This is a genomic window from Mycoplasmopsis pulmonis, from assembly GCF_900660575.1.
Taxonomy (GTDB): Bacteria; Bacillota_I; Bacilli_A; order Mycoplasmatales; family Metamycoplasmataceae; genus Mycoplasmopsis_B; species Mycoplasmopsis_B pulmonis.
On sequence record NZ_LR215008.1, the window covers coordinates 865071 to 922741 of the forward strand.

At 26.7% G+C, this 57671-nt stretch carries 43 protein-coding genes (2 of these 43 cut by a window edge); 21 read left to right on the top strand and 22 right to left on the bottom strand.

Annotation, left to right across the window (positions count from 1 at the left end; genetic code table 4):
* The 5 genes from EXC36_RS03620 to EXC36_RS03640 form a co-directional block, all read left to right on the top strand.
* Positions 1-2429: the 3' portion of a DNA polymerase III subunit alpha gene (locus EXC36_RS03620; RefSeq protein ID WP_010925520.1), read on the top strand. 517 nt of this gene lie to the left of the window's left edge; 2429 of the gene's 2946 nt are visible here — the last part of the coding sequence; its start codon lies off the left edge, out of view; its stop codon occupies positions 2427-2429.
* Positions 2422-3315 (top strand): 5'-3' exonuclease, encoded by an 894-nt coding sequence (locus EXC36_RS03625; RefSeq protein ID WP_010925521.1) that lies wholly within the window; start codon positions 2422-2424, stop codon positions 3313-3315. Before EXC36_RS03620 ends, EXC36_RS03625 begins: the two co-directional genes overlap by 8 nt.
* Positions 3309-3827: a dephospho-CoA kinase gene (gene coaE, locus EXC36_RS03630; protein WP_129690461.1), complete on the top strand. Its 519-nt coding sequence runs from the start codon at positions 3309-3311 to the stop codon at positions 3825-3827. The genes EXC36_RS03625 and coaE overlap by 7 nt, the downstream gene beginning before the upstream one ends.
* Before the next feature lie 80 nt (positions 3828-3907).
* Positions 3908-4852, top strand: coding sequence for a replication initiation and membrane attachment family protein (locus tag EXC36_RS03635; RefSeq protein WP_129690463.1), 945 nt, complete (start codon positions 3908-3910; stop codon positions 4850-4852).
* Between the two features lie 9 nt (positions 4853-4861).
* A complete protein-coding gene (locus tag EXC36_RS03640; RefSeq protein ID WP_010925524.1) occupies positions 4862-5716 on the top strand; it encodes an SRPBCC family protein in 855 nt (284 codons plus the stop codon).
* Between the two features lie 5 nt (positions 5717-5721).
* On the opposite strand, the gene EXC36_RS03645 is transcribed toward EXC36_RS03640, so the two are convergent.
* Positions 5722-7047, bottom strand: a complete 1326-nt coding sequence (locus EXC36_RS03645; protein WP_010925525.1) for a hypothetical protein — start codon at positions 7045-7047, stop codon at positions 5722-5724.
* A 6-nt stretch (positions 7048-7053) separates the two neighbouring features.
* A complete protein-coding gene (locus EXC36_RS03650; protein WP_129690465.1) occupies positions 7054-7965 on the bottom strand; it encodes a type I phosphomannose isomerase catalytic subunit in 912 nt (303 codons plus the stop codon).
* 551 nt (positions 7966-8516) lie between these two features.
* Between EXC36_RS03650 and EXC36_RS03655 the strand changes: the two genes are divergently transcribed.
* Positions 8517-9719 (top strand): IS3-like element IS1138B family transposase, encoded by a 1203-nt coding sequence (locus tag EXC36_RS03655; protein WP_041363864.1) that lies wholly within the window; start codon positions 8517-8519, stop codon positions 9717-9719.
* Positions 9720-9790: 71 nt separating this feature from the next.
* Here the strand turns inward: EXC36_RS03655 and EXC36_RS03660 are convergent, their stop codons facing one another.
* The 3 genes from EXC36_RS03660 to EXC36_RS03670 form a co-directional block, all read right to left on the bottom strand.
* Positions 9791-11155, bottom strand: coding sequence for a M17 family metallopeptidase (locus tag EXC36_RS03660; RefSeq protein WP_129690467.1), 1365 nt, complete (start codon positions 11153-11155; stop codon positions 9791-9793).
* A 239-nt stretch (positions 11156-11394) separates the two neighbouring features.
* Positions 11395-12054, bottom strand: a complete 660-nt coding sequence (locus EXC36_RS03665) for a chromate transporter (protein WP_010925528.1) — start codon at positions 12052-12054, stop codon at positions 11395-11397.
* On the bottom strand, positions 12054-12659 hold the full coding sequence (locus tag EXC36_RS03670) for a chromate transporter (protein WP_129690469.1): 606 nt from the start codon (positions 12657-12659) through the stop codon (positions 12054-12056). The genes EXC36_RS03665 and EXC36_RS03670 overlap by 1 nt, the downstream gene beginning before the upstream one ends.
* 36 nt (positions 12660-12695) lie before the next feature.
* On the opposite strand from EXC36_RS03670, the gene EXC36_RS03675 reads away from it, so the two are divergent.
* The 5 genes from EXC36_RS03675 (at position 12696) to dnaJ (ending at position 17937) form a co-directional block, all read left to right on the top strand.
* A complete protein-coding gene (locus tag EXC36_RS03675) occupies positions 12696-13403 on the top strand; it encodes a hypothetical protein (protein ID WP_129690471.1) in 708 nt (235 codons plus the stop codon).
* Positions 13404-13410: 7 nt separating this feature from the next.
* The gene (locus EXC36_RS03680) at positions 13411-14493 is read left to right on the top strand and encodes a zinc-binding metallopeptidase family protein (RefSeq protein WP_041364497.1); all 1083 of its coding nucleotides are present in this window, start codon (positions 13411-13413) and stop codon (positions 14491-14493) included.
* Between the two features lie 132 nt (positions 14494-14625).
* On the top strand, positions 14626-15711 hold the full coding sequence (locus EXC36_RS03685) for a hypothetical protein (protein ID WP_010925532.1): 1086 nt from the start codon (positions 14626-14628) through the stop codon (positions 15709-15711).
* Between the two features lie 367 nt (positions 15712-16078).
* Positions 16079-16744: an MMOB4860 family gliding motility internal complex protein gene (locus EXC36_RS03690; protein ID WP_129690474.1), complete on the top strand. Its 666-nt coding sequence runs from the start codon at positions 16079-16081 to the stop codon at positions 16742-16744.
* 59 nt (positions 16745-16803) lie between these two features.
* On the top strand, positions 16804-17937 hold the full coding sequence (gene dnaJ / locus EXC36_RS03695) for a molecular chaperone DnaJ (RefSeq protein WP_129690476.1): 1134 nt from the start codon (positions 16804-16806) through the stop codon (positions 17935-17937).
* Positions 17938-18050: 113 nt separating this feature from the next.
* Here dnaJ and EXC36_RS03700 read toward each other — a convergent pair whose 3' ends face one another.
* Both EXC36_RS03700 and EXC36_RS03705 read right to left on the bottom strand, forming a co-directional pair.
* Positions 18051-20084, bottom strand: a complete 2034-nt coding sequence (locus EXC36_RS03700) for a hypothetical protein (RefSeq protein ID WP_223212148.1) — start codon at positions 20082-20084, stop codon at positions 18051-18053.
* A 258-nt stretch (positions 20085-20342) separates the two neighbouring features.
* Positions 20343-24947, bottom strand: a complete 4605-nt coding sequence (locus EXC36_RS03705; RefSeq protein WP_129690480.1) for a hypothetical protein — start codon at positions 24945-24947, stop codon at positions 20343-20345.
* Between the two features lie 368 nt (positions 24948-25315).
* Here EXC36_RS03705 and EXC36_RS03710 point away from each other — a divergent pair, with 368 nt between their 5' ends.
* Positions 25316-25507 (top strand): hypothetical protein, encoded by a 192-nt coding sequence (locus EXC36_RS03710; protein ID WP_129690482.1) that lies wholly within the window; start codon positions 25316-25318, stop codon positions 25505-25507.
* On the opposite strand, the gene EXC36_RS03715 is transcribed toward EXC36_RS03710, so the two are convergent.
* The 3 genes from EXC36_RS03715 to gyrB all read right to left on the bottom strand — a co-directional run bounded on the left by EXC36_RS03715 (position 25470) and on the right by gyrB (position 31995).
* The gene (locus EXC36_RS03715; protein ID WP_129690484.1) at positions 25470-28445 is read right to left on the bottom strand and encodes a hypothetical protein; all 2976 of its coding nucleotides are present in this window, start codon (positions 28443-28445) and stop codon (positions 25470-25472) included. The two genes, EXC36_RS03710 and EXC36_RS03715, sit on opposite strands and share 38 nt — an antisense overlap.
* Before the next feature lie 63 nt (positions 28446-28508).
* Positions 28509-30005 (bottom strand): MATE family efflux transporter, encoded by a 1497-nt coding sequence (locus EXC36_RS03720; protein ID WP_129690486.1) that lies wholly within the window; start codon positions 30003-30005, stop codon positions 28509-28511.
* Between the two features lie 61 nt (positions 30006-30066).
* The gene (gene gyrB, locus EXC36_RS03725) at positions 30067-31995 is read right to left on the bottom strand and encodes a DNA topoisomerase (ATP-hydrolyzing) subunit B (RefSeq protein WP_129690488.1); all 1929 of its coding nucleotides are present in this window, start codon (positions 31993-31995) and stop codon (positions 30067-30069) included.
* A 126-nt stretch (positions 31996-32121) separates the two neighbouring features.
* Here gyrB and EXC36_RS03730 point away from each other — a divergent pair, with 126 nt between their 5' ends.
* Complete coding sequence (locus tag EXC36_RS03730; protein ID WP_041364246.1) at positions 32122-32859, top strand: phosphotransferase family protein; 738 nt, start codon at positions 32122-32124, stop codon at positions 32857-32859.
* 242 nt (positions 32860-33101) lie between these two features.
* A complete protein-coding gene (locus tag EXC36_RS03735; protein WP_129690490.1) occupies positions 33102-33563 on the top strand; it encodes a hypothetical protein in 462 nt (153 codons plus the stop codon).
* A gap of 23 nt (positions 33564-33586) precedes the next feature.
* Here EXC36_RS03735 and EXC36_RS03740 read toward each other — a convergent pair whose 3' ends face one another.
* Positions 33587-34789 carry an IS3-like element IS1138B family transposase gene (locus EXC36_RS03740; protein ID WP_041363864.1) on the bottom strand — a complete coding sequence of 401 codons (1203 nt, stop codon included), beginning with the start codon at positions 34787-34789 and terminating at the stop codon, positions 33587-33589.
* A gap of 80 nt (positions 34790-34869) precedes the next feature.
* Here EXC36_RS03740 and EXC36_RS03745 point away from each other — a divergent pair, with 80 nt between their 5' ends.
* Both EXC36_RS03745 and EXC36_RS03750 read left to right on the top strand, forming a co-directional pair.
* Positions 34870-36015, top strand: coding sequence for an ATP-binding cassette domain-containing protein (locus tag EXC36_RS03745; RefSeq protein WP_129690492.1), 1146 nt, complete (start codon positions 34870-34872; stop codon positions 36013-36015).
* Positions 35993-37609, top strand: coding sequence for an ATP-binding cassette domain-containing protein (locus tag EXC36_RS03750; protein ID WP_129690494.1), 1617 nt, complete (start codon positions 35993-35995; stop codon positions 37607-37609). Before EXC36_RS03745 ends, EXC36_RS03750 begins: the two co-directional genes overlap by 23 nt.
* 46 nt (positions 37610-37655) lie before the next feature.
* Here the strand turns inward: EXC36_RS03750 and EXC36_RS03755 are convergent, their stop codons facing one another.
* Positions 37656-39023 (bottom strand): MIP family Ig-specific serine endopeptidase, encoded by a 1368-nt coding sequence (locus tag EXC36_RS03755; protein WP_041364251.1) that lies wholly within the window; start codon positions 39021-39023, stop codon positions 37656-37658.
* Positions 39024-39212: 189 nt separating this feature from the next.
* On the opposite strand from EXC36_RS03755, the gene trpS reads away from it, so the two are divergent.
* From trpS to EXC36_RS03775, 4 genes are all read left to right on the top strand, one after another.
* On the top strand, positions 39213-40211 hold the full coding sequence (trpS, locus tag EXC36_RS03760) for a tryptophan--tRNA ligase (protein WP_010925546.1): 999 nt from the start codon (positions 39213-39215) through the stop codon (positions 40209-40211).
* A complete protein-coding gene (thrS, locus tag EXC36_RS03765) occupies positions 40211-41980 on the top strand; it encodes a threonine--tRNA ligase (protein ID WP_129690496.1) in 1770 nt (589 codons plus the stop codon). The genes trpS and thrS overlap by 1 nt, the downstream gene beginning before the upstream one ends.
* 3 nt (positions 41981-41983) lie before the next feature.
* Positions 41984-42388 (top strand): hypothetical protein, encoded by a 405-nt coding sequence (locus tag EXC36_RS03770; RefSeq protein ID WP_010925548.1) that lies wholly within the window; start codon positions 41984-41986, stop codon positions 42386-42388.
* A gap of 338 nt (positions 42389-42726) precedes the next feature.
* The gene (locus tag EXC36_RS03775; protein WP_083801837.1) at positions 42727-44115 is read left to right on the top strand and encodes a hexose phosphate transporter; all 1389 of its coding nucleotides are present in this window, start codon (positions 42727-42729) and stop codon (positions 44113-44115) included.
* An 859-nt stretch (positions 44116-44974) separates the two neighbouring features.
* Here EXC36_RS03775 and EXC36_RS03780 read toward each other — a convergent pair.
* Together EXC36_RS03780 and EXC36_RS03785 are read right to left on the bottom strand one after the other, a co-directional pair.
* Complete coding sequence (locus EXC36_RS03780) at positions 44975-46057, bottom strand: mannitol-1-phosphate 5-dehydrogenase (protein WP_010925551.1); 1083 nt, start codon at positions 46055-46057, stop codon at positions 44975-44977.
* Positions 46044-47495, bottom strand: a complete 1452-nt coding sequence (locus EXC36_RS03785) for a PTS mannitol transporter subunit IICB (RefSeq protein ID WP_129690500.1) — start codon at positions 47493-47495, stop codon at positions 46044-46046. Before EXC36_RS03785 ends, EXC36_RS03780 begins: the two co-directional genes overlap by 14 nt.
* Before the next feature lie 109 nt (positions 47496-47604).
* Between EXC36_RS03785 and EXC36_RS03790 the strand changes: the two genes are divergently transcribed.
* The gene (locus tag EXC36_RS03790; RefSeq protein WP_220096531.1) at positions 47605-48294 is read left to right on the top strand and encodes a MurR/RpiR family transcriptional regulator; all 690 of its coding nucleotides are present in this window, start codon (positions 47605-47607) and stop codon (positions 48292-48294) included.
* 416 nt (positions 48295-48710) lie between these two features.
* Here the strand turns inward: EXC36_RS03790 and EXC36_RS03795 are convergent, their stop codons facing one another.
* The 8 genes from EXC36_RS03795 to pdhA all read right to left on the bottom strand — a co-directional run.
* Positions 48711-49442 carry a hypothetical protein gene (locus tag EXC36_RS03795; protein WP_010925555.1) on the bottom strand — a complete coding sequence of 244 codons (732 nt, stop codon included), beginning with the start codon at positions 49440-49442 and terminating at the stop codon, positions 48711-48713.
* A 26-nt stretch (positions 49443-49468) separates the two neighbouring features.
* Positions 49469-50440, bottom strand: a complete 972-nt coding sequence (locus EXC36_RS03800) for a hypothetical protein (RefSeq protein WP_129690503.1) — start codon at positions 50438-50440, stop codon at positions 49469-49471.
* A gap of 169 nt (positions 50441-50609) precedes the next feature.
* Positions 50610-51284: a LemA family protein gene (locus EXC36_RS03805; RefSeq protein WP_010925558.1), complete on the bottom strand. Its 675-nt coding sequence runs from the start codon at positions 51282-51284 to the stop codon at positions 50610-50612.
* A gap of 194 nt (positions 51285-51478) precedes the next feature.
* Complete coding sequence (locus EXC36_RS03810; protein WP_129690505.1) at positions 51479-52426, bottom strand: L-lactate dehydrogenase; 948 nt, start codon at positions 52424-52426, stop codon at positions 51479-51481.
* 191 nt (positions 52427-52617) lie between these two features.
* Positions 52618-54501 (bottom strand): dihydrolipoyl dehydrogenase, encoded by a 1884-nt coding sequence (gene lpdA / locus EXC36_RS03815; RefSeq protein ID WP_129690507.1) that lies wholly within the window; start codon positions 54499-54501, stop codon positions 52618-52620.
* Between the two features lie 2 nt (positions 54502-54503).
* Positions 54504-55451 (bottom strand): 2-oxo acid dehydrogenase subunit E2, encoded by a 948-nt coding sequence (locus tag EXC36_RS03820; protein ID WP_010925562.1) that lies wholly within the window; start codon positions 55449-55451, stop codon positions 54504-54506.
* A gap of 184 nt (positions 55452-55635) precedes the next feature.
* Positions 55636-56634, bottom strand: a complete 999-nt coding sequence (locus tag EXC36_RS03825; RefSeq protein WP_010925563.1) for an alpha-ketoacid dehydrogenase subunit beta — start codon at positions 56632-56634, stop codon at positions 55636-55638.
* Positions 56634-57671 carry the 3' portion of a pyruvate dehydrogenase (acetyl-transferring) E1 component subunit alpha gene (pdhA, locus tag EXC36_RS03830; protein ID WP_010925564.1) on the bottom strand. Its footprint extends 69 nt past the window's final position, so only the last 1038 of its 1107 coding nucleotides appear in the window; its start codon lies beyond the right edge, outside the window — the gene reads right to left on this strand; it ends in the stop codon at positions 56634-56636. The genes EXC36_RS03825 and pdhA overlap by 1 nt, the downstream gene beginning before the upstream one ends.

The following is a 57671-nucleotide window of genomic DNA, read 5'->3' on the forward strand; positions in this document are numbered from 1 at the left end:
ACCAAAAAAATAAAGGTATTGAATTTAAAGGTTTTTCTCATTATGCTCCTATTTCTGAACTGATGCAAAAGAGGATAAATGACATTGTAGATCAGTGTAATTTTGAATATAAAAAACCCGAAATTACGCTTCCAAAATTTATGAATAATCTTGGTATTTCTTCAAAAGATTTTTTAGTAAAAATACTTAAAGAAAGTTGACATGAAAAAAGTCATAAATTACAAAAATATGACAATGCAAAACAAAGAATAAAATATGAATTAAGTGTTATTTCAAAGCTTGGTTTTGAAGATTATTTTTTGATAATTTGAGACATAATAAATTGAGCTAAAAAAAATAAAATTGCAATAGGTCCTGGAAGAGGCTCGGCTTCAGGATCACTTGTTTCTTATCTTTTAAATATCACTGAAGTTAATCCTCTAGAATTTAATTTGTTTTTCGAAAGATTTTTAAATGAAGATCGTATAAGCATGCCAGATATTGACATTGATGTTCAAGATAATAGAAGAGATGAACTTTTAAACTACATCTTTGAAAAATATGGAGAACAAAATGTTTCAACTATTTCAACTTTTCAATTTTTAGGGGCTAAAAGTTCTATAAGAGATGTGGGCAGATTTTTAGGAATTAACATTGCAAAAATTAATGAAATTTCAAAACACATTGATGCTCAACAAAGTTTAGCTGAGCAATATGAAAATAATCAATCTTTAAGATCATATCTTCAAAATCAAGAAGATCCTATTTTCAAAAAATTAATTGATTTTGCCATGAAAATTGAAGGTCTTCCAAGACAAACAGGAACCCATGCAGCTGGAATAATTATTTCAAACGAAAAGATAAATAACTACATACCAACTTTTATAGTTAATAATAAAAATCAAAGTCAATATTCAATGGAAAACATTGAAAAAATGGGTTTTTTAAAAATTGATTTTCTTGGTCTTAAAACACTTTCAACAATAACTCATATTGAAGAAAGAATTGCTCAATTTGAACAAATAGATTTTGACAAAATTAATAGTTACATCATTGATGAAAAAATAAAAAAAGTTTTAGAAAACAAAAGTACTTTAGGGATTTTTCAAATTGAATCTCCAGGTATGACAAATACTATAAATAAAATTAATGTTGATGATTTTAAAGACATCTATGCAGCTATTTCTCTATATAGACCAGGCCCTCTTAAATTTATTAGTGTCTATGCTAAAAACAAAAAAAATCCTAAAAATATTAAAAAAATAATTGAGCCATATGACAACATTGTTAAAGATACTTATGGAATAATTGTTTATCAAGAACAGATCATGGAAATAGCTCAAAAAGTTTCAGGTTTTAAATTTACTGAAGCTGATGTTTTGAGAAAAGCTATTTCAAAAAAAGATATAACTTTATTAGATGAAATGAAAGCAAAATTTATTCAAGGAGGAATTAAAAACGGCCATCCAAAAAATGTAGTTGAAAACATTTATTTAACAATTGAAGATTTTGCTCAATATGGTTTTAACAAAAGCCATGCTGTTGCTTATGCAGTTTTAGTTTACAAAATGCTTTATTACAAAGCTCACTATCCCTTATTTTTTTATTCATCATTAATTAAAACAAATCATACAAATCAAGATAATTTAAAAACATATTTTTTAGAAGCTAAGAAAAATAATATAGCTTTTTATTCTCCTTCAATTAACAATGTAAGTGAGCAAAACATACTCTCAAAAAATGAGATGTTTTTACCTTTAATTATGATCAAAGGTTTTGGTCCTGCAGCTTACAATAAAGTATATAAAGATTTTCAAGAAAATGGTCTTTATAAATCCTTTGATGATTTTATCCAAAGAGCATGAAAAATGGAGCTAGGAAAAGCAAACATTGAGACTTTAATTAAAGCAAATGCTTTAAGAGAATTTGGAAATATGAAAGATCTTTTAACACTATTTAAAGAAGTTATTGAAGATAAATTTGAAATAGTTTCTAAACTAGCAAAAGTTCAAGGTGATGACATTGATATTTCAAATTTTTTCCAACTTGAATTTTCAAAAAACTCTTCAAGAGACATTGAATTTGAAAGAAAAAACGAAGAAGAATATTTAGGCTATTTTTACAATAGTCCTAGTCAAAATGAAAATTCAAATCAAAATTTAGAAAATGAAGATTTAACGATTAACTTAAAAAATATGCACCCTGGAACAGAGCATGTTTTAGATATATTAATTACCCAAAAAAAATCAATTATGACAAAAGATGACCACTTAATAAAACGTCTTGAATTTGAAGATGATTCAATGAAGGCTATGTCTTGAATAAATGAGCAAAATGAAGAGAATTTTAAAGATATCAAAGTAGGTAAAAGATATAGAGTGGAAATATTGAAACCAATGAATCAAAAAACTTTTATAATAAAAAAAATTAGAGGTATCTTAAATGACTAAAAGCGGTTCAAAAAGTGAAAAGTTTTTATTAATAGATGGTAATTATTTAGTTCATCGTTCTTATTATGTAAGCTTTAAATTTAAAAATAATTTTAGATCAACTATTTATCTTTTTTTTCAAACAATTATCAAAATAATTAAAAACTTAAATCCTGAAAATATTTTTATTGCCTTTGATGAAGAGGGCGGAACTTGAAGACATGATTTATGTAAAGAATATAAATCTCAAAGATCTAAAATGGAAGATGAGTTTTGAAATATTTTTAAAGCAATTAGAGAAATACTTGATTCAATAAATTTAAATTCAGGCGGCTTTAGAGGACATGAAGCAGATGATGTAATTGCAACTATTACATCAAAATTTAAAGACGAAAACCAAATCTATATTTTTTCAAGAGACAAAGACTTATTACAGTTAATTGATAAAAATGTATACATAACTCATGACAATGAACTAAAAAATCTAATTAGTATAGAAAATTTTTACCAAAACTTTCAATTAGAACCAGACCAAATAGTCGATTTTAAAGCCATAGCTGGTGATTCTAGTGATAATTTAAAAGGAATAGCTGGCATTGGTGAAAAAGGGGCTAAAAACTTACTTAATAACTTCAAAAGCTTGGAGAAAATTTTTGATAGTTTAGAATCAACTAATTTAATTTCTAAAGCTCAAAAACAAAAAATCAGAGACGGAAAAGAGCAAGCCCTTTTTCTAAAAAAAATAGTTACTCTAAACAAAGAAGTACCTATGAAATTAGAAAAAGAGCTTTTTGCAATAAAAATCAACATTAATGAAGAAATACTTGAAAAACTTGACAAATATGACTCTAGATATGTTTTAAAACAATTTGAAAAAGCTCTAGAAAGCGATGATTATCTATGATAGCCATTACCGGAAAAGCAGGTGTAGGAAAGACTACATTTTTAAAAAAAATGGAAAAAAAAGGATACAAAATCTTGTATTCAGACAATTTTTTTAACCAGGATTACGAAAAAGGATACCAATCTTATCAATTAATCAAGGATAATTTAGGCCAAGATTTTGTAAATGATCAGCGAGTTGATAAAAAAAGATTAAAAAATTGAATAAAAGAAGATCTTTCAAATCTTGATAGGCTTGAAAAGTTGATCTACCCTCTTTTAAAAACTCATTTAGAGCAAAATTTTTATGATTTTGTTGAAATTCCTGTATTAGGCTCAAAAAATGTTGATTTTTATCCCCTTTTTTCAAAAATTTACAATATAGAAATTAGTGAAAGTCAAAGGCTTGAACAACTCAAAAAACGTGGTGTGGATAACTCAGATATTTCATTTTTTGAGTCTATAAATAAGGGTGTTATAGGAAAAAAAGTTGTTAATATCTCATTGGAAAACTTAGAAAAAATTGAAAAATTTTAAAAATTTATTTTTATTTTTATTTATCTAACTAAAATATCATAAGCTAAATTGAAAACGAGTTAAAGATAGAGGTAAAAACTATGAATTTTTTTAATTTTAAAGTTATTCAACAAAAGAAAATAACAGAACAAGATTTTAAGAATTTTAGGCTTTTTTATATGCCTTTTTTAGGGGCTGTGCCTACAGTTTTTTATCAATATTTACATGACCTTTCTAATTCAGAGTCTGAAAGTATTATTAATTTTCATAATTTGCCTATTTTTTTATTTGCCAAAGCAGAGGAAATTGAAGAGGCTAAAAAGAAATTAATTGCAGTTGGGCTACTTAGAGTTTTTAAAAATGTTCAAAATAACATTTATAACTTCGAATTAATTAAACCACTTGAGTGCGAATTGTTTTTCAGAAACAAATTTTTAAAAAAACTTCTTGCTGAAAAAATTGGAGAGTTTAATTTGGAATATCTTTATGAAAAAAATAAAGATAAAATTTCAAAATCAAAAAATTCAAATTATGTTGAAATTTCATATAGCTATTTTGAAATTTTTGATAATAACAAAAAAATCAACAATACCACTAGAGAAATAACTGAAAACACCTTAGAATTCAACCTAAATGAAGATATTTCCTTAGATGAGGCTTTAGTTAAGTTGCAACCTTTTCATTTTTATTTTTATTTAACTAGAAAACAAGCTGAGCAAAGCATTATTGAGCTAGTGCATTTTATGAGATCTAAAAGTCTAAAAGATGAAATTATTAATTTAATTTTTAACTATACTTGAAATACTAAATTAGAAATTCAACCAGCTCTATGCAAAAAAATTGCGTCTAATTTAGTTTTAGAAAAACGTCTAGAATACAAAGTAGCAAAAAATCACTTTGATTCAATTATGAGCAATTTTAATAAGCTTAGAAGAAATAATAAAAATGCTTTTTCAACTCAAGATTTATTAACTTCAGTACTTAAAAATAACAACACTGAATTAAAAGAAATTTCAATGAGTGAACTAACCGAAGATTTTAATTAATATTTTATTATGTCAAATGAGAAAAAATGATCTAAAGAAGATAAAGAAATCTTTAATAAAATAAGCCAAAAACAATGATTTCAAAGCTGAAAACAAAAATGACCTAAAAATCTTAGTCAAGCAGACATTATTGAAAAAATAATGGATAATTTGATTTATTTAATAATTGTTGATCGCGAGCAAGAAATCATATCAAATCGTGATTTTGTAAACTCTCCTGAGAGTCTATTAAAGGGATATCAATCAATAATTAAATTTAACTCACAAAACAATCTTGAACTAGGTTGAAAATATGCAAAAAATAAGCAAGGGACAATTTTAAAATTAAAATCAAAAATACTTTCATATTCAAACATTTCATGAGACAAACTAGCTTATGAATATATGCAAAGTTCTTACAGTGTTGAAAAAATTAAATACTTTTATTTGTACACTAACAGAAGTATAAATTTTATTCAATGTGAAAAGTTCACTGATTTAGATGAAAAAATACCTTCATTAATTGTTGAGTGTTTAATTAAAAGAAATCATAAAAAAATTGCTGTAGTTGACTTACAACAATTTTGACAAATTCTCAAAGCTAACTTATTAAATACAACAAATAGCAAATCATTAAATGACTACATTAATGAGTTTTGACAAAGGGATTTGACAATAATCAAAGGTTGAGGTCAAGAGCCATTAAATGCTTGGTTTCAAAATGAATTTTTATTGTACTTTATTACCATGTCTTTTATTAAAAATAAAAGAGTACTTATTATGTCTAATAATTCTCTTGAAGAAATTTTTTCTAGATACAAAAATAGTGCTAAATCTGAATTAACTAATTTACAAATGTTAATTGATATTTTTAAAATGAAATAAATTTTTTATTTATCAATTTCAAATTGAACTAGTTCTTTCAACATAATTGAAACTAAATTAGGATTATAAATATTTACAAATGCAAAAATTACAATTCAATTCATTCAAATTGACTCTGAAAGCATTTTATCATTTAAGTTAATGTTGTGAAATTCTTTAAGAGTATTTGCGTTTTTTACAGTTGTATTTATTACATCTGCTATTTCTTGTTCAAACTTGAATTTTGGAGCTGCAACTGATTCAACTTTAGCTTTGTGAATTTCTTTTTCAACAACTGTTTTAACAAATTCTTCTTTAGTTTTAATTCGAGCAAACTCTTCTACCATTCTTTGTTTAATACTTGGATCTTCTTGCATTCTATCAAAAAGATCTCCATTAACTTTAGTTAATAAATCAATGATTTTTTGGTCAATTTTATAATCATCACTTTTAACTACAAAGTCCATTAATTTATAACCAAAAATAAAATCTGAATAAATTTTTTGTTCATACTTTGTTAGTCTTTCAATAAATGAATTTAAATTTTCTAAACTTTGAAATCTTTTTTGAATTTTTTCATCTTTGATAATTTCTTTAGTAGATGTTTCAATGTATATGTTTCTTAACTTTAAAATTTTAATTTGAATTTTTTTATCACCATGAACATCATCATTTTTACCATTTCAACCATAGTAAGTTTTTCTTAAAGGAACAGTTAAAATATCATTTACTTTTTTACCTTTGAAAATTTTAAATTCATCATCATGAACACTTCCTAAACCAACGATAAATCCTTTAATTTCTTTTTTCTCTGAATCAACTTTTCCATTATTTAAAAATTCAACTTCAATATCAATTATTGATCCTGGAATTTTGATCTTATCAGGAGTTTTATCAAAGTCACGAGCTTTTGAAAATTTTGAAAGTGCAATGGTATTTCTTAGAAATCCTGTTTTTGAAACTTTAATATCATCAAAGTATTCAAATTTATATTTTTCAGGAAAGTTTTGTAGAATTTTTAAAGTTTGATTTTCGATAAAAAAGAAATCACAAAAGAACTTAAATTCTTTTTCATTTAACTCCAAAGTTGATGTATCCATTTTTATTAAAAACTTGTCTTCGAATTCATATTGATCTTTTATATCTTCAACAAGTGGTTTCATTAATAATTTATAAACATTTAGTTTAACTAAATCTGAATTTGGATCTTCAGGTTGACCTAGTCTATCATAGATTTCAAAATACATTTGACGATCAAATGAAAAATGAATTCTTCAATGAACATTATCAATTTTTTCTATATTATAAAATTCACTATTTTTTATCTTGTTGTATTGGTAATTATTTTCCATATTAGCCTAATCAATTCTTGCTCAAAGCAAATTGATTTTTTCTCCTTTTATTTTTAAATTTTTTTGCAAATGCGAAACTAAAACGCTTTGACCATAATCTAATTTTATACCATTTATTTCAATAGGGTTTTTTTCAATAGATGTAATAACAGAAAATCACTTTAAATCAAACAAAAAATCAAGTTCATCTTTGGCAAAAATTCTGTATAAACTAAAGTTATTATTAGTAACTAGTTGTTCTAAATTTTCACTTACTAAATGCTTGGTATTTTTTTGATTTTTTTCAAAATTAGTACTAGCTTCCAAAGCTTCTTCAAGATGTAATTCTCTGGGCTTATTATCAACTAATCTATCATAGTCATAAAACCTATATGTAATGTCACTTGATTGTTGAATTTCATAGACAAAAGAATTTTTTTCAATTCCATGAATTGTTCCAGCTTTAACATCGATGACATCATGTTTTTTTACATCAACATATTGAATTATTTGATCTCATTTTTTTTGATCAACTAGAGATCTTAATTCTTCTTTATTTTTTGCTTTTGTTCCATAAATAACTTGAGCATTTTGATCTAGATCTAAAAAATACCAAGCTTCATTTTTTCCAAATTTTTGTCCATGTTTTTTCAAAGCCATTTCATCACTTGGATGCACTTGCAAAGAAAGCTTATCTCCTGTATTTAAAAATTTAATTAAAATTGGAATTTCATCAAAATCTTTATTATGAAAAAATTTTTTATTATTTTTAAAAAATTCTGAAAGTTTGATATTTTCAATTAAGCATTCCTTATTTTTTATTGATGAAAAAATCCAAACTTCACCAATTCCTTCTTCGTTTGTTATTGAATATTTTTTTAAAAAATTTCCTGCTCAACTTTTCTTTTCTAAATAAGGAGTTATTCTTTTTACATACATAAATTTATTTTAATAAAACTATTAAATAGTAGTTCTAAAATCCTAAGATAAAATCAACATTTTAATGTGAAAAAATTATAATCATAATTTAAATATTTAAATATAAAAAGTTAGATGAATTCTTTAAAATTCATTTTACATTTTTAAACAATCTATTCAAATTAAATATTTAAAATTTTTTGTCAATTACAATTTAAAGAAATAAAAATTTCCAAATAATCTAGTCTAAAATAGACAAAATTTTATCTTGATAAATCATCACAAAAAATTTAAATATATATTTATTTTTTTATTAATTGATATTCAATATGTCTAGCTTCTTGTGTATAAAAAATATACAAATTTGAATACCTTTTTATTCCTTTATAAATAAGCAAAATGCTAGCATTGATTTTTGAAATGTCTCTTAAACTTTTTTTATTTTTTAAGCTTTGTGTAGAGTGTTGATTTAAAAAATCAAGTGCACATTTATTAATAAAAATATTAAATAATTAAACTGGGACAAAAAAATAAAAAACACTTTTTAAAATATACTTTAAATAGGAGTGTTTATGAAACAACTAAAACCAGAACAATGAAAGAAATGATTTTCATTATATGAAGAATTTTATGATGGAAAAATTAATATAAAAAAATATATATTTTTAGTAAACAAAAATATTGGTAAAGATTGAAAAAATACATATGTAAAATCTTGATTTTTCAAAAAATATTCTGCTTTTCAAAAAGATGAACAATCTTTAATTTCACAAACTGGCAAATCTACAGCTAACAAAAAAAATAACGGTAGACCACCAAAAAGAAAAGAAGTTAATGAATATACAAGAGAAGAATTAGAAGAGATTGTTAAAATTTATAGAATAATTTTTGATGACATTAGTGAAAAAGAAATTCGAAAAAAAATTAAAGAACATAAAGATAAAGAAAAAATATTAACTAAAATTTCATGAAAAGAATTTCTCTTTTCAAAATCAACATATTATTCTTGAAAAAAACCTAAACTTGCAGAGCCGAAAAAAGATCAAGAAATTGAAGAAATTATTAGAAAATCATTTCATGAAAACAAAGGTATATTTGGTAGAAAAAGATTAGAAATTTATATTCAAAATAAATATAAAAGGTATATAAACTATCGAAAAATAGGTAGAATTTTGCTTAAATTAAATCTTTTTTGCAAAATTAGAAGAGCAAAAAGAAAAAATGAAATTAAAAATCTTAATACTAAATATCAAAATCTAATTCAAAGAGACTACAATGGCAAATTTAACAACATAGTTGCCACTGATGTAACTTATATTCCAAGCCCCAAAGATGCAATTAACAATCATGTTTATTTATCGATTGCAATTCATCATCAAAGCAAGAAAATAATTAATTGAAATCTAAGTAAAAGAAATGATGTTAAGTTAGTTTTAGATCATATTTCTAAAATCAAATTTGATAAAGAGTGAATAATTCACTCAGATCATGGAAGTCAATATTCATCAAATCAGTATAGTGAAATTATTAAAGAAAACAATGGGATAATTTCAATGAGTAGAATCGCAAATTCACTTGATAATCGAGAAGCAGAATATTTCTTTTCAAATATCAAAAGTGAGTGCTTAAATGATCTAAAAATTTCAAAATTATCATTCAAAGAATTGCAAGAAATTATTCAAAATTATATTGACTGATACAATAATGAAAGATTACAATCAATCTTAGAATGAAAAACACCTCAACAAAGCTGAGATGTTCTAAGTGTTTTTTAAATAGTCACTTTTTTTGTCCTAGTTTAAATTGTTACACTTGATTTTAAAATTTAGAATCTAGAAAATGATATTTATTTTAAATACTCCACTAAAGTTTTAACCATTACACCAGTACATGAATCACCAACATTTGCAGTACCTGCTATGTCGATGTGAATATGATCAACTCCTTCATTGAACTCGTTTAAAAACATCATAGCAGAGTTTGAGCCACCTAGTCCTGAGTAATCAACATTTCTTAGATCAGCAACACTTGATTTTTTAATACCTTTTGCAAATTCTGCATCAATTGGCATTCTTCAAATTTTTTCTCCAGCTACTTTAGAAGCTTTTTCTAATTTTTCTCATTTTGAATCGTTTGTTGATCAAACTCCAGTATATGTATTACCTAAAGCAACAACAATAGCTCCAGTTAAAGTTGCAACATCAATTAGATCAGTTGATTTTAATTCTCTAATTGCATAAGTCATTGCATCTACCATTACTAAACGACCTTCTGCATCAGTGTTATTTATTTCAACTGATTTTCCATTCATTGATTTTCAAACTGAATCAGGTAAATTAGCATCTCCATTTACTCTATTGTCTGTAATGGCAAGCACTGCACTTACATTTCTTTTTACACCTAAAGCACTTAATGCAAAAACTACAGCAGAAACAATAGCAGCTCCTGACATATCATATTTCATACCTACCATACTTTTAGCAGGTTTTAGACTATATCCTCCAGAGTCAAAAGTAATACCTTTACCAATTAGTGAAGTTCTTTCTTTTGATGAGCTATCTCCATTATAAGAAAGAACAACAACTCTAGGCTCAAACATGCTTCCTTTGTTTACTGAAAGAAGTAAATTCATCCCATGTTTTTCAATAGCTTTTTTATCTAAAACTTTAACTTCAACATTTTCAAAAGACTTAGCTTTTTCTTCAACTTTTTTAGCCATTCATTCTGAATTACAAATGTTTGGTGGAGTTGTTTGTAAATCTCTTGCAAAATTAACAAGAGATGAAATTAATTTTGCTTTTTCATAGACTTCAGCAAAACATCTATTAGCATTATTTCAGATAGTTAAACTAACTTTGTTTTCATCGCTTTCTTTTTTTCTATGACTAAAAAGATCAGCTTTAATATAATCATATTTTATGTATAAATCATAAATAATATCTTCTAACTTGTATGAAGGAGTTTCAAAAGATAAAATATCTAGTTGATATGATCTTTTCATAGATGGAATAAAAGAGTCTAAAAAACTATTTCACACTTCTCTTGAAAAATCTTCTTTTTTACCTAAAAAAACATAAGCTTCGTTTTTTTCTACAAACTCTGTAATTACATTTTTAGTTTTTATTAGTCCTTCAATTTTTGCCTCTGAGTCAAAAACTGCTTTTAAAAGCATTTCACTGTTTCTTTCTCTTGTTTGTTTTTCTAATAACATAATAATTAACCTTTCTTTAACTTATAAATATTAATCTAAATTTTCATGCATATAATTGTCTAAATGACAACTTTTATTGCAATTATAACACATACAAAAAAGCATAAAAGAAAATATACTTTTAAATGAAAAAGCTTATTATTTTTAATAATTTTTTAAATAAAAAATAGTCTTTGTTTTTAAAAGTAAAAAATTAAAATTTTTAACAAATATTGTATTTCAATAATTGTTTTTATTTTTTATAGTCAAGGCATAAAAACAATTAAACCTATTGCAATGGCAGCAATCAAAATCACAAAAAGTGGAACTCTTTTTTTTAGAGCTATCACCGACAAAACAATAATTGATGGAACAAAAAAACCAGCTGCAATTAATCTTCAACCTGTAAAAAAAACACTCTTGGCACCTTCTGTGTCAAAGTGAATATATTTATCAATTGAGGAGTTAAATCTTAGTTGAGGATAAACCAAAGAAATAAATAATTGGAAAATTAAAGCAAAGATAATTCCAGCTACTATTGGTTTCATTAAACTAACTATATTTTTCAAGTATTTATTCTTAGAAATTTTTTCAAAAAACTTAGTTGCATAAAGCATTAAGATAATTGAAGGAAGAGCAAAAACTAAGTAGGTAATAAAGACAAAAAAATAAGCTCATATTGAACCTTTAGCAACTATATACCCTGTAAAAAAAGCAAGTTTAGTTGAAACAACTCCAGGAGTGGAATTACTAATTACAAAAACATAGTCAATTAATTCTTGATCAATTTTAAGTGAAAATGTTTTGCCAACAAATTTTCAAATTACCTCATAAAGAGGCATAAAAACTTGACCTCCACCAAAGACAATTAAACCAGTAACTAAAACAAGCAAACTTGAGACAAATAAAACTAATAACATTAGTTATTTATCTCCTCATCTTTTTTTCTTTTATCTTTTATTTTTGATTTTATAAGTTCAAAAATAAAAACAAAAACAATAACAGCTACCATAATTAAAGATGCTATGTTATATGGAGTTGGAACAAAAAAAGAAAAAGCTAAAGTAAAAGAAAAAAGGCCAAATCAAATTGGAAAAGAAAGTTCTTTTTGTGACATTTTTAAATATCTTCATCCAAACAAAATTAACAAAGCTAAAATAACTGAAAGAACAGAAATATGAAAAACATAAACATATTTTTCAGGCAGACTATTAAGAGCAAAAAATAAACCAAAAGCCATTAAGACATGAGGTAATATTCCAAGCAAAGTAACTATCATTCCTTTAGTTTTTCCTATTGTTTTTATTGCAACAAATGAGAGCATCTCTACAACGGAGGGACCTGGAATCATATTGGTTACAATTACGGCATTATCAAAGTCTTCTTGGCTAATTCATTTTCTTTGATCAACTGCTATTTTTTTAATAATAGGCATTAGTGCATTTCCTCCACCAAAACCTATAAAAGTAGCTTTTAAAATAAATAATAAAACTGAAAAAAAACTAGGCTTTTTATCTTTTTGCATAATTTCAATATTATACTAAGATAAGTTATTTTAAATATGGAGGAAATTATCAAAGTCAGAAGAATTTTTTTTATTTCTACATCACTTTTAGGTTTATCCCAAGAACATGAACCAAAAACTTTAGAATATAAAAATCCCAACTCATTTTATAAAGTCTCTTTACATCAAGACTTTAGCATCACTTCTTTAAAAAAGCTTGGTCTTACTAATTTAACAAAGCTTTTTGGTAAGCACAAAAACAAATCATCACTAGCACAAGAGTTTTTAATTGAAAGTGATTTAATTTATGAAAAAGTTAATAAAGCTATTGAACAAATTTTTGATTTTAAAAAAAGTAAAAATTTGACTTTTAATAGATTAGATCAAAATTCACATTCAAGTGAATTAGAGCTTCTTGATGATCTAATAGATTACATTAATGATCAAAATGAAATTTCAATTAATTTAGCTATTTTAAATGAATTTGAAAAAGATTTAGATCATCATAATAAATTAGATCAATATGTAGATTTTCTTTCGAGTTTTGATAACAAATTAGCTAAAATAATTAATTGTTTAGAAGATAGCGATGTTCTATTTTTTCTAGGCTCATATCAATGTAAAAAAACAAAATATAAAAACAAAATGTTTTGACCATTTTTAATTTATCAAAAGTCTATTAAAATTAAAAATGAAACAAAAAAACAAATCAAAGATTTAAATTTTATTAAAGAGCGATTAATAAAATTTAATGATCAATTTTAAGGAAATTATGGAAAAAGAAAAACTGTTTAATCGTTTAAAAGAATACATGGAACTTGAGGCTATGTCAAGATATGAAGAGCCTGTTGTTGAGGCTTTAAGAAAAAATATTTCAAAAGGTTTTGTCTCTTCTAGAGATGGTCTTGGTTCGTTGATTTTAAAACACGAAAAATCAAAAAGCAACTCTCCAAGAATTATGGTTGCAGCTCACATGGATGAAGTTGGTTATACCCTTAGAGAAGTTGAAACAAATGGCCAAGTTAGATTAAGTGCTGTTGGAGGAATTTGACCTACTGTAGTAATAGGAACAAAAGCAAAACTTTATGTAAATGCCACAGGAAAAACCTATGATGGAGTTTTTGGTCATACATCAATTCACATTATGGATCCAGCTAAATTTAAAGAAGCTATTCAAACAAATGATTTATATGCTGATTTTGGTTTTGAATCAAAAGAAAAAGCAGAGCAACTTCAAGTTAGTGCTGGGGATAGAGTTTATTTAAGTGGACAAACCATTAGACTTCATGATCCCAACTTAGTCGGTGGTAAGGCAATGGACAATAGAGCAGGAGTTACTGTTTTAGATTACATAGCTCAACATATTCAAAATGTTGATTTACCAAATGAAACTTTTTTAGTTGGAACAGTTCAAGAAGAAGTTGGTCTAAGAGGAGCTAAAGCTAGTGTTGGAATTGTTGAACCTGATATAGCAATAGCCCTTGATACATGTGCTTCTCATGATACTCTTGGAGCAAAACAAGGAATTCAAAAATTAGGTAATGGAGCTGCTCTAAGAATTCAAGATCAAGGGACAATGATGGATCCTAAATTAGTTGAATTTATTTTTGCCTTAGCCAAAAAACACAACATCCCAGCTTATAAATATGTAGCCCAAGGTGGTGGAACTGATGCTGGTGAGCTTCAGTTTGGAAAAAAAGGTGTAGCTACTATAACCATCTCAATTCCTCAAAGATATCTTCACTCACCAATAGGTGTTGCTTCTCTTGTTGATTTAAAAGCTTGTGGAGATTTAATTGTTGAATTTTTAAAATCTTTTGATAAAGAAGCTTTTGAAAAAATGAAATATAAATAAAAGTTAGCAATAACTTAAACAAGAATATTCATATATAATTTATATGAATATCTTTTTTGTTTATTTTTGATTTTTGAGCTTTATTAAAAATCAAAAAAATAAAATTCAAAAAAGCATTAAAAAGGGGTCAAAATGCATGATAAAAAATTATTAGATAGTGATTTTACACATTTGCATAAATTTTTAAATTTGAAGGTTAGAAAAAATTTTTTATTAGTTCCTTTCTTTTCTAACATCTTATTCTGAATGCTTTTTTCTAGTTTACTTGAAGTCAAATTATTTGATAGAGAGCTAGTTAAAAAAATGAAAAAAAGTTATTTTAGAAGATTGATTTTACCTTTATTAATTTTTGTTGTTTTTATAATTCCATGATGAGTTTGAACAATATTGACACATTCACACACAGGATTTGCAACTTTTGCATATAGTAAATTTTCTTTACTTATTTGAGCACTTTCTCCATTAGTTATTTTCTTTATATTAAATCCTATTTTTATACATACAAGAAATTCATATATTAAAAAAGTTTATGAAAACATGAAAACTAATGGGCAATTAATTGAAGATCCAATTGAAGTTGTTTCAATTAATTCATGAGATGCATATCTTCATTCATACCTTTGAGGAATTAAAAAAAATCGTTGAAGATCAAGAGCAAGTGATAACTTTGAAGTTAAAATAGCAGAGGAAAAAATACCTTATTACAACATTGCTCCTAGCAAAAAGCTAGGTTGAAATTATAAAAAGCAAAAAAATAAAAATATCTCTTCTAGTGCATCTAAATTTTTTTGAGCTACAGGAAATGTTTTATCTTGATTTGCTAGTTTTAATTGACTAAGTTATTTAACAATATTATTAGAAAATAAAAATCCAGAACTTTCTTTAAAAACAACAATATTTCACAAATACTTGTTAAGTTCTTTTATAGCATTTCTTTACTGATTTGGTTTTTTTGTTTGTATATTTTTTTGAACTTCAGATGTTATATATTTAAAAGATACAAAAAGCCTAACTTTAGAAATACTTTTTGTTCCAATTTTACTTTCAATACATTTAATAATTTCATTTATCAAAAACATTCTTTTAAAAATTTGAATTACTTGATCACTTAAAAACTCAACTAATTTAAAAGTTAAAAAAGAAGAAGACCAAACAGAGTCTTTCAATAATTCAATGTCAAATTTAAAGATAAAACCTACTGGCGAAATTGATGGTTAAAAACTTCTTAAAAAACTCTTTATAATAATTTATATTTTCCCTGCTTTTGTATAGAAAATTCAACTAGAAAATTTTTAAAATATTAAAGAGCAAAATAAGATGGAAAAAGTCAATTTTAAAAACAAGCAACACTTTAAAAAACTTGCTTGTTTTTTTATTGAAAATCAAAAAACAGCAAAAATCTCACTAGCTTTTAGAGCCTTTTTTTATAATGAGATAAATCATAAAAATATCTAGTCTAAAAATTGTTAAATTGCTTATTTTTTAATAACATAAATTGTTAAAAGAATATAAACTTATTTATAATTTAAATTAAAATGAAATTTAAGAAAAAATCAAATTTCAAACTTTATTTGAAAGGACCAAAATGAATAATAATTGAAAACCAAATAGAGGATCAAATCCATATATAAACCAAAATCCTCAAACTCCACAAAACCCACAAAATCCACAAGCTTTGCAAAATCCTCAAAATCAACAAAACTTGCAAAATCAAAATCCATATCCAAATGCTCAATATGGATATGCACCTCAACAAGGGCAAATGCCAGTAAATACTCCAATGCCTCAAGTTGGACAAGTTTATAATAATGCTTATGATCCTCAAGTTGGCCCTCAACCAATGAACACTCAACAATTTTCATATGATCCTAACATTCAATATAACACTTCTCAATTTAATAATCCATATGCAAATCAAAGAAATCCTCAGTTTGTTCCAAGTCAAACTCAACAGTTTTCTTATGATCCTAATGCTCAATATAATAGTGCACAATTTAATAACCCATATCAAGGACAATACCAACAGCCAAAAGTTGTAAATGAAGGAGCTAATCCTTTTTATCAACCAGAATTCAAAACACAACAATTTGAATACCAAGCGCCAAGACAAGCAAACTTTAATCCAAATATCTCTACATTAGAGAGAAAAATTAAAGCTCTTGATAAAATGCTCTCTGAAAAACTAATTTCAATTTCAGAATATGTTGAAAGAAAAAACGCACTTTTAAAGACAGAATTAGAAAAAATCTAGTTTTAATTTAGTTTTAAAAAATTAGCACTCTAAGTTTTATTGTGCTAAAATGTTTAACTATGAATAAAAAAGAAGACTACTACAAAATTTTAGGCATTGACAAAAGCGCTAATGAAAAGGAAATTAAAAAAGCATATCGTAAACTAGCAATGGAACATCACCCTGATCGTTCATCTTCAAAAGAATCTGAAGCTAAAATGCGAGAGATCAATGAAGCCTATGAAGTGCTTTCAAATCCAGAAAAAAAAGCCATATATGACAAATATGGTCATGAAGCTGCTAACAATCCTGGATTTAATGGCTTTAATGCAGGAAGCGCAGGATTTGGAAACTTTGGCGGCTTTTCTAATTTTGGAGGCTTTGATTCAATCTTTGAAGAGTTTTTTGGTGGATCAAGATCTCATTCAAAACAAAACTCTAACTATCCTTATCCAGGAGAGTCTTATTCTACACAAGTTAAAATTAGTTTTTTAGATTCAGTTCATGGAAGAGTCATTAGCCAAAAATTAGATAAATATAAAGATTGTGAAAGTTGTAATGGAACTGGAGCTCGTTCAAAAAGTGATATTAAAACTTGTTCAACATGTAATGGTAGAGGTAGTGTTGAAAAGCTTGTCAATTCCTTATTTGGTAAAATTAAAAAATCTGTTACATGTTCTACATGTAATGGTTTAGGTCAAGAAATTACTCATAAATGTCCAAGCTGTAAAGGTGCTAAAAAAATTAAAGAATCTATTAGTCAAAAAATTTCAATTCCAGCTGGAGTTATTAGCGGTCAAGAGGTTCTTTTAAGAGGTTTTGGAGGACCTGGATTTAACGGCGGACCCAACGGTGATTTATACATTAGAGTTTATGTAACTGAACACCCTTATTATCAAAGAATTAACGATGACATTTACGTTGATTTTCCAATTTCAATAGTTAACTTAATTTTAGAAAAACCAGTTGTAGTTCCCACTCCATATGGAGATGAAAAAATAAAAATTAAATCAACCTTTAAAAATGATCAAATCATCACTTTTAAAGGTAAAGGCTTCAAAAGAAAAAACCGAGTTGGTGATTTAAAGATAAGACTAAAATTTGAAATCCCAAATTTTTCTTCAAAAGTCAAAAAAAACCTTGAATCACTTTTATCAGAGACTAACGATTCAATAAACGAAGATTTTGTTAAAAAGGTTAATAGCATAAAATAAAATTATTAGCTTGTTAAAATTAAAAAATAAGTGTAGCATTGGTTGGCGCTTATTTTTTTAATATAAAAAAAGTCTTACTTCTTTTTAGCAAGACTTTTTATATTTTAAATTAGTTATTTTTTTGTAACTTTGGTAATTGGCATCAAACTAAAAATAGAAGGTCATACCGGTTTTAATCCATCAACAAAAACAATTCTTACAGCATTAATATTTGCTTTTTTAATTTCAATTAAATCACGACGATAGTTGGAATCTTTTTTAAATACCTCTTGAGCTTTCTTTGGATAAATATTTAGATTTTTTCAAGGTCCATTTGCAGTTTCTCTATACTGAATTTTGTAAGCATCTTTTTTATAGTATCTGTCATCACCTTTTCAAAATAGAAGTTCCAATCCATAAATGGTGTCTCTTTTACCATTTTTTCAACCAAACTCTAATCAAGGATTTCTATCTCCTTTTTTTGCAGATCAGTAATGTTTTTTTCATGCATAAGTGGTAAAAGCTAGTGCAGCTGGATAACCAGGTCAATTAGAACTAGCTCTTATATCGAAATCTTGTAATCTCTTATTTCCGCCATAATTTTCTTCATGGAAGGCAACTTTTGCAAAGTCATTAATAGTTATTTCTACTTGTTTTTTACTTCCATATCTATCAACTTCAAAAATTAAAGTAGCACTTCCTTGATAATCATTTACTCCTTTAGATCCTTTAAGAGTTGCAACAACTCCATCTTTAAGATTAATTTTATTATCTGCTATTTTAACTTGTTTTCCATCTACATTTGTTGTTAAATCTTTTAACATGAAAGGATGGATATTTGCTTTATCTTTAAAATAATGATTTAAAAGATAATTTTCCAATTCTATGTAACGTTCTTTACCTTTGGCAAAATCTTCCATAATCTTTTCAACAGTTTTATATTTTCATTCAATATTTTTTTCAATAGTTTCAAATAAAAGAGATTGATTTAAAAATTCAATTTTAAATTTTCCATTTCTTTTTTCGCCAACGGCATCATCTTTTATTGGACTAAAAGTGATTTGCATATCAATATCACTAATTTCCTTACTTTCTAATGTTTCTTTAGGAAAGCCAAAAACATCATTTCCTTCTTTGGCTAGAAGTCCTAAGTTAAAATCACTAGATTTCATTTCAGAAAAAGAAAGTATATGTTTTTTTTCCTCTTTGACAGAAAAATTAAGTGATGTTAAAATTTCTTTTATTCTATTGTATTCTTCAAAAGACGATTTGTAATCAAAGCTGCCATCTAAGGTTGGAGTATATGAAGAAGCATTAAATTTGATTTGCGAAATTTTTCACTTACCTGTTTGTAAATCTTTTAAACTAATTTTTTGTATTCTTGATTTTTCTGTTTCAAAATTAATTTGTTTTTCCTCATTGTTGCCCTCTTTTTTAAGAGTCAATGTTGAACTTATTTTTTCTGAAAACGCATCTTTAAAGTTTAATCATAGATTTTCTCCATCAGAGATTATATTTAAAAGCTCTACTGGAGCATTTTCAGATTTTTCTCATCACTTTGGCTTTGACTCTTTTTCTTTGTCAGAATTGCTATCCATATTTTCTTCAGAATTATTAGGCTCTTCAGGATTTGGACTTTGCGGAGCTTCCGGTTGAGTGTCCTCTACATTAGGGGTATCTGGAGTTTGTGACTCTCCTAACATTTGATTTTCATCTTTTGACTTATCTGGAGCTTGTGGTTCTTCAGGTTTTTGATCTTTATCTTCGCTATTTGGAGTGCTTGGATTTTGCGGACTTTCAGGTTGACTCTGCCCAGCATCTGGACTACTTGGAGATTTTAATTCTTCTTCTTGCTTTTTGCCAGAATCTTGAGTATCAGGAGCTTTTGGACTATCGCTTTTTTGCTCTTCAACATTTGGATTATTTGGAGTTTGTGATCCTTCTTGTTCTATGTTTCCAATATTTGGTTTGCTTGAAGTTGGTGAATTATTATTTATTTTACCTGTATCTTGATTATTTGTTTTTTCAGAATTTGATGGAGTCAATGATTGATTGTTATTATTTGGATTTGTTGCTCTATTATCAACGCAAGAGACAAGAATTGCTGGAGTCAAAACAATCCCTGAGAACATCAATACACCTAATATAAGTTTTTTATTTTTTTTCATATTTCCCTTTCACAAAATAAATAACTCTCCTAAATATATATTTAAATTTTAATAGAAAATTAATTTATGTTATTTGGTTTTTAAAACTTGCTTTTTAAAAAACGACTAATTTATTAGCTTATAATGACAAAACAACAAAAAGCTCTTATAAGAGTTTAAAAATTATTTTCATAAAGTATAAGTAATTTAGCTATTTAAATTACTTAATTGACACAAAAAATAACTTGCTTTTTAAAGTCGTTTTTTTGTTCTTTGAATTTAAAATACAACACCATTTAAGAATGAAACACCTGTAATGATAAGGTCAGCTGCTGTAACTAAAATAGAAATTAAAGGATTGCTTCAAGAAGTAGCTGCAGCTCCAAGTTCCAATACAAGTTTAACAGCTTGGAAAGCTTTGACAACTGCTAAAATTTTTCAAAACATTGCTGTTGTAGCCCCTACAGCTGTTATAGCTGCTTTTCCATTGTTAGCTAGCTCTGAATAAGTAATATGTTTAATTTTATCTCAGTCTTTACTATTAACTAATTGATAATATTGGCTTCTAATAACTCCTCCTTGAATAAACAATGTTGTTGCGGTTATTGCACTACCAATTGCACTAGGAATAAATGCAGGTCCTACAAAAAATGCAGCAACACCAAAACCAATTGACATTGCAGTTGCAGTTCCGGCGAAGATGAAACTTTTTTCACTCATTGATCACAAGCTATTTGCAAATGATTCTAAAGTTTTTGTCTTTCTATCTAATACCTCAAATTCATCTGCTCCAAATATTTCAATAGGAGGATGTTTAAGCAATTGTTTTACTAAAAATGGACTATGAAAGTTGGTACTTATTTTTTTCATAAAAGCCCCAAGAGCAGCTTCATCTTTGTTTGCAACATGTTTAGTTATCTCTTTTGCGTTAAAAATCATAAGGTTTTTAAGAACTGTAAATGAATCTTTATTAATTATTTTAAATTTAGATTCTAAATGAGCCGCTTCTAAAATAACTGCCTTTGAATTTTGATCATCAACAAAATTAAAGTGATCAAAGATTTTTCCTGCAAGATCAACTGATTTTTCGTGATTAACTTTTAATACAAATTTCTCATGAGCAAAATCTCTAATAACTACATTTATAAGTCTTGAATCTTTGACAAAATGTTTTTTCAACTCATCGTCAACTTCAAGAGTTGAATTATTCGATAAAATGATATGTTTTGTAAATTCTGGACCAAAAAACACATCTTTTAATAAGTGAAGTTTTGCATTATTAAACATTTGAATTGCACTTCTGTCTAAAGAGAAATTTGCATCAAGAGATGCATTAAGTCAAGTATCATCATTTGATCAAATCAACCCTTTAGCTTCTGTTTGGTTATAAAGGATTTTTCCACCCATTAATTTCAATTTACCAGCATGGTTATAAATAATTGCAACATCACTTTTAGCTCTATTATTTGCAATAACCCCATCTAAGAATTCAAATTCTCCACCTTCATTTCTTAAAACAGAAGCACTTTTTGAGTAGTTATCTGTGATTTTAGCTCCATCAATGAGAATTTTTCCTGAATTTAAAAAGACAGCAAAATATGAAGTTGAAGAGTAAGCATTAACAAAACTAACACCTTTTTTAGCACTTAATTTTCCACCTTGTTTTACATTAACTAAAGCTGAATTTTTAACATCAATTCCTAGTCCATTGATTCCTAAAGAGTGTTTTGCAGGATTTAAAATTTCTAAAGTTAAATCTCCTCCTTTAGCCACTTCTAAAATTGCATAAGCATGATTTGGATATTTTCTTGTGATGTTAACATTTTTAAAAGTAGTAAAGTTAATTTTTTTGTTAATCGTTAGAGAACTTTCAATTTCGACATTTTCATTAATAATGATTGTTTCATTTTCTTTAGCTTCATCAATTGCAGTTTTTAAAGAAATATATTCTTTATACTCATTGCCTCTTTTGATGAAAATACCTTCTTTATCATAAGTGTTTTGTCTTTGATTTGACTCAGATCAATTTTTAGGATTTTGAAAAACTTCTCTTAAATCAATGCCTTTGTCTTGCACTCTAGATGATGAGTCCATATTTTCTGGTAAATAAATAACATTTATTGTTTCTGTTTCAGTTAAATAGCCCAAAATTTGATCTTTGAATCTAAAATTGTCAATCAGGTAACCTTTGTTATATTGTGGTTTATCTACTAGATATTCATGAATTTTTGCTCAAATTCTAGCAACATCTTCATTTCTAAAATGTTCAAGAACAGGATTGACTACATTTGTATGTATATACTCAGGTTTTGGAAGCATTTTTCCATTTTCAACAAATTCAGGATAAGCAATATCAAATAAATATGGAAAGTCTAATCTAATTAATTCATTAATTGTTTCATATCATTTTTGTAAGTCAAAATTTGGATATTCAAATGCTTCTCAAAATTTATGATATTTAGGAATTGTTCTTACAAGTTGAGTCAAGATTAATTTTTTAACAGCTGCAGTTGGTCTAAAGTAAAAATCAAGTTCATCTTTAATAATTTTTTCAGTGCTTTCAAAATCACCTGATTGGAGAATTAGATCATGGTTTTGTTTCAAGGTTTTATAAAAATTAACAAATAGTTTTGTATCAGGTCACAATTTAAAGAATTTTTCTTTAGTATTTCAAACTAGAGGAACATGTTTGAAGTCATTAATATTTTTAACACTAAAAATTTTAAAAATTGCAGAACTTAGTTTTTGGTAATTATCTAAAGAAATAATATTTTTAGGACTTATCAATTTTGCTTGAGTAGGAAGATCTACTAAAACTTCAATTCTTTGTTCAGAGGCTTCTTTTTTTATTTTTTCTAAAGAACCAGCTAAGTGCATTGTTGAATTATTTTTTAAGAAAATTGCAGAAGAACCAAAAGGATTAATAAGAGCATTATTTGAAATTTGAATTTTAGAATTATCAATTTCAAAAAGAATGCTTTTAACTGATGCATTATTTACAATGCTTCCACTATTAAAATTAATGTTAGCCTTCTCCAAATTAATTAGAGAAGATCTAAAACTTTTGTTTCCATCAATTGATCCACCAGAAATAGCTATATTTCCTTGGCTATAAATAATTCCTTTGTCTCCAGTTGAAATATTATCTCTAATTTCTCCGTTTTTAAAAGTTAAAGAAGAGCCAACATGATTTCTAATTATCCCTCCAGATTCAGAGACGTTGTTTCAAATTTTAGCTCCCTCGATTACAACACTTCCATAATTTTCAAAAACAGATCCATATTTACTAAAACTTTTAGAGTTTATAAAAGCTGTTCCCGTTTTTGCAACTAATTTAGCGTTTTTTTCAATTTTTACCAAAGAAGATTCATCTTTAAAACTAGTTCCAAGACCATTTAAATTAATGCTTTGACTTGAGGGCTCAGCTATTTCAAAAGTCAAGGCTCCTTTTTGAACAATAAACATTGTAAAGCTTTTTGATGAATCTTTTCTTGTAATGGTTACATTAGATTTTGCAAAAATAGTTATGTTTTTATCTACAACAATACTTTTGTCTAATTTTAAATTTTTATTTAGAAAGATTTTTTGTCCATCTTGAGCATTTGAAATTGCATCTTGAAGAGTTGGATAAGCAATTTCTACACCTTCTTTTTCAACATAAATTTCTGGTTTTAACTCATTAATTAGTCCCATTTTTGCTTTGCTTAACTCTAGATTTTCAGGAGCTTCAGGAAAATATCTACTTAAAATATGATTAATTAATTGAGTAATTTTTGCACTTTGATCTTTTGAAAAAAGTAATCCTTTAGCTTTGCTTTTAAGTTCACGTGATTTAATAAAAGCAGCAACTTTATCTACAATTTCTCCAGTTTTAATAATTTCATTTTTTTCTAAATATTGCTTATGCAAGGCTTGAATTTCAACCAAAGCATCTAATTTTTCTAAAAAATACTTATATATTTCATTTTCAAAATTATTACTAAATCATTTTTTATCTTTTAAATTTGATTCATTATTTTTTTTAATATATTCATCATTAGTTAAAAAGATTTTATTTGTTTGATAAGTATCTTTGATGGTTGAAGCCATTTTAAATAGATCTTTAATTTTTTCAATATATTGCTCAAATGAAAAATCAGCAAAAGTTTTATCTAAAGTTATCTCATCAACTTTTTTATCATAATTTATTTTTGATTCTTTAAGTTTTGAAACTATTTCTTTGAAATAAAATTCAAAACTACCATCTTTGACAGCCTCTTGTTTATTAAAAGACAAAACATTTTTAAGTTCTTTTTCTTCCTTGTTTGAATTATTCGGTTTATCTAGATCTTGTTGAGTATTTTCGCTTTCTAAAATATTTTGAGTTTGTAAATTGGCAGAGTGTTCCTCTTTGTTATTTAGAGTTTGCAATTTCTTTGATTGTTCATTTTTAATATTTGAGATATTTGATTTTTGTGAGTTTTTAAGATGATCTTGGCTTGTATCTAAATTTTGTGATTTTGCTGATGGCTTGTCTTTAGTATTTTTGGTATTTTTAGCTTCTAAAATGCGAAAGTTTTTTTCTTCATTATTTACACTAGTTCCAACTTGTGATTCTGCTAACTCTTTGCTTTTGGTATTTTTTGCATCTTGAGTTTGTAGACCACTAGATTGTTCTTGCCTAGTAGCTGTCTTAGTTGATTTTTGTAATCCTAATGCTTCTTTGTTTGTGGTATTTGAATTACCTAAAGTTTTTGCGTTATTCTTTAGTTCATTTGCAACTTTAGAATTTTCATTGCTAAAGTTAGTTTGATTTGATAATTGCCTCTTGCTTTTTGTATTTGTTATATCAATGCCCGTGCATGAAACAAGAACTGCAAGAGTTAAAACAATCCCTGAAAACATTAATACACTTAATGTAATTTTTTTATTTTTTTCATATTTTTCCTTTTATATCCATTTATTAAATAAGTCTCATATAAATTTTATTATTTTATTTTTAAAAGTAAAAATAAAAGATTGAACTTTGTTTATCGAAACCTGACAAAAATAGAGCATTTAAACGAATCATGAAACAATACATTTTCTTCAACATATTATTAATATAAAATTCTTTAAAAAAATTAAAAAACACACTTTTCAAATATATGTAATTTAAAAATTAAATTTGATTTTGAAAAGTGAAATTGATACAAAAAAATTGACCTCGCTTTTAAGTCAATTTTTGTTGTTTGAATTAAAACACAAGTCCATTTAAGAACGAAACACCTGTAATGATAAGGTCAGCTGCTGCAACTAAAATGGAAATTAAAGGATTACTTCATGAAGTAGCTGCAGCTCCAAGTTGCAATACAAGTTTAACACTTTGGAAGGCTTTGACAACTGCTAGAATTTTTCAAAACATTGCTGTTGCACCCCCTACAGCTGTTATAGCTGCTCGTCCTTTGTTTGCCAAGTCTGAATAGGTAATATTTTTAATTTTATCTCAGTCTTTACTATTAAATATTGACTTCTAATAACTCCTCCTTGAATAAACAATGTTGTTGCGGTTATTGCACTACCAATTGCACTAGGAATAAATGCAGGTCCTACAAAAAATGAAGCAACACCAAAACCAATTGCCATTGCAGTTGCAGTTCCTACAAAAATAAAGCTTTTTTCACTCATCAATCATAGACTATTTGCAAATGATTCTAAGGTTTTTGTTTTTCGATCGATTACTTCAAATTCATCTGCACCAATTATTTCGATAGGAGGATGTTTAAGGAATTGTTTTACTAAAAATGGACTATAAAAGCTAGTACTTATTTTTTTCATGAAAGCTCCAAGACCAGCTTCATCTTTATTTGTAACATGCTTAGTTATTTCATTTTTATTAAAAATCATTAAATTTTTAAGAGTTGTAAATGAATCTTTATTAATTATTTTAAATTTAGATTCTAAATGGGCAGCTTCTAAAATGACTGCTTTTGAATTTTGATCATCAATGAAACTAAAATGATCAAAGATTTTTGTTGAAAGATCCAATGATTTTTCAGGATTTAGTTTTAATACTTCTTTACTATGAGTAAAATCTCTAATAATTACATTTACAATAGGTGCATCTTTGATAAAATGATTTTTTAAATCATCATGAACTTCAAGAGATGAATTATTTGATAAAATGATGTGTTTTACAAACTCTCGACCAAGGTATGTATCTTTGAATAAGTGAAGCTTTCCATTTTTAAACATTTGAACTGCGTTTCTGTCTAAAGAGAAATTAGCTTCAAGAGATGCATTAAGTCAAGTTTCATCATTTGATCAAATTAACCCATTACCCTCTGTTTGGTTATAGATGATTTTTCCACCCATTAATTTCAATTTACCAACATGGTTATAAATAATTGCAGCATCACTTTTAGCTCTATTATTTGCAATGATTCCATCTAAGAACTCAAATTCTCCATCTTCATTTCTTAAAACAGAAGCGCTTTGTGAATAGTTATTTGCGATTTTAGCTCCATCAATGAGAATTTTTCCTGAATTTAAAAAGAGAGCAAAATGCGAAGCTGAAGAGTAAGCATTGACAAAACTAATACCTTTTTTAGCAGTCAATTTTGCCCCTTGACTTACACTAACTAAAGCTGAATTTTTAACGTCAACTCCTAGTCCATTGATTGCTAAAGAGTGTTTTGCGGGATTTGAAATTTCTAAAGTTAATTCTCCTCCTTGAAGCACTTCCAAAATGGCAAAAGAATGACTTGGATATTTTCTTGTAATGTTTACATTTTTAAAAGTAGTGAAGCTAATTTTTTTATTAATTCTTAAAGAGTTTTCAATTTCAACATTTTCATTGACAATGATTGTCTCGTTTTCTTGAGCTTCATCAATTGCAGCTTGTAAAGAAATATATTCTTTATAGTCATCGCCTTTTTTGATGAAAATACCTTCTTTGTCATAAGCTTTTTGCCCTTGATTTGACTCAGATCAATTTTTAGGCTTTCCAAAAGCTTCGCTTAAATCAACGCCTTTGTCGTTCATTCTAGATGAAAGCATACTCTCTCCAGAATAAACAACATTTATTGATTCTGTTTCAGTTAAAAAATCCAAAATTTGATCTTTAAATCTAAACTCATCAGTCAAGTAACCTTTGTTATATTGTCGATTTTCATATAAGTACCCATGGATTTTTGTTCAAATTTTTGTTACTTCTTCATTACTAAAATATTCATGAACAGGATTAACCGAATGTGTATCTTTAGGTTTTTGTAAAATCATTCCATCTTCAATGAATTGAGAATAAGCAATATCAAATAAATATGGAAATTCCATACCAATTAATGAATTAATTGATCTAAATTGATTTTCTAAATTAGAATTATTTTTAAAAGCTTTTCAAAATGAATGATGTTTAGGTAGTGCTCTTGCAAGTTGAGTGAAGATTAATTTCTTAACAACTAAAGTTGGTTTGAAGAAATGATTCACTTCATCTTTGATAACTTTTTCAGTACCTTCAAAATTACCTGATTTAATAACTTCATCATGTTTTTGTTTCAATATTTTATAAAAATCTACAAATAGTTTTGTATCCGGTCACAATTTAAAGAAATTCTCTTTGTTATTTCAAACTAGAGGAACATGTTTGAAATCATTAAGATTTTTAACACTAAAAATTTTAAAAATTGTTGATTTTAATTCATGGTAACTTTCTAAAGAAATAAGATCTCTAGGAATTACATATCTTGAATCAGTAGGAAGATCAACTAAAACTTCAATTCTTTGTTCAGAAGCTTCTTTTTTTAATTTTTCTAAAGAACCAGCTAAGTGCATTGTTGAGTCATTTTTTAAGAAAATTCCTGAAGAACCATAAGGATTAATTAGAGTATTTGAAATTTGGATTTTTGAATTGTCCATTTCAAAAAGAATATTTTTAACCGATGCATTAGCTTTAATACTTCCGCTTTCAAGACTAGTCTTAGAATTAGGGTTTTCTACATTAATTAAAGAAGAGCCAAAACTTTTATTCAACTCAATTAATCCACCAGAAATAGTTAAATTTCCTTGGTTATAAATAATTCCTTTGTTTCCAGTTGAAATATTGTTTCTAATTTCTCCATCTTTAAAAGTTAAAGAAAATTCACTATGATTTTTAATTACTCCTCCAGATTCAGAGACATTATCTAAAATTTGAGCTCCCTCAATTACAACACTTCCATAATTGTCTAAAACAGACACACTATTTCCTATAGCATTTGAGTTTACAAATTTGGTTCCGGTCTTTGCAATTAATTGAGCATCTTTTTCAATTTTGACTAAAGAAGCCTCACCTTCAAAACTAGTTCCAAGACCATTTAAACTAATGCTTTGAGTTTTTACATCATCTACTTCAAAAGTCAAAGTTCCTTTTTTAATAACAAACATTATTAGTTTACAAAAAATGCCACATCTAAGTTGTTAAAATGTGGCATTTTTTTATTTTTTGCTTTAAGGATTGGTTGATTTTTGTTCAACTTTTGTAATGTCATGAGCTCAATGCATTTTGTAATAAAAAGTCTCTACAAAAATAACTTTTGTAATATCACTCATAAAAAATATTACATAAGCTTGTCATAATTCTAAGTTAGTTTTAGGAATAATTATGTAAACAAGCACTATTAATCAAATAATCTGGATAAAATTTCCACTAAAGTTTAAAAGCCCTGAGAAATTAGATCTTTTTCCACTTCCTAGAACTCTGATGCTAGTTACAAATCAAACTCAAATTGGATTAAAAAGTAAAACAGGAAGCATTGTAAGTTGAAGTTGCTTTAGAAAAATATCTCTAGCTTCTATTGCTTGGGCTTGTCCATGATTTTCTAGAACTTTGTCATAAACACCTTTGGCAAAAAAGTTTAAATAGGGAATAGCAATAAGAAGAAAAACTAAGATAAAAGATGAAATTCAAGTTAGTGTAAAATGAAAGCCTTTTAATTCATTTGCATTAGCTCGGGCTTTTTCTAAATTTCCTTGACCTAGCTCTCGTGAAACAAAGATAGAAACATTAGTTTCAACAACATTAAAAAGCCCTAAAAAGATTCCAGTAATTGAGCCAGTTAAACCAAGTATTGAATAAGCTGCTATTTCATATTCGGGCTTGCCTATTGTTCCTTGAGGATAGCCAATGTTTCAAAAAACCTGTCTCATAGTAACTAAAACAATTCCACCACCAACTAAAAATCCAGCTGCAAATCTTCTTAGAAAAAGTTTTACAACATGCATGTTATTTGTAAATAAACTAAAAAGCGGAATATGTAAATATTTATTAGTTTTTTGAATAATAATAAAATTAGAAATTAAAGCTGAAAGTCTTGCCAAAATAGTAGCATAAGCCGCTCCATCAACATCCATTTTTAGTCCGTACATAAATATGGCATTAAAAACAATATTAACTATTAAAGTAGCAACTGATGAGTACATTTGATATTTTCCAAAGCCTGCTTCTCTAAGAGTGTTTCCTGAGATAAAAGTTGTAGCAAGAAGAAGTCAAGAAAGTGTAAGTGGGCGAATATAACTAATTCCTTTTTGGATAATTTCTTCGCCATTTTGAAGATTAGTTCTATAAAAAACGCGAATAAACCAATCAGGTGAGATCAAAACTCAAATGCTAATTGGAATTACAATTATGTAATTAAAAATAAACCTTAGCTTTAAAACATTCTTGACATTAGCAAAGTCTTTTTTTCCATAATACTGGCCAAAAATTGTCACAGACATATAAGCTACTCCCAAAAAAGCTGAAAAAATAAAGCCAGTCCAAGTGTTGGCAATACCAAGAGCTGCTATTCCCCCATTAATGTGAGTTACCATGAAATTATCAATAAAGTTGTTTAAAGAAAAAAGCAAAGATGCAAAAATAACTGGAATTGAATATTTCCAGTAGAGTTTAAATTTTGCTTTGTTTTCAGGAAAATGAGCTTTAAAAAAACTTGTCATAGACGCCATAATTATTCTATATTATCAATATTTTGCTTTTTTTGGGCAATTATTAAAATAATAGTCCAAATTAAAAGTCAATATTTTTAACATATTTGGCGTTTTGCTCAATAAATTCTCGACGAGGAGCTACCTCTCCTCCCATTAGTGTTGTAAAGGTTCAATCAGCTTTTGCTGCATCTTCAATTTGAACTTGTAACATAGTTCTAATTGTAGGATCCATGGTTGTATCTCAAAGCTGATCAGGGTCCATTTCACCTAAACCTTTGTAACGTTGAATTGCTACTTTAGAAACATCTTTTATATTTGCTAGTATTTCTTCTTTTTGCTCATCATTATAGGCATATCTTGATTTTCCTGAAATACTAATTTTATATAAAGGAGGCTGAGCAATATAAACAAAGCCATATTCAATTAAAGGTTTAAAATATCTATAAAAAAACGTTAGTAAAAGTGTTCTAATGTGAGCTCCATCAACATCAGCATCGGTCATGATAATAATTTTGTGATAACGAAGCTTGTTAATGTTAAACTCTTCAGCTATTCCAGTACCTAAGGCTATAATTAAAGATTGAATTTCTTCATTGTTAAAAACTTTTTCAATGTTGTTTTTTTCAGCATTAATAACTTTTCCTCTTAGAGGTAAAATTGCTTGAAATTCTCTATCCCTTCCCATTTTGGCACTTCCACCAGCTGAGTTACCCTCAACAATGTAAAGCTCTGATATTTCAGCATTTTTACTTGAACAATCTGCAAGTTTTCCAGGAAGAGAACTTATATCAAAGGCACTTTTTCTTCTTACTGCTTCTCTTGCTAAAAGTCCAGCCATTCTAGCTTTTCTAGCATTGATGACTTTTAAAATAATGTTTTTAGCTTCAACTGGATTTTCATTTAAAAACCTCTCAAAGTTTTTAGAAAAAATTTTGTTAACTGCAATTCTAGCATCCTTATTACCTAGTTTTCCTTTTGTTTGACCTTCAAAAATAGGATCAACATGCTTTATAGAAATAATTGCTGAAATACCTTCTTTAACATCATCTCTAATTAACTTTTCTTCTTCAAGTTTAACAACTCCTAAGTTAGTTGCAAATTTATTTAAAATTCTAACTAATCCATCAAAGAAACCTTGCTCATGAGTTCCTCCTTCAATTGTTAAAATATTGTTTGCATAACTAACAATATTTGACTGATATGAATCAGTGTATTGAATTGCTACTTCAACTATAACTTCAGGGTTATCTTCAAGAACATTCGCTCCTTCACTATAGATGGTTTGATCATGTAAAACTTTTTTAGATTTATTAAGCTCTTTAATATAGTCAACAATTCCACCTTCAAAGTAGAATTGTTTTGTATAACCTACTCTATTGTCAACGACATTAATTACAAGTTGCTTATTTAAATAAGCTAGTTGTTTTGCTCTATCTTTAACCACTTCTAGATCAAAGTCATTTTTTTCCATAATTGAAAAATCAGGTTGAAATGAAATTTTTGTTCCTGTTTGATCACTTTCTAGCTCACTAATAACTTCAAGAGGTTTTAAAATTTTTCCACCATCATGAAATTCAACATAGTGAAGCTTGTTATGTCTTTTAATTCAAGCTTTTAAATTTGTACTCAAAGCATTTACAACAGAGGCACCAACTCCATGAAGACCCCCTGAGACCTTATATGATTCAGAGTCAAATTTTCCCCCAGCATGAAGGACTGTCAAAACAGTTTCAACTGTTGAAATTCCAGTTTCTGGATGCCTATCAACTGGTATTCCTCTACCATCATCTTCAATTGTTATTAAATTATCATTATCAAGTGTAATAGTTATTTGACTAGCAAAACCTGCCATAGTCTCATCAACTGAATTATCAACTATCTCCCAAATTAAGTGATGCAACCCTTTTTTACCAGTTGTACCTATATACATTCCAGGTCTTTTTCTAACAGGTTCAAGCCCCTTTAAAACTTGAATATTACTTGCATTATATTGATTATTTTTACTCATAAACACTACCTTAAAATTTGCTTTTTAAAAAAGCAATAAATTTCTTTTTTATTATACACATTTTTGATCCATTTTGTGCCCTTAAAATCACTCTTGACAACTAAATTAGTTTATAATTGCAAAATCATGGAAAAAGTAGAAATTAAAGTTGGAATGACCAATAAATCTTATCGACAAGGCAATGTATTTTGGCAAGAAAAAGTCTTTGCACATTTTAACCACAAAATTGATTATTCAATTTTAAAAATTTTTGATTTTGTTCCTAAATTACTTTCTAATGATCAACACACAATCTCTTGAGAATTTATTGAAGGAAAAAACTTTGAAGCTAGTGATGAAAATTTAAGAAAAATAGCAAAAATCATTAAAACTTTGCACAATTCTAAACTTAAATTTCCTAAGTCAAATCACTCACAAAGAGTTAAATTTTATCAACAGATATTAAGAGATAAAAACATTAAAATAGAAGCCATTGATAAGCACTATAGAAGAATATTAACAATACTTAAAAATTCAAAACATGACATGCCACTTCACAATGATTTGTGACCATTTAACATGATTGACAAGGAAGGTAAAATTTTTCTAATTGATTGAGAATATGCATCAATGGGAGATAAGCATTTTGACCTTGCATATTTTATTGAAAGTGCAAAACTTGATGATCGCCAAGAAAGTGTTTTTTTAGATGAATATGATGACTATGATTATGAATATGTTATTCAACAGAAAATCTTGGTTAATTACTTAATTATTTTATGAGTCAATGCTCAAGAAACAAAACACTTTGATGATGCTCCTTTTGCTCATAAAATAGAAACTTTGATTGAAGATTTAAAAAATTTTAAAAAGACAATTAAATAAAATAATGTAAAATTTTATTTACTAAAGTTTTTCAAATATACTAAAAATAAACTTTGAAAAACAATCTTTAAGAAGGTAAAAAGACATGTACACAAAATAAGAATTTTAAATTTTTAAATTACTAAAACATATTAGTAAAGTTTTAAAAATTTTTTATATTCTTTTTTTGCCAATAAATTAAATTAATAATTTAAAAAAATAATGCACTTACAAAACTAAGTGACTTTTAAAGTTGGTTGTTTATGTCTAAATCTAAAAAAAGCATTTTTTGCTTTTTGTTTAAGTTAATTATTAAAGATAAAAAATCTTTTCTTAATAGTGCTGTATTTTTGTTGATTAAAAATGCATTTAATGTAATTTCACTTTTTTGATTTTATCAAACCATAAATATTTTACTAATTGTAAATAAAGAAATTCAAGAAATAATTTTGATGATATTTTTGACTATATTATTTTTTGCATTAAATATTTTTGTTGAAAAATTCTGACAAATATCAATTAACAAAAATATCTATTTTTTCAGAGAATCACTTCAAAGATTTTTTATAAATGATTTTAAAGAATTTTATTATGAAAAATACTATAAAAACAGTAAAGTTGAAAACATTTATCTATTCAATGAAATACCCAATAATATATCAATTTTCTTTTGCCATGTTTTTCACTTATTTCTTGACTCATTAATAAAAATAATATCTCTTTAAACTAGGACAAAAAAAGTGACTATTTAAAAAACACTTAGAACATCTCAGCTTTGTTGAGGTGTTTTTCATTCTAAGATTGATTGTAATCTTTCATTATTGTATCAGTCAATATAATTTTGAATAATTTCTTGCAATTCTTTGAATGATAATTTTGAAATTTTTAGATCATTTAAGCACTCACTTTTGATATTTGAAAAGAAATATTCTGCTTCTCGATTATCAAGTGAATTTGCGATTCTACTCATTGAAATTATCCCATTGTTTTCTTTAATAATTTCACTATACTGATTTGATGAATATTGACTTCCATGATCTGAGTGAATTATTCACTCTTTATCAAATTTGATTTTAGAAATATGATCTAAAACTAACTTAACATCATTTCTTTTACTTAGATTTCAATTAATTATTTTCTTGCTTTGATGATGAATTGCAATCGATAAATAAACATGATTGTTAATTGCATCTTTGGGGCTTGGAATATAAGTTACATCAGTGGCAACTATGTTGTTAAATTTGCCATTGTAGTCTCTTTGAATTAGATTTTGATATTTAGTATTAAGATTTTTAATTTCATTTTTTCTTTTTGCTCTTCTAATTTTGCAAAAAAGATTTAATTTAAGCAAAATTCTACCTATTTTTCGATAGTTTATATACCTTTTATATTTATTTTGAATATAAATTTCTAATCTTTTTCTACCAAATATACCTTTGTTTTCATGAAATGATTTTCTAATAATTTCTTCAATTTCTTGATCTTTTTTCGGCTCTGCAAGTTTAGGTTTTTTTCAAGAATAATATGTTGATTTTGAAAAGAGAAATTCTTTTCATGAAATTTTAGTTAATATTTTTTCTTTATCTTTATGTTCTTTAATTTTTTTTCGAATTTCTTTTTCACTAATGTCATCAAAAATTATTCTATAAATTTTAACAATCTCTTCTAATTCTTCTCTTGTATATTCATTAACTTCTTTTCTTTTTGGTGGTCTACCGTTATTTTTTTTGTTAGCTGTAGATTTGCCAGTTTGTGAAATTAAAGATTGTTCATCTTTTTGAAAAGCAGAATATTTTTTGAAAAATCAAGATTTTACATATGTATTTTTTCAATCTTTACCAATATTTTTGTTTACTAAAAATATATATTTTTTTATATTAATTTTTCCATCATAAAATTCTTCATATAATGAAAATCATTTCTTTCATTGTTCTGGTTTTAGTTGTTTCATAAACACTCCTATTTAAAGTATATTTTAAAAAGTGTTTTTTATTTTTTTGTCCCAGTTTACTTTTTGTTCTTGTTTTTATTTTGAATTGAAGTGTTGGAATTATTGTTTTATTCTTAGCTTTGATTATATATTTTGTCTTCAAAAAAATATTTCAAAAAAATATTTCATTAACAGAACAAAAAATCATAATAAAACAAAAATTTAATCAAAAACTCTTATCTTCATTAAATAGCTTTAAAGCTTTTTATTTTTTAGATAAAACTAATACATGAATTCAAAAAAACAAAGAGTTATTTTTAACCAATAAAATTTCAACACAAAAACTTGATACAAAACAAAATCTTATTATTTGGGTTTATGTTTTTGGTATTGTAATTTTTGAAATGATTCCTTTTGCAATATTAATAGTTTATTTCTTAAATGATTTTTTCAATGTTGATATTGGAATTTTAATTACAATTCCAATTATTGTAAAAAGTATATTTTTTGAAATTGTTGAAATATATCGTTCAGAACCTAGTTTTAAATTTGCAATTGATAATTTTAAAAGCATAAACATACTCAACAAAAATGAGTACAAAGATGAAAAAATTATAAAAGAATTTGAGATTTTAGAAATTGAAAATTTGCAATTTAAACATTTAAAAAATTTAAAAAAAATAAATCAAAAAATTTACAAAAATCAAAAAATTTTAATAGTGGGGAAATCAGGTATAGGTAAAAGTACAATTGTAAAAAGTTTGTTAAGTATAAACCAAGATTATGAAGGAAAAATATTATTTAATAATCAAAAACTGTCAGTAAATCAAAATATAAAAATAATAAATTTCATTGATAACAATTCATTTATTTTCAACTCTTCATTAAAAAATAATTTAACTCTTTTTAATGAAAAAATTACCAATGAAAAGATCACAAAAAGTTTAGAACTAGTTGAATTAAAAGATAAGCTTCACAATTTAGAAGATGGCGTAAATGAAATGTCTTTAAGTGAAGGAGAAAAACAAAAAATTGCTCTTGCAAGGTTTTTCTTAAATAGAAAAGATTTTTTAATTTTAGATGAGGCTTTTTCAAGCATTGATAAAAAATCAACAAATTTGATTAGAAAAAAATTGTTAACAGATAAGGATCTAACATTAATTGAAATTTCACATAATGTTGATCCTAGTGAATATTCAAAATACGATGAGGTAATAGATTTAGATGCAACTACTTTGAGAAAATAAAAAACTTTTTATAATAAATTTATTTTTAATTTTTTTATCATCTTCAGGATTGATTTTGTCTATATATTTTCAATTAACAATTTCAGAAGAGATATTTAATTTTAAATCTTCAGTGTCAGATAGTCATACAAAAAATAGATTAATAATTTTGCAAATTGTTGCACTTTTAATTTTTACATTTTTTTTATCTATAAAATTTATAAATGCTATTTTTATTGATAAACAAAAAAATGAAATAATCTTAAAGATAAGAAATAAAAATATTGAATTTTTTAATTTTTGTTCATATAAACAAATGAAGAATAAAAAAGTTGAAGAACACATTGACAACTTTAGTGATGTTATTGAAAAATTTACAATAGTTAACACAACAGATATCTATGCTTTTGCAAACAATATTATTTCACTTTTAGGCATTTTAATTCTTTTTGGTGTGATCATAATCTTTAAAAACTTTTTGTTTTTATATATTTTAATTTTTATAATAGTTGCTATTTTACTTAACTGACTTTTGCCTTATTTTTTCAACAAAAAAGAATTGAAATACAAAGATAAATTAATTGAATATAGACAAAGAAATTTATCTCAAACAACTGATTTAATTGATAATTACAAAGCTTTTTTATGAAATAAATCATCTAGTTATTTTGATAGAGAATATTTCAAAATAATTAGAAAATTTAACATTGAAAATCATAAGTTATTTATTAAAAATAAGTTTATAGAATCTATAAAAGAAATCTCACTAGAAATTACAAAATACATTCCTATTTTAGTTGCTATTTTTCTTGTAATTGCAGATCCTGTAAATCTAGGAACTTTAGTTGTTATTAATTTTATCTTTGTGGAGATAAAATCAATTCAAGAAATGATAATAAATAACTACACAAGTATTAAAAGTAGAAATGTATTTTTAAAATATTTAAGTTTTTATCAAAATATCAAAAGTGAAAATTTAACCAAAATATATGATTCAATAGACAACATAGAATTTAAAAATTCTAGTTTCGCTTTTGATGAAAAAGTAATTTTTAATAACTTAAATATTAAGTTTAGAAAAAATGAAAAATATCTTATTGAAGGTCCTTCTGGATCAGGAAAATCTACATTAATAAAACTAATATTAAAGGAAATAACTTCACAAAATCAAAGCATATTAATTAATGATAAAAACATCAATAATATTGATAGAAAATCGATTATTGAAAATATTATATTTTTAGATAACAAAGTAATAATTTTAAATGAAGATTTGCAAAGTAATATCAGCTTACTTGAAGATAAAATTATCCTTGAAAAGTACTTAGATATTTCAAAAAACTTTAATATAAATTTTGAAGATCTTTTATCTCTTTCTGAAGGCGAAAAACAAATTTTAAATATAGCAAGGATAATTTATCATGCCAGTGATAACAAGTGAATAATTTTTGATGAATCCATGTCTAACATAGATAAGAAGATGAAAGATAAAATTGAAAATTATTTCTTAGATATGAAAAATACAACATTTATAAATATCTCTCATAATCCTTCAATGTCAAATAGAGATAAATATAGTCAAATATTTAATATTAAAAACTTAAAAAATTTATAGAACTTTTTAAGCTCTAATTTTTAAAAATTTAATAAAGTTTTTTTGTTTAAAGACTTTGATTATTAAATCCTTTTGGAAAAAGATGAGTTTTAAAATTTGAATCAATTTTTTTAATATTTTTTAATGAATCTTTGTATGATTTTTTTTGTTCTTTTCCACCACCATAAATTAGATCATATTGTGGAATAAAATAATTTCTATATCAAAATGAAGGTAAGCCTTGTACTTTGAAACCTTCTGATTTAAAAGCTACTGATCCTGTTAGTCCAGAAAGATCAGAACCTAGAGCATGGATTCCTACAATTTTGTTATTTTTATCAACAGTTTTAGATCCACTTGATCCACCACTTAAGGCAGTATTTCTAAAGTAGTAAAGTAATCCAGAATAATAATATTTTTGACCTCAAATATTTAATGTTGTTCCTTTGAAAAATGCAGATGAATCCACAATTCCTTTTTTACCAAACATGCTATTGTTTTCAAATTCTGAAAGCATAGCTCCTTTTTCATAAATTTTGGCATCCAATCCTTCAACTGTATCTTCAACTGGTTTGTTAATTGATGGTACTAAAGCTCTTATTTGATTTTCTTTTCTAATTCCATCTTCATTTCTTTCAGTAGGATCTGGATATCCCGAAATGTAATAATAATTATTTGTTGTTTGTAAATAATCTTTTAAAAGTGAATCTTTAATAAAATTATTTTTATCTTTTTCTTCTCACAAAGCATAATCTGAAGTAAATTTTCTAGCTTCAGCTTCATTTTGGAATTTAATTTCAAATACTGCAAAGTCAATAATTTCTTCATAACTTGCTAAATCTCTAAAATAATCATTTGGCTTTGTTGTTAGATAATCATTACCCATGAAAACCAATTTCACATTTTTTCTCGGCACTGTTAATGTGTTTTCAGGTTTATCATCATTTTCAATTTTTTGAATATTAGTTCCTGTTTTTTTTAAGTCTCATCTTCTTAGATAAACCTCTTCAGTTTCACCTCTAAAATATTTTGTTGATTCAGGAAAATCTCTTGAACTAAAATATGTTGCAACATGAGCATTGGTTGCAAAATATCATGTAAGCGGATATGATCCATCTTCTGTAAGTTGATAATCTAAAATTCAAGTTGTTCCTGAAGCTTTAGCTGGCTTTCCATCTTGGTCTATTGCTCCAACTACTGGAATTGAAAGTGAAAGAGAAGTTTTAAAATTATCTTGATAAATTTTGTTTGGTGCAACATAAGTAGCTGCTGTTTTAGGACTAAAAAGTTGATAAGCTCTACGAGCTGTTTCATCTTCTTCTCTTTCTGGACTACTATTAATTCTTGTAGAAGCAAAAGAATTACTATTTTTATTGTAATTAACAACTTGATAGCTAGAAGTGTCAATATGACCTAGATTGTCTGTTTTTCCCAAAAGTGTCCATGATATTCAAAAAATAAGCCCAACTACTAAAGCTCCACAAATAATTCAAACTAGAAAAAATCAAAATTTATTAGATATTTTTTTCATAATAAAAAATTTTAACACTAAGCAACAAAGATTAAAAGCTGGTTTTTAAAAAATAATTGTATGTTTAAAATTTATTAATTTAAAATTGCTATTATGAATAAAAAAACACTTGTAAGCGGAATAACATCAACTGGAAAATTAACTCTTGGTAACTATATTGGGGCAATTAGAAATTTTGTAAAATTACAAGATGAATTTAATATGTTTATTTTTGTAGCTGATCTACACTCATTAACTAATGAAATTGTTCCATCAGTACTAAGAAAAAATATTAAAGAAATTGCTGCATTATATCTTGCTTGTGGATTAGATCCTGAAAAGACTGTTTTATTTAAACAATCTGATGTTTATGAACATGGTCTTATGCAATGAATTTTATTAAATCAAACAACTATAGGTGAGCTTTCTAGAATGACTCAATTTAAAGACAAATCAAGTAAAATTACTCACGCAAACAACACTGAGTCAATACCTAGTGGTCTTTTGACTTATCCTACATTAATGGCAGCTGATATTTTACTTTATAATCCCAACTTAGTTCCAGTTGGACAAGATCAAGTTCAACACTTAGAACTAACTAGAAAAATTGCTAGAAAATTAAATAACAAATACAACACCAAGTTTAATGAGCCAACAACATTTGTTCCTGAAACAGGTGCTAAAATCATGTCACTAACTAATCCAACTAAAAAAATGTCAAAATCAAGTGATGATATCAATGGAACAATATTTTTATTAGAAGATCCTGAATTAGCTTACAAAAAAATTAAAAAATCTATAACAGATAGTGAAAATAAAGTTTATCATGATCCTTCAAAACCTGGAGTGTCAAACTTGCTTGAAATTTATGCTTGTTTAGAAAATAAAAGCCTTAAAGAAGCTCAAGAAATTTTCAAAGATAAAAACTATTTAGAACTTAAAGAAGGAGTTGGAAATAGTGTTAAAAACTTTTTAACAAAGCTGCAAGCAAAATATCAAGAAAACTATAAACGTGTAGATGAAATTTTAAACCAAGGTAAAATAAAAGCACAAAAAGTTGCTTCATATAATTTAAATAACTTAATGAAAAAAATTGGAATAAGAGATAAATAATGAATGAAAAAAATTCAGATGAAATTAACTATGATTTTAAAGTTGATAGTAATTTAAACCACACAACAAGCCACTTGTTAGCAGCTGCTATTGTTCAACTTTATCCAAATGTAAAACTAGGTTTTGGTCCTGCTATTGAAGAAGGATTTTATTATGATTTTGAATTTGAAAATCCTCTAAGTAAACTTGAACTTTTGAAAATTGAAAAGCTAATGAAAAAACTAGCATCTATGAATTTAAAAATGGTCAAAGTTGATGGCTCAAATTATGATTTTACAAACAAGCCTTATAAAAAAGAACTCTATGATGAACTCAAACAAAAAGGTCAAGAAATAACTTTTTACTCTTTAGTTGATACAAATGGTAAAGAAATTTTTACAGATCTTTGTGCTGGTGGCCACGTTGAAAGTACTAGCAAAATCAATAACTTTAAATTGCTTTCACTAGCAGGGGCTTATTGAAGGGGAAACTCAAATAATATTCAACTAACAAGAATTTATGGCTCTTCTTTTTACAAAAAAGATGAACTCGAAAACTATTTAAAAGTTATAGAAGATCGTAAAGAAAGAGACCATCGAAAAATAGGTAAAAATCTTGGAATTTTTACCTTTAGTTCTTTATCAGGACATGGCTTTCCTATTTGATTAAAAAAAGGTATGTTAATAAAAAGAGCAATTGAAAAAGAGATATTGTATTTAGATAGAAAATACGGCTTTGAAGAAGTTCTTAGTCCTCATTTTGGAGAAGAATCTCTTTATATTAAATCAGGACATCTAGCTCACTATCAAGAGACTATGTTTAAATCTCTTGAAGTTGAAAATGAAAAACTAATTCCTCGTCCAATGACTTGTCCTCATCACATCATCATCTATGATGCTTTTCCTCGTTCTTATAGAGAACTTCCACTAAGGCTATCTGAGCAATCAAGGCTTTATAGATATGAAAAATCAGGAGCTCTAACAGGTCTTGAAAGAGTAAGGGCAATGGACCTTACTGAAGGTCACATTTTTATTAGACAAGATCAGATTAAAGATGAAGTTTTAAACATGATTAATTTAATCCAAGAAACTTTAAAAATTTTTAAAATAAAAATTGACCATGTTGCTCTTTCATTAAGAGACAATGACAAAGAAAAATTCTTTGATGATGATCAAATGTGAGATCAAGCAGAAAGTGCACTTAAGGAAATTTTAGATCAAAACAAAATTGACTACATAGTTGAAAAAGGTGAAGCTGCTTTTTATGGGCCTAAAATTGACTTTCAAGTTAAAACTGTTTTAAACAACATCATCACTATGTCAACTATTCAACTTGATTTTCTACTTCCAAGAAAATTTAACATTTCTTATATAGCCCCTGACGGAAGCAAACAAACACCTTTAATGATTCATAGAGGACTAATCGGAACCTACGAAAGATTTGTTTCAATTTTACTTGAACAAACAAAAGGTAATTTTCCATTTTGACTCTCTCCTTCTCAAGTAATAGTTCTTCCTATAGCCAAGGAATTTAAAGAATATGCCTTTGAAATTTATAGCAAAATATTTAAGCAAAATTTTAATGTTGAAATTGACAATAGAGATGAGACTATAAATAAAAAAATTAGAGAAGCTCAAATCAATAAATATAAATATCAAATCATCATTGGTAAACAAGAGATGGAAAATAAAACTATTGCAATTAGAGAATATGGAAAAGTTCAAACAATAACAATGGATCTTGAAAGTTTTATTGAAAAAATAAAATCTCAAAGAGATTCAAAAGAATAAGCTATGAAATTAGAATTTCAATATAGATTGTTTTATCCACTTTTTTTTGTAATTGTTCCCTTTGTAATAATTTTAATTATGATCAACACTTTTGAAAAAACACCTATTCAAAAGTGACATTGATCATTGATTTTTTTGTCAGTTCAAATTTTAGGAATTTTAACTTTTGCTCTTATTCATAAAATTAAAATTTCAACAACAAAATCAAAGATTAAAATTTCTTTTTTTAAAAGTATTGATTATAAAAATGTAACTCAAAATAGCTCACTTGTAATTGCCATTGCACTAATCATTGCGTTATATGGAATTATTGCTCATTGACTACTTGCTTTGATTGTTTTTACAAGTTCTATTCTTTCATATTTAGCTATTCAGTTTTTAATAAAATTTATTATTAAAAAGCTCTAAGATATTTTTTTAAACATTAGTTTTTGCCTTAAATTTTAAAGGCAAAATTTTCTTTTTTTTAATATTTATTTAAATTAATAAAAATAAATTTTAGCTTGCTATTTTTTTGCACAAAATCGCTATTTTTCATGGATTGCTTTATCTTTACAATCTTATTAAATTTATAGTGGTAAAATTATTATTAGAAACTTTGGATCCAAAAAATCACAAAAGTTTCCTTAATTTTTTAAAAAAAATCTATATTTATTATCATTAATTTGATGGTAAAAAAAAACTAAATGAAAGGAAGGTTTTTTATTTTGTTCGCGTTAAAAACACAAAACATTAAAGGCGAAAAAATGGTAACCTGAAAGGGTTGGTTGATGTGAGCCTTGCTTGTTTCTGCATATACCCTTTTTGTTATTAATTGAGGTATTGCGGCCAACTTAAATAGAGCCGTAGCATCTAATGGCGAAGTAATTGGAACTTTACCTCATTTTTTTCCAGAAACCAAAGGAGCAATAAGCAAAACTGTTAACCAAGCTGTTAACTGGGGTATTACTATAGGTAGAGGTATAGGGTCGCTTCTTATTGGTTGACTTATTGTCAAATTAACCCATAAGTATGCAACTCTTATTTCTTTGGTGCTAGCTTTATTTGCTATACCAGCACCTTGAATGCCAGACTATTGATCATTCATAACATTTAGAACCTTTTTTGCTATAGGTGGTACAACTCTAATTATCCTATTACAACCTGTTGTATCTGCCTACTTTAGTGCTAAAACTAAAGGTAAAATATCAATATTTACAACATGAGGTTATCCTCTAGGGACAATTATTACTCTTGCTCCATTTTTAGTTTCAAAAGATACAACTGAGGCACTTGTAAGAAATTGACAAATTATTTATACAGTTATTGGTCTTTTATTCTTAATACCTCTTATTACATATGCTGTTCTTGGTCAAAGATTTGATACTTTCCAAGACTTTAAAGAAAAACAAGAGAAGATAAAACAAGATTTTGAAGCTAAGGGTGTTAAATTAGAAACTCCTTCAGCACTTTCTCTTCTTAAACAAAAAGAAACTTATATTTGAATTTTATTTTATGGTGGATGACTTGTAGCTGTTGTTATGCCTTTCATCATGGCAAGAAGTAATCTTCCTGGCCTAGCTCAAGTTCAAGAAGCTAATGCAGATGCAATAAGAAGAATAATAACAATTTGACTAATCTTCTTCCATGTTGCCATTATTTTAGGACCTTATACAGTTGGTCTATGAAATAAATGAAACGTTAAAAGAAAACCATTCATTGTAGCAGTTACTCTAAGTGGTGTTGTACTTTGAGCTTTAGCTATTGTAGTATTTGTTTACATGGTAGCTCCTCTAACAGCACAAGGTTACAACATGGGAGCTGCTGGATGACTATTCTTCATATTAGGATTTTTAAAAGGTCTATTACTATGAGGAATTCAAGGGGTATTTTTAAATAACCCTCATGAACAAGAAGGATCAAACCCTAAAAAAGTTGGACTACAATTTTCATTTATTTGAGGATTTGGTTACTTCTTCTTTACATTTGCAACAATTATTCTTTCACAACTTGCAGATATTAAAGGTCAAGGTGCAATAATATGAGCTGTATTTGTTACTTTATTTATGTTACTAGCTCCTATATCATGGCTGTTTATTAAAGAAACAAAACCTAATGCTCCTATCTTGCCTAAATTCGATAAAAAAGATAAATAAAGAATTAATTTTTAAAAAAACTAGAAGCTAAAGCTTCTAAGAAAAAATGTAAAACAACCCTCAATCTTAGGGTTGTTTTTTTATGTTTAATTATTGAAGATTTGACAAAGCTTATTTAACATTTTTATTTTTTACTAATGCATCACAAACTTCTTAAATGCATTAACACTGATAAAAATATGTCTTTGTTAAATCAGCTCAAAAAAACTTTTTAAATATCCCTTAAATATGAGTGTTTTTGAAACAACTAAAACTAGAATAATTAAAAAAATGAATTTAATTTTTTGATGAATTTTATGGTTAAAAAATTAAGACTAAAAAATGCATATTTTAGTGAAAAATAAACTGCTTAAAAAACCAGAAAAATTTAAAAGTAAAATTTTTATTTTTGAGAAAATATTTTGCTTTTTAAAAAATAAAAATCTTTGATTTTACAAACCAAAAAATTTATTCTTGCAAAAAATAACGCTGAAGATGCAAAAAGTTAATCAACATAAAAAAGAATTAGAAAATATTATAAAAATTTATAAAATAATTTTTCATAACATTAATCAAAAAGAAGCTTAAAAAAATTAAAGAATATAAATAAAAAAATATTGATTCAAGCTTCATCAAAAGAATTTTTGATTTGATAAATCAACAAATTATTCTTGACAAAAATCTAAACTTGTAAAACCAAAAAAAGATCAAGAAATTAAAAAATGATTCCATAAAAACAAAAACATACTTAGTTGAAAAAAATTTGAAATCCATATTCATTAATAATCAAAGATAACAACCATTTTTACAAAGAAAAACATCCCAACAAAATTGAGATGTTTTAATGTTTTTTTAATAATTTTTTTAGTTTATTTTAATTCTATTTTTTAGCCAAACTTTTTAAAATTTTTTCTTGATCTTCTTGGTCTAAATTTGAAAATTTTTTTAATGCATATGCTAGTGATTTATTCTCAATTGTGCTTTGAATTTTACTAGATTCTTTATCCATTTTATTATCATAATAAAAAATTGATTTGTATATTTCTAACAAAATATCTATTTCTAAATTATGTTTTTTAACCAAGTTATAAATCAAAAAATATCTTTCATTTTTGCTTAGTTTTTGAATAGGATTTCTTGCTACTCTTGAAATTAAATCTTGATTTTCTTTTATTGAAAATCTCTTCAGATTTTTTTCTAAATAATCATTCAAATAATCAACTTTAAATAATAGATATTCTTTAGATAAAATTTCATTAATAATCTTTGCTAGTCTTTTTATTTTAAAAAGAATTTGCTGATCATTAAGGGCTTCATTTATGTAAGTATATTTTTTTAAATATCCTAAATAACCAATTGTAGAGTGAATTGCATTAACTAGAAAAAGTTTTTTATTTATATAAGCTTCTAGATCAGTGCTATAGTTAACAAAGTTAAGCTTTTTTTGACTTTCATTTTTTTGCTCTAAAATAATTTCATAATAACTTTCAACATAAACATCTAAAGAATCACTTTTAAAATTAGGTATGATTTTGTCCACACTAGCATTAACAAAATGATTTGAATCAATGTTTAAAATACTTTGAAAAAACGAGCTTATTTTATATCCATTTTCAAAACAAATAATTTGAGCTTTTTCTTTTAATTTAACATTTTCAAAAAACTTTTTTAAACTAGCTAAATTAGATCAACCTATTGAAGTTGAAATAAAATCTGCTTGCTCAATTCATTTTTTTATTTCATCTTCTTGGTCAATTGAAAAAGCCTTAAAATTACTTATTTGAAAAACTTTGTTTGTTTGAAAATCAATTATGGAATAAGACTTTTGCTTATTCAATTTTTCTATTAAATCTTTATCAATATCAACCAAAGCAAAATCCATGTTATTTTTCATGTAAATATCAGATATTAAACCTCTACCAATATTGCCAGCTCCAAAATGAAGTGCTTTATATTTTTTCATTTTTAATTTGATCCACTATATTTTGATAATCATTTTTATCTAAAAATTGCCTAATGGAATAAATATTGGCTATAGAGTTTTTTTCTTTTACTTTTTCAACTAAATGATTAATTGTAATAATGTTTTTTTCTTGGCCATCTAAATTAGAAATTGACTTATTACTTACTTTTATATTGTTGATATTATTATTTTTTAAAATGTTTTTAAAGATTGTAGCTCCCATTGCAGATGAACCCATTCCTGCAATACAAACAAAAATAAATTCATATTCTTTTTTGTTGTCAATTTTTAATTTATTTGCTTTACTTTCTTGCAAAGCACTTTCCAAAGTTTTTTCTTTAGTTACTTTTTTATTTTTCTTGAAAATTCTGTCAAAAGCCAAAATCATTGAGCTAACAAAAAGTGATACAAGAGCTGAACTTAAAATTCCTAGAGTTAATCCCACCAAATCATTTGCACTTTTATTAACTTGAATATAAGCTGCAATTATTGATCCTGGAGAAACAGGAGCTAAAGCTCCAACATTAAAAATTTGAAAAATCAAATTCCCAATTGCTCCTCCTGCAATAGTTGAAACTATCAATACTGGTTTTAGTAAAACAAAAGGAAAATAAACTTCATGAATTCCACCAAACAAATGAATTGGACTCGAACTAATAGCTTGTGTTCTTACATTTTTATCTTCTTTTTTACCAAAAATAATTCAAGCTATTAAAACACCCAAACCAGGGCCTGGATTTGACTCTAACAAGAATAAAATTGATTTACCTTTTTCTAAAACTTCTGATTGTCCAAGCATTGTAAAAACACCATGATTAATGGCATTGTTTAAAAATAAAACTTTTGCAGGTTCTACAACAATTGCCAATATTGGATAAAGCTTATATTTTTGCATTCCATCAACCATATATGAAAGAGCTAAATTTAAATAACCTATTACATATATTGACAGATAAAAAGTAGGAAAAAGTAAGATAAAACCAATAATTACTAATGAAAAATTATTAACAAGCATTTCATAGCCAGGTTTTATTTTACTAATTCAAAATTTTTCAAGATGTTTAAGTATAAAAGCTGCTAGAGGAGCAAAAATCATAGAAGCTAAAATCATTGGTGAGCTTGATTTAGCTATTGCAATAAAATCTTGAGATTGCCCTGCTGCAATTGCAGCTATTGAAACAAGAGCTCCTATAACTGCTCCTCTATGTTGATAAACTTTTTTTCCACCTAAATAAGCAATTAAAACTGGTATTACATAAACAATTCCAGTACCCACCATAGTTGCTAGAGTTGCATTAGGAATTCAACCAGTTGGTATAAAAAAAGAAGTAAGTAAACCTCATGCTATAAAGATACCAATAATAGGCATAATCATAGATGAAAGTGATGCACCAAAAATTTGAATTTTAACCTTAGCTTTTTTTAAAAATAAATTCATATTACCTTCTTATATAATTAAGCTAATGCATGTTCATAACACTTTAGATAAACTAAAAAATTTCTCTAATCAGAATATAAATTTAGTACATAAAACAATTGCAAATTTTTTGATTAATAATTTGTTTCAAATAACCAAACTTAAAATCAAAGATGTAGCTTTAGGTTCTAATTGTTCTCAATCTTCAGTTATTAATTTTGTTAAAAAAATGAAGTGCAATTCTTTTAAAGAAATGCTTTTTAAAATTGACTATGATTATTCATTTGTGACAATTAAAAAAGAAGATTTTCAAGATGAAAAAACTCAAATAGTAAAGTGAAAAAATTACAATAATTTAATTGCTGAAAATATTGATTTTATTTACAAAAATTACTATTTAGAAATTATTAAAATTGTTGGACTTTTAAAAAGAAAAAATAAAATTTTTCTTTTTGGAAAAGGCTCTAACATTGAGCTTCTTTCTATCTTTGGTCAATACTTAAATAAAAAAGAATTTATTAGCATTTATTCCTATGATATTGACATCCAAGAAAAATACATTGACTTAGTAGATCAAGAGAGTTTTTGCTTTTTCTTTAGCTTTAGTGGAAATACCAAAAAGATAGTAGAATTTGCCAATAAGGCAAAAGAGAAAAAAGCTTTTATTATTCACTTTAGTGCTAATCCAAATTCAGAGATAATCAAAGTTTGTAATATTTTTTTATTAGTCAAAAATAATGAAGATGTTTTATATGATCACACCAATGCAAGAATAAGTTTTCTTTACATTATTATGAACATCATTAACTTACTAAAATAGATTGGAGTTTTACCTCCACTTTAATCTTATTTTTAAAAAAATTCAAAAAATCAAAGCATGTTTTTTTACACAAAAAATAAAAAAATTCACATGTCTAAACATGTCAAATCTATCTATGTTTTAATAAAAAAATAATGATAATTTTTTACATGAAAAAAGCTTATTTATTTTTAAAAATACATGTTTTTTAAAGTCATAATTTTTTGATGATTTTGCAGCCAAATTAACTTTTAATTACTTTTAAAAAAGTTATTTTGATATGCAAAAATTAAATGAATATTTATTTAAAAAAACTAAAAAAACAAGAGCAAAAAATAGAAGTTTTTTGCATAAAAAAACAAGTGTGTTTTTTTGAATTTTAAAAACACACTTGTTTAAAAGTAAAGATTATTTTTTGGATTTTTTGAGCAAATTAACTATTTTAAAACTCTATATAAAAATCCATCAATTACATGTACTTTTTTATCCTTTGAATTAGCTATGGGATTTTTTATTTGGTCAATTCAATTAAGTAATTTAATATCTTGGCTATCTTTTAAATCATCTGAATTAGCAAGTATTTCAACTATGCTTTTTTTAGATACTGGAATATATTCAACTCATTTAACTGGAACACTATAAAATCTTCCATTAGCAGCTAATACAGAAACATAATCAACTCTATTAACAGTTTTATAACCATAAGCCATTACTTCAAAACTATCAATGTATTCATTTTCACTAGATATATATTTTGTTTTTAAAATGTTTTGAGTTGATGAGTGTTCATGTTTTAAAAGTTTAACTTCCATTCCATTTGCAAGTGATTCATGTTCATATCATGAATAATTTGCATCATAATTATTTTCATAGATGTAATCTTGAGTTTTAAATTGAGCATATAAAGGTATTGATAATAAAGGAGCAAAAGAAAAATAAAGATGCTTAAAGTAATCATTGTTTTTATTAATAAAATCTGATTTTATTTTTTCAAAACTATAGTGAAAATAATTGTCTTTTCTATGGTCAATATTTAAATCTTCCATGTGAGAAGCTTTTATTTTGTTGATCATTTTATTTTTAGAAAAATAAAAATCATCTCCATAACCTACTTTGTTATCCAAAATAAGCTCTTGCATTTGTCTTTGTGCAAGTGGAGTAAAAAGCATTCTATATTCTTTTTCATTGTCTCTATTTAAAGCATTAAATAAAACCTCAAAATCATTGTTGCCAAGGAAGTAAATCCACTATTTTCTTTTTCCAATTTTGATAAATTTTTAGTTGATGATTTAATGATTTTTTCAACTTGCCATTGGTTTTTTAAATGCATGTTTGAGGCATATCTTGAAAATGATAAATTAGGAGCTGCTTCACTAGCAAATATAAGAGTTTTGTCACTTTTATAAAATGGACAAGGTTTTTTTAAAGTTGCTACTAAAGTTTGGGTGTGTGTAGTGTTATCTTTTGTTCTATATCTAATTGTTTTTGTTCCTTTATAAACCTTTGTTCCTAATTCATGATTTAATTCTTGAACAATAAAAAAGGGATTGCCTAATATCTCTCCTGAATATACTTTTTGAATTGATGTGTTATTGTCATAATTTTGACTTTGGAAGTTATATTTATTAACTAAAAGAGACATTTTTTTGTTTGAAAAATAATCATCAAAATGCACAATTTCAAAAGTTTTTGAAAATAATTGATTAGCCATTTTAGGTTCAAGAAGTTTACTCAAAGGTGCCATCTTTTTTATTAGTTCATTTTCTTTTTTTTCTACTGCTTTTTGGAAGTTTAAAATTTGTGATTTAAGTTGGTTAATTTTAAAATTAACAAAGATAATAATACCTAGTGAAATTAAAATAATAGAAACTGAAATTGCAATTACTGCTACAGTTGTATATACAAGAAGAATTACCAAAGAAATAAAAGGAATAACAAGAAGAAAAAACACTAAAAATTTATAAGATTTTACAGAACTTTCATAACTAGCTAATTTTTCTTTTTCTTCTAGTAAAAGTTTATTTTCTTGAATGTTTTCTTCAATATTAATATTAGAGTCTTTAACTAATTTATCAAAAAGATCTACTACATTTTTATTGTGTTTTTCTTTATAAACACTATTATATTTTTGCACTAAATCACTTAGTTCAATTTCTTGTGATCTCAAGTTTATATTCTCTCTTTCTATTTTTTGCTTTTTTATATTTTATTCATTATATAAAAGTTTTTTTAAAATCTATTTTAACTTTGTTTTTTACAAGCTTAATTTTAGTTTTATAAAAAGCTAAAATTACAAAAAAATCCAGCTCTTTCTAAGTTGGATTTTGATTTTTTAATTAAAAGAAATGTAGCTTTTCTTTTACTTCTTTTGAAGCCATAAATGGAATTCTAGTTGTATAGCCATATTTTGCAGCAACAATTTTTTTAGTAGGTCATTCAAAAATCATTGCATTCCATCTAAAAACAACATCATTGTAAAGTTCTCTAGCAGCCGTTACTTCTTTTTGTAAATAACTATTTTGTTGCATAGCATCTCTTAGTGTATTTTGAGCTTTTAACTCAGGGTAGGCTTCAAAGGCTAAGTTGATTTGTCTACCAAAGTTATTTAAATTTGATTGAAGCTCATCTGTTGAAAAATTATTTGAAACAATGGCCTTGTTAGCTCCACTTCTATATAGGCTAACTTTTTCCATAACTTCTTTGTCTAAATTAATTGATTTTTCAACAATTCTAGCTGCATTTTCCAGGATGTGAAAGCGTTGTTCTTGGTAGTTATCAATTTGTGAAGCATGATGTTGAATTTTTTGTTGAACTTGGTCTAGTTCTTTTTTGGCATTGATTTTCATAAATAAAAAAACTAGTCCAGGAATAATAAAAAGAGACCATAAAATAATTTCAAAAACAAGAGATCCTCTACCAACTTCTACAGCTAGTTTTTTGTCAATAACATGAACTGCTCTTCCTTGGTCATTTTTGTGTTCTAGATCTAACTCTGATAGTTCATTTGCCATATATTCCTTTCTAAAATTAATAGTTTTATCTTCTTGGGTGTTGATGTAAATTTAATACATATTTAAGATTATATTTTAATAAAAAGTTTTCTTGTTAAATAAAAGTTTTCTTTGATTTAAAAAAAATAAAAAAGCTAATAAAAAACAAGCACAAAGGCTTGTAAAAAATAATTAGGTATTTTTTTAATTTAAGATTAGAAACTAATTTCTTTTTGAACGTCGTCTCAGTGTTTTTTAAGGTTAATAGCTGATTCATCAAAAGCTTTTTGTTCAGCTGGAGAAAGGTCGTAGTTTTTAACTTCTTCTCATCCATTTTCTCCTAAAATAGCTGGGCGAGAAATGTAAATTCCTCCACCAGGTTTTGACTCATCTAAGTAAATTCCAATTGGGAAAATTCTTCTTTGGTTATATAGAACTGACTCAGCCATTTCAGCAACTGATGCACCAATACCAAAGTATGTAGATCTTTTTCTGTTGATGATTTCATAAGCTTCTTTATATGTTTTTTCTGAAATCCATTTTAGATCATCTTCAGTTAGAGCTTTTGATTTTAAGAAATCATCAAGTCTTGAAAATCCAATTTGCATTCTTGAGAAAACAACAACTGATTTGTCACCGTGTTCACCAATAACAAATCCATGAACTGAGTTTGTAGGAACTCCTGTTTTTTCTGATAAGAATTTTCTAAATCTTGAAGTATCTAGGAATGTTCCTGATGACATAACTTTTTCTTTAGGGAAGTTTGTAACTTTTTGGAATACAGTAGCTAGAATGTCAACTGGGTTTGAAGTAACAATTGTAAATCCATTGAATCCACTTTTTTTAATTTCAAGTGCAATGTCTTTCATAATTTTTGAATTGTCAGCAATCATTTCAAGTCTAGTTTCACCTTGTTTTTGTGGTCTACCAGCTGCAACAATTAATAAATCTGCGCCTTTAGCATCTGCATATGTTCCAGTTCTAATTTTAGATCCTGTTGTTGAGTTTAGAGCAATGGCATCACTCATATCCATAGCATGTCCTTTGGCAAACTCTGTGTTAATGTCAATTAAAACATACTCAGCGTCAATTCCTTTGGTAATCATTGTGTAAACTACTGTTACACCAACGTTTCCTGTACCAATTAAAACAACTTTTTTCATGTTTCTCCTTAAATAAAATATTTAAATAATAGTCATTTTGTATGATAGTTTTTTGAAAAAAACATCATAGCTCAATTATATATCCAAACATTTAGCTTTCTTATTAAATGGCCATCTAAATGGGCAAAATATGAAAAAAAAAGCCATATTTTTTATATTTTGGCTTTTTTTTATTTTTTTAAATAAATTTATTATTTTTTGTGTTTTTCAATATTTAACTTTGGAGAAAGAGCTCTAGCTGCTTCTCAAACAATTTCACCATATGTAGGGTGTGGGTGAATTGTAGCTGCAATTTCAAAAACAGAAATTTCATTATCCATTGCTAAAACAATTTCAGCTATGTAATCAGTTGAGTTTTTACCTATAATGTGACAACCAAGAATTCTTCCGTATTTTTTATCAACAACTAGTTGAACAAATCCATTACCTTCACTTGAAGCAAGAGCTTTTCCTAGAGTTGAAAAGCTATATTTTGAAGTTACAACATCATAACCTGCTTCTTTAGCTTGTTGTTCTGTTAGACCAACAAAGGCAATTTCTGGTTTTGTATAAATACATCCAGGAATTTCTTGTTTTGGATAAACTTCTTCTTCACCAACAATGCTCTCAACTACTCTAATAGCATGTCTATAAGCCACATGAGCTAACATGTTTTTCCCAGTAACATCACCGATGGCATAAACATTTTCAACGTTTGTCATTAATTTATCATCAACGATAATTTCGTTTCTTTGACCAATTTCAATTCCAACTTCACCAGCATTTAAAGGTGTTGGTATTCTACCAACGGCTGCTAGGATTTTGTCAAATTTCATTGATTCTTCTTTACCACCTACTTCAAAAAATAGTTGATTTTTTTCAATTTTTGTTGTTGAAGCATTAAATTTAAATTCAACTCCGTATTTTTTAAGGTGATTTGTAAGTTCGGTTTTAATCTCTTTTGCAAGAGGAGCATTAGCTAAAATTGCATCTGTGTTTTGAATAATAGTAACTTTAGTTCCTGCCATAGCAAAAACTTCAGCAAATTCAACTCCGATAACTCCAGCTCCAATAATTCCTAGAGTTTCAGGTAGATGTGAATCTAAATTAATTAACTTGTCACTTGAAAGAACAACTTCATCTTTATAAGCTTGTTCAAAACCAGGAAGATTTAGTTTTCTATCAAGAGAACCAGTAGCTATAATAATGTTTTTTCCGCGGTATACTTTTCCATTAACTTCTAGTTCATGAGAACCAACAAATTTAGCCTCTCCTTCAATAGAAGTTGCTTTAGCAGCTTTCATTAAGAATTTAACACCACCAACAATTTTGTCAACAACGCTTTTTTTGTTTTTCTGAATGTTAATTCATGTTTTTTGTCTATCAATTTTTAGTGCTTTAAAATCGGCTACAATTCCATTGTGTTCATGTGAGTGTTCTAAATTGTAAAGCTCTTCAGTTGCATGTAGAAGTGCTTTAGTTGGAATACATCCAACATTAAGACAAACTCCACCTCAATATTGTTTTTCAATAATTAAAGTTTTTAGCCCATATTTACCAGCTTCTTCAGCTGCTAAATATCCACCAGGACCAGCTCCAATTACAATTACATCATATTCAGCCTCAACAGCACCTGTATAAGCTTTTCCAGCTACTTTTCCAGCTACACTTGGAGCAGCAACAGCTGCTGGTGCAGGAGCTGCAACAGGAGCAGGAGCAGGACTAGGAGCTGCCGCTGCAGCTGAGCCTCCTGGTTTTCTTCTTCTAGATCCAAATAAATCACCAGCTGAAGATTTGTGCTCTTCAGCGGCTGGTTTAGCTTCAGCGGCAGCTGGTTCAGGAGAGTCACTTGCAGGTCCTGAACCATCATCGATTCAGAAAATTTCTTCACCAACATGGACAGTTCCACCTAGTTCAAATAAAATTTTGTTAATAACTCCACCTGTAGGAGAAGGAATGTCACTTGTAATTTTATCTGTTTCAACAGAAAAAAGAGAGTCTCCTTCTTTAACTGTATCACCAAGTTTTACGTAAATTTCAGCTACTTTTCCTTCGTGAAGTCCTTCACCGATATCAGCGAATTTAAATTTATACATAATTAAAATACTCCTAAAATTTCAGGTTGTTCAAGTAGAGATTTAACTTTTGAGATAAATTTACCCATTGTAGCTCCGTCAATTCATCTATGGTCAGCTGCTATAGTAATTCACATTACTTTTCCAGGAACTGCAGCTCCATTTTTTCAGTAAACTTTATCAACAATTGCTCCAACTCCTGCAATGGCAAGTTCTGGATAGTTAATAACTGGAGTTCCAAATAATGATCCAACTGAACCATAGTTAGTAATTGTAAAAGTAGCCCCTGACATATCAGCTGGTTTAATAGTTTTTGTTCTAGCAAGATTTGCTAGTCTAATTATTTCTTGAGAAAACTCAACTAAATTTAAGCTTTGTGCATTTTTAATAACAGGAACCATTAAACCATGATCTGTATCAACTGCCACACCCAAATTAACTGTGTCAGGATAGACAAGCTCTTCAGTTTTTTCATCATATTTAGCACCAAAGATTTGGAAATCTTTTATAGCAATAGCAATAGCTTTTAAGATAAAAGGTAAAAATGTTAATTTAATACCTGTTAGGTCTTTAACTTTTTCAACTACACTTTTTCTTAAATCTCATAATTTAGTCATATCTATTTCATGAACTAAGCTAACGTAGGCAACATTGTCTTGAGAGTTTTTCATAGCTCTAGCAATAGCTTTTCTAATGGTAGTAACTTTTTCTCTTCTAGCCTCTAGTTTTGCAACTTCTTTAGAAGGACTCACTGGTGCAGCAGCTGCCGCCGGAGCAGCTGCAGGAGCTGCACTAGTGGCAGCTGGAGCTGGAGCTGGCTCAGCTGCTTTAGGTGCATTTTGTTGTTCAGCAATAAATTTTAGAACATCAGATTCTAAAATTTTTCCATCATGACCACTACCTTTAATTAAAGATATGTCAACTTGTTTTTCTTTTGCTAGTCTTCTAGCAATTGGAGAAATTAGTGCCATTTCTCTTCCTTTCTTATTTTTGTTTTAATTAAAAGAATTAATTTATGAATTTTAACTTAATGTAAAAAGCGTTAACATTTTAACACTTTATTAAAAGTTTAGTTTATAAAAATAAAAAAGTGGAAAATTTTTTACAACTTTCTACTTTTTTATCTAAATTCTATTATTTAGTTAATTGAAACAATTACTCTTCTCGTTCCATTACTTTTTTAATTGCATCTGCAATTCTTTCAGGACTTAGAGCGTGGTATTGTTCACCTTTTGCTAAAGGAACTGTAATGTCTCAACCTGTAAGTCTTGCAAGAGGAGTTTTAATGTAGTCTCCTGCTTCTTCTGAAACTCTAGCCATAATTTCAGCTGACACTGAAAATGATCTAACAGCTTCATGAACAACTAGCAATCTACCAGTTTTTTTGAAAGATTCAATAATTGTCTCTGAATCAAGAGGTGAAATAGTTCTTAAGTCAATCAATTCAATGCTGTATTCTTTACCTTCTTCATCTAGTAAGTCCATAGCTTTGATTGTATCGTGAACTTGTGCACCGTAAGTTACAAGAGTAAGATCATCTCCTTCATAAATTACGTTTGCTTTACCAATTTCAACTGTATATCTTCCAGCTGGAATTTCTTGTTTAAATGATCTATAAATTCTTTTGTGTTCTAAGAAAACAACTGGATCTGGATCTTCAATAGCTGCAATCATTAATCCTTTTGTGTCATATGGATTAGATGGCATAACAACTTTTAATCCTGGTATGTGAGAATATAGAGCTTCGATTGCCTCAGAGTGGTGTTCTAGAGCTCTAACTTGACCTCCCATAGGCATTCTTAATACCATAGGTACTGAGAATCTTCCTCTTGATCTATTTCTATATCTAGCAGCATGTACCATTAATTGTTGGAAAGCTGGATATGAAAATCCTTGGAATTGAATTTCAACGATTGGTTTTAGTCCATAAATAGCAGCACCAACCCCAACACCTGTTTGACTAGCTTCGGCAATAGGAGAGTCTCAAACTCTTTCTTCACCATATTTTTTTTGAAGTCCGGCAGTAGCTCTAAAAACCCCACCTTCAAATCCTGCATCTTGACCATAAAGAACAATAGTTTTATCTTCTTCCATCTTTACGTCAATAGCGTTAGTTAAAGCTTCAATGTTATTTAAAGTTAATTTGTCAGACATTATTTACCTCCTTTTTTCTCAAATCACTCTTTGGCTTCAGCCTTTTGTCTTTCTAAATATGGAGGTAGTTTTTCATATGTGTAGTCAAAAACTTCATCAACAGGAATATCATGCATTTTCATAGATTCTTCGTAAGTTTCTTTAACTAATGTAAGAGAGTCTTCTCATAATTTTTGATCTTGCTCTTCAGTTCAAAAACCTTTTTCAATCATGTAGTTTTTGATTCTGTGCATTGGCTCTCATTTTTCTTTTTCTTTTTCCATTTCTTCAGTTCTATAAATTCTTGGGTTATCACTTGAAGTATGAACACCTTGTCTTCATGTATAGAACTCAACTAGAACAGGTCCGTTTCCTTCTTTTGCTCATTCAACGGCTTCTTTCATAACTTCATATGAAGCTAGAAGGTCGTTTCCATCTACTCTAACTCCTGGAATACCAACAGCATGAGCTTTAGCAGCGATTGTAGCTTTTGTTTCTAAGTGTTCTGGAGTTGAAATTGATCATTGGTTGTTGTTAACTGTAAAAACAACTGGTCAGTTGTGAATTGAACTTACGTTCATAGCTTCGTAGAATTCACCTTCAGCTGTTCCACCATTACCAATAATTGTTACAGCAACATTCTTTTTACCTAATAATTTCATTCCATAAGCAACACCAGCTGCATGTGAATATTGAGTAGCAATAGGAACATTAACTGGAAGAACATTAACACCTTCAGGTATTTTTGATCCTCTTTCATTTCCATTTCAGTAAACCATTTGATTAATCATTGGTACACCTAAGTGTAGCATTGTTGCATTTGATCTAAACGCTGGTAAGAATCAATCATCTTTTTCCATTGCAAGTGAAGTTGCAACTTGTAGAGCTTCCTCTCCAAAGTTTGGAGCAAATGTTAACATTCTCCCTTGTCTTTGAAGTTGTGTCATATATGTATCTTGTTGTCTAGATCTTACCATCCAAGTATAGGCTTCAATGATTTTTTCATTTGATAGTGAAGTTTTATATTTACTGTCAATTAATTTTCCATCAATGTCCAA